At 63.0% G+C, this 57,671-nt stretch carries 45 protein-coding genes (2 of these 45 running past the window's edge); 9 read left to right on the forward strand and 36 right to left on the reverse strand.

Annotated features, from left to right (window positions below; all coding sequences use genetic code 11):
* Positions 1-1,462, reverse strand: the 5' portion of a protein-coding gene (locus tag M1P90_RS23735; RefSeq protein WP_483697952.1) for an MDR family MFS transporter. Its footprint begins 392 nt before the window's first position; only the first 1,462 of its 1,854 coding nucleotides appear in the window; the start codon lies at positions 1,460-1,462; its stop codon lies beyond the left edge, outside the window.
* Between the two features lie 110 nt (positions 1,463-1,572).
* Entirely contained in the window at positions 1,573-2,046 is a 474-nt protein-coding gene (locus M1P90_RS23740) for a MarR family winged helix-turn-helix transcriptional regulator (RefSeq protein ID WP_483697953.1), read from the reverse strand.
* A 282-nt stretch (positions 2,047-2,328) separates the two neighbouring features.
* Here M1P90_RS23740 and guaB point away from each other — a divergent pair, with 282 nt between their 5' ends.
* The 5 genes from guaB to glmS all read left to right on the forward strand — a co-directional run bounded on the left by guaB (position 2,329) and on the right by glmS (position 9,571).
* Positions 2,329-3,780, forward strand: a complete 1,452-nt coding sequence (guaB, locus tag M1P90_RS23745) for an IMP dehydrogenase (RefSeq protein ID WP_483697954.1) — start codon at positions 2,329-2,331, stop codon at positions 3,778-3,780.
* A gap of 319 nt (positions 3,781-4,099) precedes the next feature.
* On the forward strand, positions 4,100-4,486 hold the full coding sequence (locus tag M1P90_RS23750) for a hypothetical protein (RefSeq protein ID WP_483697955.1): 387 nt from the start codon (positions 4,100-4,102) through the stop codon (positions 4,484-4,486).
* Between the two features lies 1 nt (position 4,487).
* Positions 4,488-6,125 carry a signal peptidase I gene (locus tag M1P90_RS23755; RefSeq protein WP_483697956.1) on the forward strand — a complete coding sequence of 546 codons (1,638 nt, stop codon included), beginning with the start codon at positions 4,488-4,490 and terminating at the stop codon, positions 6,123-6,125.
* Complete coding sequence (locus tag M1P90_RS23760; RefSeq protein ID WP_483697957.1) at positions 6,122-6,544, forward strand: hypothetical protein; 423 nt, start codon at positions 6,122-6,124, stop codon at positions 6,542-6,544. The genes M1P90_RS23755 and M1P90_RS23760 overlap by 4 nt, the downstream gene beginning before the upstream one ends.
* 1,182 nt (positions 6,545-7,726) lie before the next feature.
* Positions 7,727-9,571: a glutamine--fructose-6-phosphate transaminase (isomerizing) gene (gene glmS / locus M1P90_RS23765; RefSeq protein WP_483697958.1), complete on the forward strand. Its 1,845-nt coding sequence runs from the start codon at positions 7,727-7,729 to the stop codon at positions 9,569-9,571.
* Positions 9,572-9,634: 63 nt separating this feature from the next.
* Here glmS and M1P90_RS23770 read toward each other — a convergent pair whose 3' ends face one another.
* Entirely contained in the window at positions 9,635-10,624 is a 990-nt protein-coding gene (locus M1P90_RS23770; RefSeq protein WP_483697959.1) for an ABC transporter ATP-binding protein, read from the reverse strand.
* Positions 10,625-10,777: 153 nt separating this feature from the next.
* On the opposite strand from M1P90_RS23770, the gene M1P90_RS23775 reads away from it, so the two are divergent.
* On the forward strand, positions 10,778-11,131 hold the full coding sequence (locus M1P90_RS23775; RefSeq protein ID WP_483697960.1) for a hypothetical protein: 354 nt from the start codon (positions 10,778-10,780) through the stop codon (positions 11,129-11,131).
* Between the two features lie 30 nt (positions 11,132-11,161).
* Here the strand turns inward: M1P90_RS23775 and M1P90_RS23780 are convergent, their stop codons facing one another.
* The 31 genes from M1P90_RS23780 to M1P90_RS23930 form a co-directional block, all read right to left on the reverse strand.
* On the reverse strand, positions 11,162-11,959 hold the full coding sequence (locus tag M1P90_RS23780) for an ABC transporter permease (RefSeq protein WP_483697961.1): 798 nt from the start codon (positions 11,957-11,959) through the stop codon (positions 11,162-11,164).
* 343 nt (positions 11,960-12,302) lie between these two features.
* Positions 12,303-13,094 carry an ABC transporter permease gene (locus M1P90_RS23785; RefSeq protein WP_483697962.1) on the reverse strand — a complete coding sequence of 264 codons (792 nt, stop codon included), beginning with the start codon at positions 13,092-13,094 and terminating at the stop codon, positions 12,303-12,305.
* A gap of 172 nt (positions 13,095-13,266) precedes the next feature.
* Positions 13,267-14,517, reverse strand: coding sequence for an ABC transporter permease (locus M1P90_RS23790; RefSeq protein ID WP_483697963.1), 1,251 nt, complete (start codon positions 14,515-14,517; stop codon positions 13,267-13,269).
* A 24-nt stretch (positions 14,518-14,541) separates the two neighbouring features.
* Positions 14,542-15,312 carry an ABC transporter ATP-binding protein gene (locus tag M1P90_RS23795; protein WP_483697964.1) on the reverse strand — a complete coding sequence of 257 codons (771 nt, stop codon included), beginning with the start codon at positions 15,310-15,312 and terminating at the stop codon, positions 14,542-14,544.
* A 19-nt stretch (positions 15,313-15,331) separates the two neighbouring features.
* A complete protein-coding gene (locus tag M1P90_RS23800) occupies positions 15,332-17,095 on the reverse strand; it encodes an efflux RND transporter periplasmic adaptor subunit (protein ID WP_483697965.1) in 1,764 nt (587 codons plus the stop codon).
* Positions 17,092-17,724 carry a TetR/AcrR family transcriptional regulator gene (locus M1P90_RS23805; RefSeq protein ID WP_483697966.1) on the reverse strand — a complete coding sequence of 211 codons (633 nt, stop codon included), beginning with the start codon at positions 17,722-17,724 and terminating at the stop codon, positions 17,092-17,094. Before M1P90_RS23805 ends, M1P90_RS23800 begins: the two co-directional genes overlap by 4 nt.
* A gap of 162 nt (positions 17,725-17,886) precedes the next feature.
* On the reverse strand, positions 17,887-20,631 hold the full coding sequence (locus M1P90_RS23810; RefSeq protein WP_483697968.1) for a protein kinase domain-containing protein: 2,745 nt from the start codon (positions 20,629-20,631) through the stop codon (positions 17,887-17,889).
* A 10-nt stretch (positions 20,632-20,641) separates the two neighbouring features.
* Positions 20,642-22,642: a hypothetical protein gene (locus tag M1P90_RS23815; protein ID WP_483697969.1), complete on the reverse strand. Its 2,001-nt coding sequence runs from the start codon at positions 22,640-22,642 to the stop codon at positions 20,642-20,644.
* Between the two features lie 30 nt (positions 22,643-22,672).
* Positions 22,673-23,497, reverse strand: coding sequence for a hypothetical protein (locus M1P90_RS23820; RefSeq protein ID WP_483697970.1), 825 nt, complete (start codon positions 23,495-23,497; stop codon positions 22,673-22,675).
* Positions 23,498-23,521: 24 nt separating this feature from the next.
* The gene (locus M1P90_RS23825; protein WP_483697971.1) at positions 23,522-26,431 is read right to left on the reverse strand and encodes an FHA domain-containing protein; all 2,910 of its coding nucleotides are present in this window, start codon (positions 26,429-26,431) and stop codon (positions 23,522-23,524) included.
* Positions 26,432-26,460: 29 nt separating this feature from the next.
* Positions 26,461-28,779 carry an FHA domain-containing protein gene (locus tag M1P90_RS23830; protein WP_483697972.1) on the reverse strand — a complete coding sequence of 773 codons (2,319 nt, stop codon included), beginning with the start codon at positions 28,777-28,779 and terminating at the stop codon, positions 26,461-26,463.
* 9 nt (positions 28,780-28,788) lie between these two features.
* Complete coding sequence (locus M1P90_RS23835) at positions 28,789-29,832, reverse strand: FHA domain-containing protein (protein ID WP_483697974.1); 1,044 nt, start codon at positions 29,830-29,832, stop codon at positions 28,789-28,791.
* A 4-nt stretch (positions 29,833-29,836) separates the two neighbouring features.
* Positions 29,837-31,879, reverse strand: a complete 2,043-nt coding sequence (locus M1P90_RS23840; RefSeq protein ID WP_483697975.1) for a putative baseplate assembly protein — start codon at positions 31,877-31,879, stop codon at positions 29,837-29,839.
* A complete protein-coding gene (locus M1P90_RS23845) occupies positions 31,880-32,284 on the reverse strand; it encodes a GPW/gp25 family protein (RefSeq protein WP_483697977.1) in 405 nt (134 codons plus the stop codon).
* A 2-nt stretch (positions 32,285-32,286) separates the two neighbouring features.
* Positions 32,287-32,580 (reverse strand): PAAR domain-containing protein, encoded by a 294-nt coding sequence (locus tag M1P90_RS23850; protein ID WP_483697978.1) that lies wholly within the window; start codon positions 32,578-32,580, stop codon positions 32,287-32,289.
* Between the two features lie 11 nt (positions 32,581-32,591).
* Positions 32,592-34,331, reverse strand: a complete 1,740-nt coding sequence (locus tag M1P90_RS23855) for a VgrG-related protein (RefSeq protein ID WP_483697980.1) — start codon at positions 34,329-34,331, stop codon at positions 32,592-32,594.
* Between the two features lie 11 nt (positions 34,332-34,342).
* Positions 34,343-35,014: a CIS tube protein gene (locus M1P90_RS23860; RefSeq protein WP_483697982.1), complete on the reverse strand. Its 672-nt coding sequence runs from the start codon at positions 35,012-35,014 to the stop codon at positions 34,343-34,345.
* 30 nt (positions 35,015-35,044) lie between these two features.
* A complete protein-coding gene (locus M1P90_RS23865; RefSeq protein ID WP_483697984.1) occupies positions 35,045-37,216 on the reverse strand; it encodes a hypothetical protein in 2,172 nt (723 codons plus the stop codon).
* 8 nt (positions 37,217-37,224) lie between these two features.
* Positions 37,225-37,656 carry a phage tail protein gene (locus M1P90_RS23870; RefSeq protein WP_483697986.1) on the reverse strand — a complete coding sequence of 144 codons (432 nt, stop codon included), beginning with the start codon at positions 37,654-37,656 and terminating at the stop codon, positions 37,225-37,227.
* Between the two features lie 7 nt (positions 37,657-37,663).
* Complete coding sequence (locus M1P90_RS23875) at positions 37,664-37,882, reverse strand: DUF6760 family protein (protein ID WP_483697987.1); 219 nt, start codon at positions 37,880-37,882, stop codon at positions 37,664-37,666.
* A complete protein-coding gene (locus M1P90_RS23880; RefSeq protein WP_483697988.1) occupies positions 37,828-38,193 on the reverse strand; it encodes a phage tail assembly protein in 366 nt (121 codons plus the stop codon). Before M1P90_RS23880 ends, M1P90_RS23875 begins: the two co-directional genes overlap by 55 nt.
* Before the next feature lie 71 nt (positions 38,194-38,264).
* The gene (locus M1P90_RS23885; RefSeq protein WP_483697989.1) at positions 38,265-38,708 is read right to left on the reverse strand and encodes a phage tail protein; all 444 of its coding nucleotides are present in this window, start codon (positions 38,706-38,708) and stop codon (positions 38,265-38,267) included.
* Positions 38,709-38,731: 23 nt separating this feature from the next.
* Complete coding sequence (locus tag M1P90_RS23890; protein WP_483697990.1) at positions 38,732-40,336, reverse strand: phage tail sheath family protein; 1,605 nt, start codon at positions 40,334-40,336, stop codon at positions 38,732-38,734.
* A 78-nt stretch (positions 40,337-40,414) separates the two neighbouring features.
* Positions 40,415-41,590: a Pvc16 family protein gene (locus M1P90_RS23895; protein WP_483697992.1), complete on the reverse strand. Its 1,176-nt coding sequence runs from the start codon at positions 41,588-41,590 to the stop codon at positions 40,415-40,417.
* A 3-nt stretch (positions 41,591-41,593) separates the two neighbouring features.
* Positions 41,594-42,436, reverse strand: coding sequence for an eCIS core domain-containing protein (locus tag M1P90_RS23900; protein ID WP_483697993.1), 843 nt, complete (start codon positions 42,434-42,436; stop codon positions 41,594-41,596).
* Between the two features lie 29 nt (positions 42,437-42,465).
* Entirely contained in the window at positions 42,466-43,203 is a 738-nt protein-coding gene (locus M1P90_RS23905; protein WP_483697994.1) for a hypothetical protein, read from the reverse strand.
* 548 nt (positions 43,204-43,751) lie between these two features.
* Complete coding sequence (locus M1P90_RS23910; RefSeq protein ID WP_483697995.1) at positions 43,752-46,283, reverse strand: phage tail protein; 2,532 nt, start codon at positions 46,281-46,283, stop codon at positions 43,752-43,754.
* A gap of 15 nt (positions 46,284-46,298) precedes the next feature.
* A complete protein-coding gene (locus M1P90_RS23915) occupies positions 46,299-48,512 on the reverse strand; it encodes an ATP-binding protein (RefSeq protein ID WP_483697996.1) in 2,214 nt (737 codons plus the stop codon).
* Positions 48,509-48,814: a hypothetical protein gene (locus M1P90_RS23920; protein ID WP_483697997.1), complete on the reverse strand. Its 306-nt coding sequence runs from the start codon at positions 48,812-48,814 to the stop codon at positions 48,509-48,511. The genes M1P90_RS23915 and M1P90_RS23920 overlap by 4 nt, the downstream gene beginning before the upstream one ends.
* A 36-nt stretch (positions 48,815-48,850) precedes the next feature.
* The gene (locus M1P90_RS23925) at positions 48,851-49,669 is read right to left on the reverse strand and encodes a DUF4397 domain-containing protein (protein ID WP_483697999.1); all 819 of its coding nucleotides are present in this window, start codon (positions 49,667-49,669) and stop codon (positions 48,851-48,853) included.
* Between the two features lie 183 nt (positions 49,670-49,852).
* A complete protein-coding gene (locus M1P90_RS23930) occupies positions 49,853-52,183 on the reverse strand; it encodes a BTAD domain-containing putative transcriptional regulator (RefSeq protein ID WP_483698000.1) in 2,331 nt (776 codons plus the stop codon).
* A gap of 410 nt (positions 52,184-52,593) precedes the next feature.
* On the opposite strand from M1P90_RS23930, the gene M1P90_RS23935 reads away from it, so the two are divergent.
* The 3 genes from M1P90_RS23935 (at position 52,594) to M1P90_RS23945 (ending at position 55,226) form a co-directional block, all read left to right on the forward strand.
* On the forward strand, positions 52,594-53,211 hold the full coding sequence (locus M1P90_RS23935) for a sigma-70 family RNA polymerase sigma factor (RefSeq protein ID WP_483698002.1): 618 nt from the start codon (positions 52,594-52,596) through the stop codon (positions 53,209-53,211).
* Between the two features lie 399 nt (positions 53,212-53,610).
* Positions 53,611-54,396, forward strand: coding sequence for a dioxygenase family protein (locus tag M1P90_RS23940; RefSeq protein WP_483698004.1), 786 nt, complete (start codon positions 53,611-53,613; stop codon positions 54,394-54,396).
* Positions 54,397-54,440: 44 nt separating this feature from the next.
* Positions 54,441-55,226, forward strand: a complete 786-nt coding sequence (locus M1P90_RS23945) for a YceI family protein (protein ID WP_483698006.1) — start codon at positions 54,441-54,443, stop codon at positions 55,224-55,226.
* A 152-nt stretch (positions 55,227-55,378) separates the two neighbouring features.
* On the opposite strand, the gene pruA is transcribed toward M1P90_RS23945, so the two are convergent.
* Both pruA and M1P90_RS23955 read right to left on the reverse strand, forming a co-directional pair.
* Positions 55,379-56,944: an L-glutamate gamma-semialdehyde dehydrogenase gene (gene pruA, locus M1P90_RS23950; protein WP_483698007.1), complete on the reverse strand. Its 1,566-nt coding sequence runs from the start codon at positions 56,942-56,944 to the stop codon at positions 55,379-55,381.
* Positions 56,945-57,388: 444 nt separating this feature from the next.
* Positions 57,389-57,671: the 3' portion of an EVE domain-containing protein gene (locus tag M1P90_RS23955; RefSeq protein WP_483698009.1), read on the reverse strand. Its footprint extends 131 nt past the window's final position; only the last 283 of its 414 coding nucleotides appear in the window; its start codon lies off the right edge, out of view; its stop codon occupies positions 57,389-57,391.

A 57,671-nucleotide genomic window follows, 5' to 3' on the forward strand; every position in this document is an offset into this window, starting at 1 on the left:
TCGCGTCGGCAATGCGCTGCTCGGCAGAAACCGGCTCGCCGGCCGCGCCCTCGCTGGCGGTGCCATTTTTCAGCTTGCTGGTGTCGAACTGCGCCGCCATCTCGGCCGGCAGCTTGGCCTTCACCGGCGCGAGGTTCGCTTCGATTGAGCTGGTGAGCGTGGTGGTGAGGATCGCGCCAAAGATCGCCGCGCCCAATACCTGCCCAAGCTGCTGAAAGAACTGCCGCGCCGCCGTAGCCGTGCCGATGTTCTCAAAGGGCACCGCATTCTGAAGCGCCAGAGTGAGCGTTGGCATGGCCGGCCCAAGGCCCACGCCGAGCACAATCATGCGCCAGCGCACGTCGGCCAGCGTGGTGTTGACATCCAGCGTCGTCAGCCACCAGTAGCCAACCGCCATCAGCAGCAGGCCGCCGAGCACCATGAATTTGTAGCGGCCCATGCGCTGCACGATCTGCGACGAGACGATCGAGCTGATGACCATGCCGCCCATCAGCGGGATGAGCGTGCTGCCAGCGGCGGTGGCGCTGACGCCCAGCACATTCACCAGGTAGAGCGAGAGGAACAGCACGGCAGTGAACAGGCACGCGCCCAGCAGCGGCGAGGCCAGCATGGTCAGCGCGAAGGTGCGGTTGCGGAACAACTGCAAGGGCAAAATTGGCCCGGCCGCGCGGCGCTCGACAGCGACGAACAGCACCAGGCCGACCACCGCCAGGGCCAGCATGCCCAGGATCAGCGGCGAAGTCCACGGGTGGATGGTTTTGTCGAGCGTGAGCGCGAGCAGCATGGGCACTACCGCCAGCATCAGCGTCGCCGCGCCCAGGTAATCGACCGGGGTGCGCAGGCCGCTGTGCATCCGCGGCATTTTCAGCATAATGAACGCCAGCGCCAGCACGCCGAGCGGCAGGTTCACATAAAACACCCAGCGCCAGCCCGGCCCGTCGGTCAGCAGGCCGCCAACAAACGGCCCGATTACGCTGGCGAGGCCGAACACGCCCATGAAAATGCCCTGGTAGCGCGGGCGCTCAGCCGGCACAAACAGGTCGGCTGGAACGGCAAAGGCGGTGGACGTGAGCGCGGCCGCGCCAAAGCCCTGAATGCCGCGAAATACCACCAGCATGAGCATTGTTGGCGCAATGCCGCACAGGATCGAGCCAAGCAGAAAGACCACAATGCCGAAGATCAGAATGATCTTGCGGCCATACAGGTCGGAAAGCTTGCCATAGATCGGCACCATCGCCGTACTGGCGAGCAGGTACGAGGTCGTCACCCACGAAAGCAGGTCGAGCCCTTGCAGCTCGGCCACGATGCGCGGCATGGCGGTGGAGACGATGGTCTGGTCGAGCGCGGCCAGCAGCAAGCCAAGCAGCACGCCCACCAGAATGACGGCCTTGCTGCGCCCGTCGAGCGTGCTGGCATAATCGATGCGCTGCGGCGTGGGCAGCGCCTGGGTGGTTGTCGCCATAACAGGGCGTTCCTTTCATCGGTACGAAAAACAGCGCTGTGCCGGGCATGCGCGCAGCATACACATGCGGCGGAATGCCTACGGGCCAGCGCTGGCGCGGAATGCATTTTCTAGGAGTTGAGCCGGATTCGTTCGAGCACCAATTCCAGCACGCCTTCGAGCTGCTCGCGCAGATCGTCGGGCAGGCTGGTGAGGATCGGGTCGGTTTCGGCAAGGCGGGCGGCCACCAGGCGTTCGATCAGCCCCTGGCCGCTGGGCGTCAGCGCCACCAGCTTCTGGCGGCGGTCGGATGCGTCTTCGGTGCGCGCCACAAAGCCAAGCTGAACCATACGGTCGACAAGGTGGCTGGTGGCGGCCAGCGACAGGCGCAGGTTGTCGGCCAGGGCCGAGATTGTTAATGCCCCGCGCTTGCCCAGCAGATGCAGTGTCACCATCTGCGGCATCGAGAGATTTGCCTCGCACATGACGCGCAGGTTTTCGCCTGCCGAGCGATGCAAAATGTAACTTATCAGCTCGCGCAGCAGGGCCGATGTCCGTGTGCTGGCCGGCGGCGCGCTCACATCCTCCATAATCATTCCAATCATTGAATAGTTCGAACTTTCGAAGTATATCACCCTTTGAATGATTGTCAAGTTCGAACTAATTTTCAGCAACGTTACAATAGGAACCGAGCTGTCCACAGATTACACAGATTACGCAGATAATAAGAGCCATAATCTGTGTCATCTGTGTAATCTGCGGATGAATTTGGAACCTTGACATAGCTCTGAGAGCGTGGAGCAAATCCTGCAACCGCCATACCTACGGGGTATAATAGCGCCGGCGCGCTCAACGCCCGCGCAAGCAACAGGAAAAGGAAAACCACTATGGCAATGAAACTTCGGCCGGAAACGGCGCTCACCTTCGACGATGTGCTGCTGGTGCCGAAACGCTCATCGATCCGCTCGCGCCACGCTGTCACGACGCAGACGCAGTTCAGCCGCTCGATTGGGCTGGCGGTGCCGCTGATCTCCGCGAATATGGACACGGTGACCGAGGCGGCGATGGCGCTGGCGATGGCGCGCATGGGCGGCATTGGCGTGATCCACCGCTTTATGACAAGTGAGCGCCAGGCCGCCGAGGTCGAGCGCGTGAAGCGCGCCGAGGGCTTTATGGTCGAGCAGCCGCACAGCATCCCGGCCGACGCCACCGTGCAGGAAGCGCGCGCCCAGCTTGCGCGCCACGATATTGGCGGGCTGCTGGTGTGTGGCCCGGGCGACGAGATCGTGGGCCTGGTGACGACACGCGATCTCTTGTTCGAGCCCGACGCCAATCGCCCGGTGCGCGACGTGATGACGCCACGCGAGCGGCTGGTGACGGGCGACCCAAGCGGCTCGATCGACGATGCGCGTAATATGCTGCGCAGCCACCGGCTGGAAAAGCTGCCGGTCTTTGACCGCGAAGGCGCGCTGCAGGGCCTGATCACCGCGCAGGACATTATCAAGATCGAGCAGTGGCCGCAAGCGACGAAAGACTCGCGCGGGCGCTTGCGCGTGGCCGCCGCCGTTGGCATTCGCCCCAGCGACATGGATCGCGCGGCGGCATGTGTGGCGGCCGGCGCTGATGCGCTGGTGGTCGACATCGCGCACGGCCACTCCGACGGCGCGCTCGACATGGTGCGCGCGCTCAAGCAGCGCTTCCCGAACGTCGATGTCGTGGGCGGCAACGTCGCCACCGCCGAGGGCGTGCGCGACATGGTGCTGGCGGGCGCGGACGCGGTGAAAGTGGGCGTTGGCGCAGGCTCGATCTGCATCACGCGCATCGTCACCGGCTTTGGCGTGCCGCAGCTCACCGCCGTGGCCGAATGCGCCGAAGCCGGGCGCGGGCTGGGCGTGCCAGTCATTGCCGACGGCGGCATCCGCACCTCGGGCGACATTACCAAGGCGCTGGCGGTGGGATCGAGCACGGTGATGCTTGGCAGCCTGCTGGCCGGCACCGACGAAAGCCCGGGCGCGAATGTGGTGCGCGGCGGGCGGCGCTATAAAGTCGTGCGCGGCATGGCGTCGCTCACCGCCAACATCGACCGGCAGGCCGTCGAAGCGCACCGCGAAGTCGACCCGGAGGATTGGGAGCGCGTGGTGCCCGAGGGCGTCGAGGCAATGGTGCCCACGCGCGGCCCGGTGAAGGATGTCGTCTATCAGCTGGTTGGCGGCCTGCGCTCGGGGCTGAGCTATGCCGGCGCGGCAACTATTGCCGAGCTGTGGGACAACGCCGAGTTTGTGCGGATCACCTCGGCGGGCAAGCAGGAAAGCGGCGCGCACGATGTCGAAACGCGCTAGCGTGCCCTGACAACCGAAAACCGGCGACCGACGAACGGCCAATCACTTGATTGGTCGTTCGCCGTTTTTACGACTCTCCATCAGAATCTGCTTTTTCTTCACCATAGGTAGTACGTGGCTCAGGAAGTACCACGCCTTTCTTCACAGTCCATAGCGTTCCAATGCGCAAATCTTTGTGCACCGCTAGGCGGCTAGTACCACCGCACAACACATGGCCTACCAGGCCATAGGACTGAATCGCTGTTGTACGACACAAATACGCAGGAATACAGTCGTATAGCTTGCTATGTGCAGGCGCATCACGAGATTGGAGACTTCAATGCTTCGTTTTCGCAACCTCTCCACCCGTACACTCGCTCTGTTTGGCCTGGTGCTGCTCCTTTCGCTGGCTGCCTACGGCTTCGCAGCAAGCAACACCGTCCCGGCGACGGCGGCAGGCGATGGGCAAGGCACCATCAGCGGCTACACGGTGTCGAGCATTTCGTACACGCTCAACGCCACCACGCCCTCAACGATCGACAGCGTGAGCTTCTCGATTTCGCCCACCTCGGGTGGCAGCGCCCCCGCAACCGTGAAAGCCAAACTGGTGAGCGGCAGCAGCACCTGGTTTAGCTGCTCGAACACGTCTGGCACGACCTGGAGCTGCACCCTGACCGGCATCACGGCCAGCGCCGCCGACGAGCTGCGCATCATTGCGGCCCAGTAAGATGAGCAAAGCGCGGCGCCAGAGCTCCACGCTCGTAACCGGAAGCATGATCGTGCTTTTGCTTGCAGCCTGGCTTGCGCTGGCGCCGCCGCAGCTGGGTGGCAGCACACGCCTGATTATCATCAACGGCAACAGCATGGAACCGGGCCTGCACCGCGGCGACCTGGTATTTGTACGGGCCGCCGACAGCTACACAATCGGGCAGATTGCGACCTACCAGCACCCACAGATCGGGCCGGTGATCCATCGCATCGTTGGGCGCGACGGACCACGCTACATCTTCAAGGGCGACCATAACGACTGGATCGACTCATACCACCCTGCCGAACGTGAGCTTCTGGGCGCCTACTGGCTGTACGTTCCAAAGGTCGGCAGCGCCATCGAGTGGCTGCGGGTGCCCGCGCATATGGCGTTGCTGGTATTTCTGATCGGGGGAACGAGTATGCTGACCACTGCACACGAACACGAGCGCCGGCGCCAGCGCCTGCAACGCTACGCCGAGGAACTGCGCGCCAGCGCGCCCGCGCCGCAGCGCCCACGCCGGCAGGCGGCCACCCGCGCCGCGCCCAGCCAGCTGCCCGCCCCGGGCGGTATGCAGCGCGGCAGCCTCGAAATCGCCCAGATCGCCATTTTTGCACTTCTCGGCGCGGCACTGCTGCTGGCCGGGCTAGCCTTCACGCGCCCAACCGAGCGCAGCGCCGACAGCCCGCTTCCCTACATGCAGCGCGGCATTTTCAGCTACAGCGCATCCGCGCCCGGCAGCGTGTACGACACCGGCGCGGCGCAGTCGGGCCAGCCAATTTTCCGCGCACTGGTGCGCCAGGTGCCGTTTGAATTCCACTACAGCGCCAGCGCCGAACAGCCACACCAGTGGGGCGGCAGCTACCGCCTGCTTGCCGAGCTCGGGGCAAACGACGGCTGGAAGCGCACGCTCGAATTGCAACCGCGCACCAGCTTCACCGGCGGCCAGTTTGCCGCGCAGGGCACGCTCGATCTGGCAAGCATCAAGACACTGACCGACCAGATTGAAGCGCAAACTGGCGTGAAGCACGAATTTTTCACCGTAGCAATCTTCCCGCAGATCGAGCTGGCGGGCACGCTGGCCGGCCAGCCGCTGCGCGACACAAGCTTTGCGCCGCGCCTGCGCTTCCGCCTCGACGACCTTGAAATGCAAGTGCAGCGCGACACCACCAGCGATGCCGACCCGTTTGCGCCGGCGCAGGATGGCGCGCTGCCGCATATGGTTGTAGAGCCGAACACCATTGCACTGTTCGGCTTGCAGCTTGGTGTGCTTCCCGCCCGCTGGATCGCGCTGGCGGTGGCCGTGCTGGCGCTGGCAGCGGGCGTGTGGCTGGCGCGCAAACACGCGCTCGCCGGCCTGGCCGACGAACCGGCGCGCATTCAGTTCGAGTATGGGCCGCGCCTGATTGCCGTGCAGGACAGCGACGTGCTGATTGCCGACGATACCGTCGAGGTGGCTAACTTCAGCGACCTGGCGCGGCTGGCCGAGCGCGAAGAACGCATGATCCTGTACGAGCGCTGCGGCCCCATTCACCATTATGTCGTGCAGATCGCCGGCACGCGCTACCACTACCGCGTGGTTGAGGCGAGCAGCGTACCCCGCGAGGCACGTGTATGATGCACCGATTCTTGCGCGGCGTGGCACTGGGCGCGCTGCTTGTGCTGCTGGTGAGCATTGGCGTGGCCTCGGCCACAGCCAATAGCGTGCCAAAATCCGGCGTGGGCAGCTTTACGCAAATCATCAACGCCAATGCGCTAAAGCCCGCCATATGCAGCGGTCTCAATCTCAGCTCGGTAGTGACGGGGAGCGGCATTTTCCTGGGAAACAGCGGCAACACGCTCATCCTCGGCAGTTCCGGCATCGACACGATTACGGGCGGCAGCGGGGCCGATTGCATTCTGGGCGGCGGCGGCGCGGATGTGCTCGACGGCGGGGCGGGCAACGATGTGCTGATTGGCGGGCCAGGGCTCGACATATGCACCGGCGGCCTGGGTACCGACACCTTCGACGCCTCGTGCGAGACGCAGATTCAGTAAGATGGGGACCGAGAACCGACGAAGGGCATATTGCTATACGCCCAGACCGGGAACCGACGAAGGGCGTATTGCTATACGCCCAGACCGGGAACCGACGAAGGGCGTATTGCTATACGCCCAGACCGCAGAACCAAGAACCGCGGAACTCATAACTTTCTAACCTGCAAACTTGCGACATGCAACCGCAAAACCAATTGGCGCACAGCCACGCGGGCATCTGCGGCCGGGCTGGCACACAGCGCACGCCCGCGCCACGCGAACAACGCTCACGCTGGCACTGGCTTCTTTTCCCCTATTGTAAACAGCAGATTAGTTTAGCCACAGAGTGCACTGAGGTCACCGAGTTAGGTTTCTTGCTCAGTGCTCTCTGTGTGCTCTGTGGCTCAGTTGTTGTGCTTTCGGGATAGTAAACCTGATACGCCGCTGAAGAACCGCACAAAGGGGTTGGCAAGAAGCACGCGAACCGCTATACTAGCGCCGTGAAGAAGCGACGACGGACGCGAGCGGAGGTGCAAGGAGCCAATAACGGGAAGCCAAGCGCATGAGCTGAGGCGCATGCTTCAGCCGACGAGGTGGAGGTTCCCTGGCGCGAGCCGGGGCTAATGCGGGCCTGAGTGCAGTAACGGAGCGCTCAGCAGCCGCAAAAAATCGACAGATCAGCGGATGCCTCCCAGGCGCGCCACCGCCTGCAAGCGGCCAGCCAAACCTGCCCGGCGACGGGCGGAACAACGCGGCCAGCAGTGAGCACCACAAGCAGTTGCAGCATTCCCGGGCCACTTTTGCGTCCCCTGGCCCGCGCTGCACAATCCCTTTTTGTCGCGCCGTATCGATGACGATCGCCGTTTCGCACGGTTGATTGTGGTATGCGCAAGCAGCAGCCCAATGCGCTGGAGCGTTTTTCGCGCTCCTTTTGCGCCGCTGTGCCAGGCTGCGCTGATATGGCTTCATTTCACTATTTCGCCAAATTCGTAAGCGAGAATACAGCACTACGGCTCCAAATACTCTGGAAAATAAATTTCCCTGCACTCAGCTTCCAGGAAGCTCAAGCCAGTTTTACTTCAATCTCATACTCAGATGAGCTTCCTGGAAGCTTGCCCGTTGTAGAAAAGAACTTTCCTTCCAGAGTGCTAAGCATCGTAGTGCTGCGGGCTCTCCCGAATTGGTTTTACAGGAGAATCCTCTATGTGCGGCATTGTTGGATACATTGGCGGGCGCGAGGCCACCGAAGTGGTGGTTGGCGGCCTGAAGCGGCTGGAATATCGCGGCTACGATTCGGCTGGCATCGCGATTGAGAACGACGGCGCGCTGCAACTGCGCCGCAGCGTTGGCAAGCTGGGCAACCTGGTTTCGCAGCTGCGCGAGCAGCCCACCCACGGCCACGCCGGCATCGGCCACACCCGCTGGGCCACACACGGCGGCGTCACCGAAGCGAACGCCCACCCGCACCGCGACGCCTCGGGCGATATTGTGGTCATTCAGAACGGCATTGTCGAAAACTACCTTGAGCTGAAGCACGAGCTGACCGCGCGCGGCCACACCTTCCACTCGCAAACCGACACCGAAGTGATTGCGCTGCTGCTTGGCGATTTCTATGCTGAAACCGGCTCGCTGGAGCAGGCCATGCGCCGCACGCTTGCGCGCCTGCGCGGCGGCAACGCGGTGGTGGCGATGTCGCGCCGCGAGCCGGGCCGCCTGGTGGCTGCGCGCCTGGGCAACGCCGGCGGCATTGTGGTGGGCCTGGGTGAAGGCGAGATGTTCCTGGCTTCGGATGTGCCCGCCATCCTCGACTACACGCAGCGCATGGTCTTCCTTGAAGATCGCGAGCTGGTAGTGCTGACGGCCGACGGCGCCGAGGTTTCGCTGCTCGACGGCACGCCCGTGCAGAAACTGCCCACCACCATGCCCTGGGACCCGGTCGCCGCCGCCAAGGGCGACTACAAGCACTTCATGCAGAAAGAAATTTTCGAGCAGCCGCGCGCACTGACCGACGCCCTGCGCGGGCGGGTCGACCTGGACGACGGCGCGGTGCTGCTCGACGACCTGCGCATGAGCGACGGCGAGCTGTGGCGTTTGGGGCGGATCTACGCCGTCGCGTGCGGCACGGCATGGCACGCCGCACTGATCGGCAAGTATATGATTGAAACGCTGGCGAAGGTGCGCGTCGATGTCGACTACGGCTCGGAATTCCGCTACCGCCAGCCACTGCTGGGCAGCGACACCCTGCTGCTGGCGATCACGCAGAGCGGCGAAACGGTTGACACACTGGCGGCAATGGAAGAAGCGCGCGCACAGGGCGTGAAGAGCGCCGCAATCGTGAATGCGGTTGGCTCGCAGGCCGCGCGCCTGGCCGACGCGGGCGCGCTCTACCTGCACGCCGGCCCGGAAATTGGCGTGGCCTCGACCAAGGCGTTCACGTCCATGCTGATGGTGCAGTATCTGCTGGCGCTGCGGCTGGCGCAGGCGCGCGGCACGCTCAAGCCCGACGAGATCCGCCAGCATTTGCAGGGGCTGGTCGAGCTGCCGGGCAAGGTTGGCGCGCTGCTGGAGAGCCAGAGCATCTACAAAGAGCTGGCCGAGCGCTACCACCGCGCCGGAGATGCGCTGTTCCTGGGGCGGCAGATCAATTACCCGGTGGCGCTGGAAGGCGCGCTGAAGCTGAAAGAGATCAGCTACATTCACGCCGAGGGCTACCCGGCCGGCGAGATGAAGCACGGGCCGATTGCGCTGATCGATGAGGACCTGCCAGTGGTGTGTGTGGCGGTGCGCGACGCCATCTACGAAAAGATGCTCTCGAATGTGGAGCAGGTGAAGGCACGCGGCGGGCATGTGATCGCGATTGCGACAGCGGGCGACACACTCATTCACAGCAAGGCCGATTATGTGATTGAGGTGCCGGAAACGCTGCCGCTGCTGACGCCGCTGCTCACCAGCATTCCGATGCAGCTGATCGCCTACCACTTCGCGCTGCGGCGCGGCGCGGATGTCGACCAGCCGCGCAACCTCGCCAAAAGCGTGACGGTGGAGTAAAGAGTTTTTGGGCAGGGCGCTGGTAGTGTGCCAGCGCCCTTCATCTTTTCGCAGCCGGCGCAGCTACGCCCTGGCGCTGCCCGTCTCGTAGATCCCGCGCACAATCCCCTCAATCGCCGGCTCTTCCAGCGTCAGGTCGCGCACGCGGTAGCGCGCCGCCACCTCGGCAATCAGCGCCGCCGCCGTGGTCGCGTCGCGGTCGAAGCGCAGCCAAGCGCGCGGCCCTTCGCGGCGCACCACCTCGGCGCGCGGCACCTCAAGCGCGCGCACGTCTTCGTCGAGATCGACCACCAGCGTGCGGCTGTGGCCGAAGCGCGCCCGCAGCTGCTCGATCCCGCCGTCGTAGATCACATGCCCGTGGTCGATCAGCACCACGCGCTGACACAAGCGCGTGATGTCCTCCAGGTCGTGCGTGGTCAGGATCACCGTCACGCCTTGCTCGCGGTTGATCTGCTGCAGAAACTGGCGGATGCGCTCTTTCGCCACCACGTCCAGCCCGATGGTTGGCTCGTCGAGAAACAGGATTTTCGGCTCGTGCAGCAGCGCGGCAGCCAGGTCGGCGCGCATGCGCTGGCCCAGTGAAAGCTGGCGCACCGGCGTTTCGAGAAACGGGCCAAGATCGAGCAATTCGGTGAACTCGTGCATGCGGGCGCGCCAGTGTTCCAGCGGGATGCGGTAGATATGGCGCAGCAGCTCAAACGACTCGATGGTCGGCAGATCCCACCAGAGCTGCGTGCGCTGCCCAAACACCACGCCGATCTGGCGCACATGCGCAACGCGCTGCTGGTGCGGCACGCGCCCATCGATCTCGATCCGCCCGCCGCTCGGCACCAGAATGCCAGTCAGCATTTTGATGGTGGTGGATTTCCCCGCGCCGTTCGGGCCAATGTAGCCAACCATCTCGCCGGCGCCGAGCGCGAACGACACGCCATCCACCGCGCTCACCTCGCGATACTCGCGCGCGAGCAGGGTTTTCACGGCGGCAAAGCGCCCACTGCGCCGCGCCGCAACGCGAAATGTCTTGCGCAGGTTTTCGACCTCGATCAGGCTCATGGTTCGCTCCTTTTCTCTGGCACACTTACATCACCGATGATGCGAGATTGTTGTCAAAGTGTATATTTTTTCCTTCGCACTACCCCGTATCATAGGCGGTATAGGCGTGTGTTTTGCTCTGCCCACCTTCCTCTAGCGTAGGAAAGAACAGCTATGGATATTACGATCTCGGCGGCATACGCAACCTCGGTCGCGCAGCTTTTCAACAAAGCCATCCAGGAGAACCCGCCACACTTGCAGGCCACGCTGCCCGCCGAGCGCTGGATGATGCCGCTTGGCGCCTACCTCGTTTCGCTCGGTTACCTTTCGCAGCATACGCTCGATCTTGTGCTTGCCGAGCAGCTCGAAGCGCGCCAGCAGGGCACGAGCCAGCCACTTGGCACGCTGCTTGTGCAGAAAAGCCTGGTTCCAGCCCAGGTTGTCGCCGCCGTCATTCTTGTGCAGATGGTCGACCGCCTGATGTTCCACGCAATCAGCACCCCCGCGCCCGAAGAAGTTGGCAGCTGATACGCTTCCAGCAGCCTTCGCATTCCACGCCTAGGTTCCTGTCGACGCATATTTCGTTACCCCCACGCGCCAGAATGCCAGCGCCACGCCAAAAAACAGCGCGGCAACGGCGGGCGCGAGCCATGCTGCCCAGGCGGGCAAGCCAAACGGGTCGGCGCGGCCAAGCACATACAGCGCGGCCGGGTAGTTCGCGAAGGCGATCGGGATCACTAGCAGGAACACATTCCGCACCAGCCCGCCGTAAATGCTCAGCGGGTAGCTCGCCGCCTCCGAGCCGCCGACGGTAAAGACATTAATCACCTCGGGCGTCTTGATCGTCCAGAAGCAGAGCGTCCCACCCATCACCACCAGGCCAATGTAGATCACCGCGCCCGACAGCAGCGAAAGCAGCAGCACCACGACTTTGTCGGCGCTCCACACGATTGGCAGGCGCAGCAGCCCGTAGCCCAGCACCGCCAGCGCCTGCGTCATGCGGCCCAGCCGCATCAGCTGAAATTCCGACGCCAGCACGCTAAAGAAGCTGCCGAGCGGGCGCGTCAAAACGGTGTCGAACGTGCCCTGCTGCATCATGCGCTCGAAGGGCGCATCGAAGCCACGCCCCACCATCTCGGCAATGCCAAAGGCCAGCGACGACAGGCCGTAGAGCAGGGCAACCTCGGCCAGCGACCACCCAGCGATGGTATTGAAGCGCGCAAGCAGGATCGCGACCGCCCCAAACTCCAGGCCCGTCACCAGCCCAAAGCCCACCAGCTCCATCCAGAACGAGGTTTTATACTGCATCTGGGCACGAATTCGCGCGCCAATCAGGCGAAAATACAGCGCGAGCATGCGACCTCCTTTGCGCAGAAAGATTCACCACAGAGACACGGAGGCACCGAGGGTTTGCAGGTTCGAATGTTTGAAAGTTGCAGGTTTCCGTAATAGCGAAGCTCGTTTTCGCCCGATGCTCCAATAGAAATTCACCGCAAAGAACGCAAAGAGCGCGAAGGGTTTGAGAAACGACAACGGACAACGTGCAACCTTCAACGTGCTACCTGCCTGCTGCTGGCGTATGCGATACGCCTCGTCACCCCGTCACCCTTTCACCCCGTCACCCTTTCACCCCGTCACCCTTTCACCCCGTCACCCTTTCACCCCGTCACCCCTTCACCGTGTCATCTTGCCTTCCCGCTCACCCGCCCTGAACAATCACTTTCTGCATTGCAGCGCGCAGCATGAAGAGGCCAAGGGCAACCAGCGCCACCACCCACGCGAGCTGTAACAGCAGCACCTGGCCCAGCGCCGCGCCTGTGATCTGCCCCAGGAAAATCTGCGCCGGCAGACCTGTGATTGCCTGGAAGGGCAGCGCGCGCGCGACCGCCGCCAGCGGGGCAGGAAAAAACGCAATCGGCAGCAGGAAGCCCGAGAAGAAGCTGAGCATGATATTGCCGATCATCATCACGCCGTTGCTGTCGAGCAGCCAGAAGGCGCTCATGTTCATAACAAAGCTGAATGCAAAGGAGAGGATGAGCGCCAGCACAAGCGTCGCAATGATACCCGGCCACTGCGCCGGCCCAGGCACATAGGCCCCAAAGTAGAGCACGCCAAGCAGGTAGGTGGTCGTGCCGCGCACCAGCAGGTTGAAGCCGCGCTCACCAATCGACTGGCTGAGCCAGTAGCCATAGAAATTCCACGGCCGCGACAGGTCGGTGATGACATCGCCTGTGCGGATGGAGGTCGTCAGTTCGCGCGAAAATACCCAGCCCGCGCCAATCGAGATCAGCGCCTGCGTGACCCACGTGTACGAAACAGCGTCGGCCAGCGTGAAGCCCGCGACTGCCCCGCCTGCGCCATACAGCGCGATAAACGTATACGAGCGGAGCACGCCGAAAAAAGCGTTGGTCAAAATTCCCGCGACATACGAGCTGCGGTAGATCGTGGCGCGCCGAAACGAGCGCCGGGCGATTTCGTAGTACAGGCGCACGCAAATACCCCCTTTTCGCTTCAAATCAGGCGCATGAGCACGCCGAAACGCGCCTGGGCAGCCCATGGGGGGCCTGCCGAGGCGCACCGTTTTCTATGTCGCGCGACTGCGCTAGAGGATACCGCAGCTTGCGGGTTGGGGCATCGGTCTTTCGGCGGAGGGTAGTGCGCGCCTATTCGTAGCGCAGCGCCTCGATCGGGGGCAGCAGTGCGGCGCGGCGGGCCGGGTAGAAGCCAAAGCCCACACCAATTACAGAGGCGAAAACCAGCGCCAGCGCCACCGCCAGCCAGGAGATTGGCGCGGCAAAGCCGGCAATCGCGCCCACCAGCAGCACCAGGCCAATCGCCAGGCTCACGCCAATCGCGCCACCCACCAGGCTGATCGCCACCGCTTCGAGCACAAACTGGCCGAGCACATCGCCGTCGGTGGCGCCAAGCGCCTTGCGCACGCCAATCTCGCGGGTGCGCTCGGTGACGGCCACCAGCATGATGTTCATGATGCCAATGCCGCCCACCACCAGGCTGATGCCCGCCACCAGCGCAATAAAGCCCGTGATCGCGCCATTGATGCCGGCCAGCACATTCAGCGCCTGGGTGGGCAGATCGAGCTGGAAGTCATCAATTGCGCCGGCCGGCACATCGCGCGACTGGCGCAGCGCGGCGGTGATCAGGCTGGCAGCGCGCTCGGTGTCCTGCTCGCTGTTTAGCCCCAGCAGAATGCTGGTCAATTGCAGGCCGCGCCCGGGAAGATCGAGATCGCCCACCAGACGCAGGCGCACCGTGCCAAGCGGCGCGTACACACGCCGGTCGGTCGAGAAGGGGCCGCCGTTTTCTTTCAGCACGCCAATCACCTGAATGGCCTGGCCATCTACCTCCACGGTTTTGCCAATGGCGGCGCGCAGCGCGTCGGGGCTTTCGCCAAACAGGTCTTTGGCCGTCAGGTAGCCAATCACGCCAACGCGGGCCAGCGCCTGCTCGTCGGCATCGGTCAGAAAGCGCCCATACGCTACCGGCGTGGTTTGCACCTGCTTGTAGGGCGCAGTTGTGCCGGTGAGCGTCGTTTCGACGGCGACGGTGCCGGCGCGCACTTCGGTGGGAAGCGCAACCTCGGGCACGATCACGCGGAAGATCGCGGGATGCTGCGCCACCAGCCGCTCAAGGGCGCGGTAATCTTCGATTGAGAGCAGGCCATAGCCCGGCACATCGCGCGCGCCTTTGGCGTTTGGGTCGCCCGGCTTCACGGCTACGCGGCGCGTGCCCAGGTCGATAAACTGCTCGAACACCTGCCCCTGCACGGCATTACCAAGCGAAAGCACCGCCACCAGCGTGCTCGCGCCAATAATAATGCCCAGCATGGTCAGCAGCGAGCGGAATTTGTTGGCGCGCAGGCTGTCGAGCGCCATGAAAAACTGTTCTTTAAGCATATTGGTGCTTCTTCTCAGGTTGTGCTAGCTGGCAATCGCCAGCGACGGCGCGACGTTGTAGTAGTCGTGCAGAATGTTCGGGCTGAGCCGCCCGTCGCGCAGGCCAATCACGCGATCCATCTGCCGGCCAATCTCGGGGTCGTGCGTCACAATGATGATCGTCATGCCCTGCTCGCGGTTGAGATCACGGAAGATCTGCATGATTTCCGCGCCGGTGCGGGTGTCGAGCGCGCCGGTAGGCTCGTCGGCCAGGATCAGGCTGGGCGCGCCGACCAGGGCCCGCGCCACGGCCACGCGCTGCTTCTGGCCGCCAGAAAGCTCGTTCGGGCGGTTGCCGAGCTTGTCGCCCAGGCCCACCGCCTCCAGCGCGGCGCGCGCGCGCTGCTCGCGTTCACGCGCATCCGTGCGGGCATACACCAGCGGCAGCTCGACATTTTTGAGCGCAGAAAGGCGCGGCAGCAGGTTGAAGTTCTGGAATACAAAGCCAATTTTGGCGTTGCGCACCCGCGCCTGCTCAAAGCGACCAAGCTGGCCCACATCCTGACCGTCGAGGTAGTAGCTCCCGCTGCTCGGGCTGTCGAGCAGGCCCAGCAGCGTCATCAGGGTGCTTTTGCCACTGCCCGAAGGCCCCATAATCGCCACCATCTCGCCGCGATGGATTTCAACCGACACGTCGTCAAGTGCGCGAAAGCTGCTGTCGCCGGTGGCAAAATCCTTGATCAGGCGCTCGGCGCGCACCACCGGCTCGGTCACATAGTCGGTGCCGGCGGGCTCGGTTATATAGTCGATCGTCATCGTCGTTCCTTTCGCGCACTTATTCTTTGACAAGCACCTGCTGGCCGTCGCTCAGCCCGCTCAAAATCTCAACCTGGTCGCTGGCGCGCAGACCAAGCTCGACCGGCTGGGTTGTGACGGTCTGCTTGCCATCCTTGCCGGTGCTCACCACGCTCACGACGTTCGCGCCATTTTCGCTGCGCACCGCCGCAGCCGGAACGTGCAGCGCGTTGTCGCGCCGGTCGCTCACGATGCTGGCGCTGGCGGTCATGCCCGGCTTGAGCGGGCGATTGCCCGGGTCGATCTCGATGGTAACCTGGTAGGACGTAACGCTCTTGTCGGCTTCCGACTGGGGCGAAATGCGGCGCACCGTGCCTTGCAGCGCCGGCGCGCCCAGCGCGTCGATCAGCACGTCGGCAGTCTGGCCTACGGCCACGCGCGCCACGTCGACTTCATCCACAGTAACTTTCACCTGGAAGCGGCTGGTGTCGAGCAGTTCAACCGGTGCTTGCTGGCCCAGCGCTTCGCCCGGCACTACGTTGACCGCCGCAACCGTGCCAGCAAATGGCGCGCGCAGGGTCGCGTCGTCGCGCTGGATGGTGGCCTGATCAAGCTGGGCCTGCGCCTGGGCGACTTTCGCCTCGGCGCGCGCCAGGTCGCTTGATTTCGGGCTGGCCAGCAGCTGGTCGAGCTGGGCCTGCGCGGCACTGACATTGCCTTCCTGCGCCTGAAGCGCGCCAGCACGCTGCGCGCCGGTAAGCTGTGCCAGGCGGGCTTCGGCGCTGGCCAGAGCGGCGCGGGCGGCGGCGACGGTTTCCGCGCCGGGGTGCAGCAGCGTGTCGAGCGTGCTTTGCGCCTGGGCTACTTTTGCCTCGGCATCTTGCAGGCCCGTGATCTCGTTCTGGCGGGCTGTGTCGTAGTCGATGCGCGCCTGGGCGAGCGCCGTGTCGGCATCCTGCATGGCGCGCTCGGCGGTGACGGCGGCGTTGGCATACGCTTCTTTGCCCGAGTCGGTCAGCGGCGCGCCGGTGCGCGGGTCCTTTTCGTCGTCCAGGGCGCGCTGACGGTCGCGCTCGGCCTGAGCGTAGGCGGCCTGGGCATCGCGCAGGGCGTTGGCACGCGTTTCAACGGCGCGGCTGGCTTGTTCTTTTGCGGCAGAAAGGGCGCTGCGCTGGCGATCAAGGTTGGCCTGGGCGGCGGTCAGCGCGGATTGCGCGTTTGCCAGCGCATCGGCGGCGGGCGTGCCACTCGCGGCAGCCAGCCGCGCGCGTGCTTCATCCACACTGGCGCGGGCGGCCTGAATGTCGGCTGGCGTGACGCTGCCCGTGGTCTGGCGCAGCGCGCCCTGCGCGGCGGCTACCTGGGCGCGGGCGGCGGCGATCTGCTCGGGCGTTGCGCCTTCCTGCAGCGCCTGAAGGTCGGCTTTTGCCTGCGAGAGCGCGGCCTCGGCAGCCGCAACCGCCGCATCGAGCTGGCGCGCATCGAGCTGTACCAGCGGCGCGCCCTGCGCTACAGAATCGCCTTCGTTCACCAGCACGTCGGTGACGCGGCCACTCGGGTTGGCAAAGGCCAGTTCGGCCTGGCGGCGCGGCTCGACCTTGCCGGTGGCGTTGATGCCAGCCACCAGCGGGCCGCGCTCGACCGCCACGACCGAGCCGCCCGCCAGCGGGTCGGCGGTGCGCGCCCCGGCAAAGCGCGCGATGAGCGCAATAATGGCGGCAAGCACCAGCACTGCGGCCAGAATGACCGGCAGCGACGGCCGCGTGAAGCGCCCGCGCAGCCGCGATTGCGGAAGGGTTGTCATTGTGTTTCTCCCTGGCCCGCCTGCGGGGCCACGCCATGCAAAAATGTTTCGACCAGCGCGGCAGGCGCGAATACCGCCGGCCGCAGCGCACCCAGCGCGGGCGGGATGCGCATGCGATCAATCTGGGCCGGGTAGCCATGAAAGGCTTCCATCAGGCCCAGAAACAGCATCGTCAGCTCGGCGGCCGAGTGGCGTGCCAATTCGCCGCGCTCAGCGCCCGCCTGCATCACATCGTGAATGGGCATAAATAAGTGCTCGTGAAAGGCCATGCCCAGCCGCGCCTGATGCTCAGCCGGCAGGTGCTCGGCCATTTCGTGGCGCAGCATGCGCATGTCGCCGTCGTCGGCGTTGAGCAGCACGCCCGCAAAGGCAGCCAGCCGCGCCGCCGTATCGCCCGAGCGGGCCAGCGCGGCGTCGAGCGCGTGGTGCAGCTTGACCAACTGCTGCAGAGCCATCTGCGTAAATAGCTCGGCCTTGTCGGGGAAGTAGTAGTAGAGCGTTGGCTTGGTTACTTCGGCGCCCGTCACAATGTCGTTGATCGACACCGCGCTGTAGCCAAGCTGCATAAACAGCCGCGCAGCCGTGTCGAGGATTTTGAGCGCCGTCGGGTTGTAGCTTGTTTCTGTCATTTCGCCCATTGCACAGGTTTTGCAATCAAAGCTTTCTTACTGACCGGTATATAAGATATCTTGTTTTCAAGATTTTGTCAATAGTTTGAAAAGAAATATGGGCAAAGAAAAACTCCCCGCGACTGACGCGAGGAGTTTTCGGGCTGTGGAGAACTGGGGCAGCTACCGCACTTGCCATAATCGGGCTGTTCCGTCGAGCGATGCGCTCAGCAGGATCGTGCCATCGGGCGAAAATGCCACATCGCTCATGGGCTCGGTGTGCCCGGTGAGCTGCATGCGGGCTTGTGGCTCGGCATCGAGCAACCAGATATCGGCCACGCAATCGTGGACAAGCGCAACCTGGCTAAGGTCGGCAGCGATCACAACCCGCTGCGCGGTGGCAGGTATTTCGCAGCGATAGGCGTGCTTCGCAATATCCCAGAAACGCACCTGCGATGACAGAATAATTGCTACAAGTGCCCCATTTGGCGCCAGGGCAATGCCTTGTGCCATAGCATCATTGTCTAGCCCAAGATCGGCAAAATTAAGCGAGACAAGCAGCGCAGCGCTGGCAACATCATAGATCTCGAGTAATTCCTCGGTCAAAATCGCAAACAGTCGCCCATCGGCAGACAAGGCCATATCATAGGTATCGAGTGAGTACGGTATCGATCCCGTCTTTTCCTGGTCGGAAAGACGATACACTTCGCATTCGCCGGCTATAATCGCGACATGCTGGCCATCGGCTAACCAGGCGAGCGAAAAGGCCTGGGCAGGTAGCGCTGGCAGCTCATGGAGCACCTGCCCATTATTGATATCGAGAATTCGCGCGCCACCATTTGATGCAACAGCCAGCATTGTTCCGTCGGGCGCAACCGCCAGGCCGGCCTGCTTGCTTGCCTGCGCGGCGAATACCTGCGCACGCTGAAGCATACCTTCGTGATACTGAAGTATTTGCAAGGTTTCGCCAAACACAGCTGCGCGCTGGCCCTCGGGCAGCCAGGCCACCGCGCTGAGCACATTACTGTGGGCAGAATTACTTGCCACGGCCCGGCCATCGGCGCTGCGCCAGGTTGCCAGCCCGGCCGGCGAGAAACCAGCCAGCATTTTGCCATCGGGGCTGAATCCCAGGCGCACAACTGGCTGCGGCAAGGGAATGGCCTTGCTGATCGAGCTTTCTTCTGCTAAACGAATCAACAGCAGCTCATCTGCGAAGGCAACCGCAAGCGCGGCGTTATCGGGCGCGAGCGCGGCATAAAGTGCTGGGCTAGGTAGCTGTGCCAGCGTCTCGATTAGCTCGCCATCGCTTATGCGCCGCTTCTGAACCACGCGTTCCCACACCAGCAGAAGCTCGTTCCCCACAAAAAAAGCACCAATGCTGCGCGAGCCTGCTTCCTGCGCAATATGCAGCAGCTGGCCATCGGAAGCGCGCCAAACCTGCGCGACATTGCTACCCAGCGCAGCCAGGAAATCGCCGTCGGGCGAGAAAGCCAGCTGGGCAATGCGCCCCTGCGCGCTGTGCAATTGCTGGAGCACGCGCCCATCCTCGGCGCCCCACAGCACAATATCGGAGCCAAAAGCACCCGCAGCGACCGCGCCACCCGGCGCAAAAACGATGGCCCGGCAGCGCTCGCTGGCGCTGTGCTGGCAGATCAGCGCGGCGGTTGCGCCCGAAAGCCGCCAGATCTGCACAAAATCTTCGGCGGCAACCACCAGGCGCTGCCGGTCGGGGCTGGGCGCCGCCGCAATGATGGGGCCAGGGAATGAGCAAAGCGTTTTGAGCGGCGCAGCATCGGCTGCGCGGTAGAGCCGCGCCTGCGTGGCGCTGATCGCCAGCACGCTTGCGCCGCCCGGCATGGCTGCCAGCCAGCGCAGCGGCTGATCGGCGCGCGCATACGCCTGTTCGGCCAGGGTAGCGGCATCGTAGCTAAATAAACCAATCGACGATGCGGCAAAAAGGCGCGACGTTTCGGCTGGCCCCCAGATCGCATCGTAGAGCCGGCCGCTGCCGTAGCGCGCCAGCGCCGCGCTGGGCTGATCGGGAACCGTAATGGTGGCCTGCTCGGTTGGCGTGCTTGGCTGCACTGGCGCGTCGAGCTCGGCCAGCGCCGCGCGGGCCTCGTCGGGGCGCTTTTCTGGGTCAAGCTCCAGCATATGAACAATCGCCCGCTCGAACTGCGGTGGAAGATCGGAGACAAACTGGCTGGGCGGTACCAGCTGCTGGCCAGCCTGGCGATCCAGCGCGGTGGCGGGCTGCCTGGCGGTCAAGAGCTGGTAGGTCGTCACCGCCAGGCTGTACAGGTCGGAACGCTGATCGGTGCGCCGGTCGCGCTGCATTTGTTCAGGGGGCGCATAATCAAGCGTCATCGCCTTGATCGAGCTCGTGTCGATGCCGCGCTTGGCGATGCCAAAATCAAGCAGCACATAGCGCCCTTCGTCGGTGCGTTTGATGTTCACCGGCTTGATATCCCGATGTACGATTTCGGCGTCGTGCAGCTGGGCCAGGTTTTCGAGCATAATGCGCAGGAAGTGCTCGACCTCGGCCGGCCGCCAGGGCCGGGGCGTGATCTGATCGAGCGTCTGGCCGCTGATATACTCCATTGCGATGTAGTAGCGCCCGCCCTCGCGCCAGTGCTCGTAGACAGCAGGAATAAAGTGCAATTGCCCAGCATGCTCGACGAGCATGTCGACTTCCCGGTGCACCTGCATTTCATCAAGTGATGAGCGCTCGATTGTTTTGATTGCGCAGCGCCGCTGTTCCTGCCGATCAAAGGCTTCGTACACCAGCCCAAAGCCGCCGCGCCCGAGATCGCGCAGCACCTGGTAGTGCCCATGCAGCATAAACACTGGCCGGCCGCACGTTGGGCAGCGCAGGTCTTCGGGCGCAAGTGGGGCTGCGCAACCGTAATAGCAAGTAAATGTGAGCATGGCGGCCTTTTTATTCTGTTGGTTCGTTCACGGCCAGCGCGCGCGGCAGGGCCAGGCTGCGCAGCTTGAACAGCAGATTCTGCTGGAGCGACGCGGGGAAACCATCGCGCGGCAGCTGATACTCGCTGTTGCCCAGCAGGCGCATCACGCTTTCGTAGATGGCGTTGGCCGCCTCGAAGCTCGCATCGCTCAGGTACGCCTCTTTGCTGTCGCGCAGGTAGAAGGAACCAGGCACGCCGCGCAACATGCAGCGCACAATAATTTCCAGAATATCGCGTGGGATGGGCACGCCGCGCCGGTCGCGCAGCAGGTCGTTCACCATGTCGAAGCTGCGGAAGCGGTAGTTGCGCAGTTCTTCGGTCAGCTTGGCTTTTTGCTCGCCCAGCGCGTCCTTATGCCGCGCATTGAGCGTCGTTTCGAGAATGGAGCTCAGCAGGGCGTCGAGGTCGTGGGCCGACAACACCAGCGGCATCAGGCGGCCGCGCTCGCCGAACGAAAGGCGGTCGCTTTCGTACTTGCCGTTTTCGCCCACGCGCAGCGGCGAAAGGATTTCGAGCACATCGGCGATGGTGGTGTCGAACTGAACGCCGAAGCGCCCGGTGAAGCTCATGAGGCAGTAGGTGTAGAACAGCTCGGGATTCTTGCCGCCGCTCACCAGGTCGTAGAGAATCGCGCCCAGGCTGAAGCCATCGGTGTGAAAGCCGGTGGCGCGCGTGATCTGGGCCTGCAAATCCTCGCTGATCGCGCTGACGATTGGTTTGTCGAGCCCGAGGTAGTAGCAGCCTTCGGCCTGCTCGTACTTGACCTCCATGATTTTAAAAAGGCCGGGGTTCGGCTCGCCGGGCAGGATGGCATTGTCGCCAAACAGGTCGCCAAGCTGCAGCCAGTCGTGCAGCTCGATCGTGCTGATCTTGCTGCCGCGAATACGCACGCGCTGGTTGTCGTCGGGCAGCACATCCACGCGCACTTCGACGGGCAGCTCGGCCTGCTCGGGCGCGCGGTAGAACTGGCTGCCGGGGGCAAGGTAGTCAGCGCCGCGCTGGCCGCCGATCATGGTCTGTTCACCAACGCCAATCTGGTAGCTTGTTGTGACATAGCCCAGGTCGGCCAGGCGGATCTTGATGTTTTCAATGCCATCGGCCTCGGCCGAGTGATCGAAAAACAGGTTGCCGGGCTTGAGGTCGCGGTGCGCCAGTGGGCCACTATCTTTTTTCTTGGTGTGAAGCTGCGCCACCGTGCGGCAGATTGCCCCAAACAGCTCGAGCACGGCGAAGTTGCGCACGCGGTTCGCTACCGGCTCGATTTTGAAGTCGTTCAGGATATCGTAGCCCGATTTGCCGAATGCAGGAGTATTGAGATAGCGCGCGGTTACTTCTTCGATATCGTCAGTGGTTTTTTTGGCCTGCGCTTCCAGGCTTTCGCAATATTTTTCGACGGTATAGGGCGGCAAGTCGTCCCACTTGACGTTTTTATCGAGCAGATCCTGCAGTGTACCCTGGCACAGATCGAGCACATAGAAGGGGCCTTGCAGCTTGAAATGCTGGCGCATGTGCTCGAATTCGGGGCCATCGGTGCGGATGGTAGCACCATAGCGCTGGAACTGTGTATCCCACCAGAAATCGCGCCGCTGGCCGGTGTCGGTCAGCTCGTTGCTTGGCGCGCCGATCGCGCCCCAGCCATAGTATTTTACAAAGGCGGCATGCAGGCGGCCAAAGCCCTGCGATTTGCCGGCTTCTTCGAAAAAGCGGTTGGCCGCCGCAAGGGCATACTGCTTGTCGATATCGTCGCGCAGAAACTTAATTGCGCGATATTCGGCGGCTGTGTTATCGCTATCTGCGGTTGTAGTGGCTAGCAATACCACGGCGTTGCGCCCGGTGCCAAGCACCAGCGGCAGCCGTTCGGGGCCACGCAGCTGGATGTAGTACGAGGCAATTTGATCGGCCTGATTCACAGCTTTGAGCTCAAGCACATCGGGCGTTGCTTGGATTATCTTGGTTTTGTTGGCAGCCATGGAGCGCTTCCTTTCGTATGCGAGGGCAGGTTATGCGGGCAGTGGGAACAGGCCAATGCTGCGGGCCAGCAGCTGTTTGTTTCGGTCGAAAATGCTTGTTTCGAGGATGCGCAGCGGCAGATCGGGCGCGATGTGCAGCGCCACACGGTCGCCTTCGAGCGCGCCATCGAGCGTTAGCGGCGCGGTGGCGATTGTGCCAAGCACCAGCGAGCGCGCGTTATACAGCTCAAGTGTGTAGTCTGCACTGTCTTTCTGCTGCCAGGCCATGCGCGTGTTGGCAAAGGGCGCGCTTTCGCCCTGCGATGGCGTGTTGATCGTCAGCAGCGGGTAGGGGCTGCCCGGCTCGTAGGCCAGCTCGATGCGGTCGAGCAGGCTGTGCTTGCTGAAGTTGACGGTGATGCGCTCCGATGATGCGGGCAGCGAGCACAGCACCACGTCGCCGCTTGCGGTGCGCAGCTGGATCTGGCGGATCAGTTGCAGCATGGCCAGCGACGGCTGCAGCGCCAGGCGCGTCTGGGCGGTGCTGAACAAGGCGCGCTGCAGCATCAGCAGGTCGCGAATCGCTTCGTCGGTCTGCGATGTTTGCCGGCTGAGGCCAGTGTCTTCGGCCAGGCGGCGGCGCAGTGGTGCTAGCTGCTCGCTTAGCGCGGCCAGCCCGCTGGCGATGTCGTTGCGGCCAAATGTGATCGAGCGCAGCCCGCTGGCAATGGTTGCGTATTCGTCGGGCTGGAGCGATTGCCCGAAGCAGATCGGCAGCATGTCTTCGATCGGGGCAACCATCAGCGGGTCGCCGGGGCTGGGCGGCGTGGCAGCGAGCCGCAGCATGTCGATCACCGTGCGCGAAAGAATGTCCATCGCTTCCTCTTTAAAACTTGGCTGCTACGAGCCGTTCGGCGGGGCAATAATCAGCCAGCATGTGTTGTCAAGATTACGATTCGTGCTTATATCGGGGCGTGCTGTGCAGAATGTCTGCCCTTGCTCGGGCAGTATTTCCACCTGTGTGGCAGTGCGCTTGCCCACATGCACCGGCACCAGCCGGTCGTGCGGGATTTTCGCAACCCACAGGTTGGTTACGCTGCGCACCCAGACTTTAGGCACCTCGCCGCTGTTCACGAGATAGCCGACCGGGATCGAAGTTGTGTTGGCGACGAGTGTGATATTGGCAGAAATATCGACCACGCTGCCAGCCGCGCCAGTGAACAGCCCTGGCCTGTCGAGCGTGAAGCGGGCACTGGCCGGTGTGTCGCTGGTGGCAGTGCCGCTGGCTAACGGGGCCGCCGCGATCTGGCGTAGTGTTGCGCTTGCGGAGGTGCTGTTGCTGGTCTTCGCATCAATGCTCACCTTCTGGCCAGGGGCAAGCTGCTGCATCTGCGCCGCCGAAAGATCGGCCCCAACCTCGACGCTATCGGGGCTGGCGAGCTGGATGATCGGCGCTTGCGCCTGCGCCATGCCGCCCGTAATAACCGCTGTGCTGAGCACCCGGCCATCGGCCGGCGCGAGGATGCGCCCCTGCGCGAGCTTGGCGCGCGCATCGTCGAGGGCGCGGGCTGCGTCGGAAACGGCTTTGAGCTGCGCACTCAGGTCGGGCGATTGCAGCGTTTCGAGCTTGAGCTGCGCGGCATCGAGCGCGCTTTTGGCGGCGCTCTGCTCGGCGGTGCTGTTGCCACCCTTCAGCGCGTCGAGCTGTTCCTGTGCGGTTTGCACGCTGTCGTTCGAGGCTTTGAACGTGACGAACTGGGCGGTGTTGGCGCGCTCCAGTGTTTGCTCGGCCACATTGAGCAGATCCTGCGTTGTAGTAATCGCGCGCGCTGCGGTGTTGAGCTTGTCGATAAACGCCTGGCGCTGCACCTCGTTCAGCTGCGGAGCTTCGGTTTGTGTGCTGTTACCGCTAGTGCCATCAGCCTGGGTCGTATTCTGCTTTTGCGAGACGAAATTCGGGTCGGTGCCATACTTCTGCACATAGATCCATTCCCAGCTGGCGCGGCTGTATTTTTGCTGGGCTTCATCCAGCGCGCGCCGGGCATCGGCCCACTGTGCTTCGGCTTTTTTCACCGCCAGCGCCTGATCGGCCCCGCCGGCCTCAGCGGCGCGCTGGGCGGCGTCGAGCTCGCGCTGCGCCTTGCGGGCCGGGTCGTCGGCGCCGCCGGGCGCGATTCGTGCCGCATCGGCCTGGGCCTTTTCGAGCGCAATTTTTGCTTCGGCCTGGGCAAGCTCATTCTGCCTGCGTGCCTGGTCGAGCGCGGCCTGGGCATCTTTCAGGGCGTCTTCGGCGGCGCGAATTGCCCGCAACTGCTCGTAGTAGCGCAGGTGCGCCAGCTCGTCGCCCTGCTTCACCAGCGTACCAGCGGGCAAAATAGCTTCAACCACGCCCTCGCGCTCGAAGGCAATCGGCAGCACCGCCGCCGGCACGATCTGGCCATTCAGCTGCAGCGTTTCGGTGAGCGGCCCCTGCTGGAGAAAAGTGTTCGGCGGCACCGGGCGCAGCAGATCGACAATTGGCTGGAGCAGCAGCAGCGCCAGCAGGAGCAATGGCAGCAGCACGAAAGGCCAGAGCGGCAGCCAGCGCAGGGCCAGCGTGCCCTGATGCTTATTTTCCTGCTGGGCAACACCGTGCGGGGCCAGCGCAATTGTGAAATTATAATGTTCGCGCTGGCCAAACCACTGCCCCTTGCGCGGCTGAACAAGCAGGTTGACGGGCAGCTGCGCGCCAGGCGCAAGCTCAGGGTTGGGCGGCTGAAACGTAAAATTCAGCAGTTCCTTGCTATCGTGGGCGCGCATATCGAGCAGCACCGGCGCGTTGCCCAGGTTGTTTGCCTTGATGGTGTAGTTTTTGCGGAAGCGCGCAGTAGAATCTGTCGGGCTGAGGTTGGTGATCAGCTTCACGAATGGCAGCACTGTTATCGTGGTTGCGGCTACCTCCATGACATCGCTTTGCTGTGTCAGCCGGGCGCGCAATGTGCATGGGTAATCGCCGGCCAGACTGCCTGGTTCGGGCGGCGGGCAGATAGCAACCTTCAGCTCGCCGATTTGGTTGGGCATCAGCGAAATGTCGCCCGAAGGCATGAGGGTATATTGCTGCTGGCGCTGGCCGTGCTCGTCGATCAGCGCCGCTGGCGTGATGGTGACCCATTCCTGCGGCACTCCTTCGAGCATCAGCACCGTGGGATCGACGAGATCGGTGCGATTCGTGATTTGAACTGTAAACTCAGCAGGCTCGCCCGGCACCACCTCGATGTCGGCCGGCTCTAATGTCATCAAAATGCCTGGCGCGGTGGTGAAGCTGGCGGCGGGCTCTGGCAGGGCAGCAGGTTCCGGCTGCGCAACTGGCGCAGCTGCTGGTGGCACGCTTTCGGGCACGGCCCGCTCAAGCAGCGGCGGCGCTTCTGCCACACTCACGCCATTGCCGGGCATGTCGGGGGGAATAACGCGCGTGCCTGCCGGGCTGCTCATGACGCTGATATCGCGGTTGTATAAGCCATCCTGCCGCGCCGAAAGCAGCACCAGCTGCACCCGCCCAATCGTGAACGCTGCGCCATTTTCGAGTGGGCGGGGCTGCATGGGCAGAATGCGTTCGCCGCCCATCCACACGCCATTCGCGCTCGACAGATCCATCACATGGATGCTGTGCCGCCCGCACTGAAGCTCGGCGTGGTGGCGCGAAACCTGCAAATCGTCCAGCACAATATCATTGCCTTCGGCCGAACGGCCAATGCGCACCGTAGCCTTTGTGAGCGGCAATTTGTCCTCACGCCCATCCGCGTAACTCACTTGTACTTCGCCAAACAACATAAGCGCCTCGTCGTTATCTTCATGGGTTGTTAGCGGCGGCGATGGTTCACTTCAACCTTGGTAATCAGCAATGGGCCTTGCAGGAACGCAGTTCGGCCCTGGATCTGCTGGCCAGAAATAATGACCTGTCGGATGGCCTGTGGCGCGGTAACGCTCAGGGTGTATGGCCCGGGCACGCCCAGAGCCTGCTCGGCGGTGCCGACCACCGCGCCACTCGCATCAAGCGCATCGACGTGGTAGGTCATCGTTGCCGGGCCGGCATGGTAAATATTGATCCGCACATCGGTTGCATCTTCAAGCAGAGTAATCACGCCGAAGAGGTTGTCGCGGAACTCATTCTGGCCCTGGTCGGCGGTGATGAACGGCGCGGTTGAATTGACCACCTGCTGCGTTGGGAAGGCCGGATACACTACTGGCGAATATGCCTGCAGCAGCCCGCTGGAGCTCGTGTTCTGCGGCGGCCGGCAGCGCGCAACTTCCGCATTATTCACTCCAATTGGGTATGCGCTGTCCGTCGGCTCTTCCAGGCCAAAGAAGCAGATCGACACGCCATTACTCAGATATTCGTTGCCGCTCAGTTCGGTGCGCGCAGCCACGGGCGTGCCCTGAATGCTGTCAAAGCCAACTTCGGTATCGGCGCGCGGCGTAGCAGTGAAGGTTGGCGTATCCGACGGAATGGGCGTTTGCGATGGTGTTGGCGTGGGCGTGCTGGTTGGGATGGCCATCTGCGTCTGCGTGGCATACAGGCTGGCGGCGGTCTGCGTCTGGCTGAACTGCGTTTGCTGCTCGGCCAGCTGCGCGGCGCTGGTTTGCGCTGCGCTGGTGGAAGCTTGTGCCTGGCCGATAGCGAGCACAGTGGCAGTGATCGAATATTGCAGCGCCAGCGCAGTTTTCTGGTCGTCGCTCTGGCCGGCGATTTCGGTCTTCTTGGCGTTCAGCTCATTGGCTAGCTCGGTTTTGCGCGGCGCGAACGCAGCCTCGACATCCTGCGTGGGCGGCGGGGTGGGCGGCACCAGCGTTGGCGGCGGTGGCTCTGTTGGGGCAAGGGCAGGAAGCGCGGGCGTGAGAGAGGGGGTTGCGGCCTCGGGCAGCACGGCCCCAACCACGGGCGCGATCGAGCGGTTGTACAGGTCTGGTGCAAAACGGGCAAGCACCATGGCCAGCACTACGCACAGGCACGAAAGCAGCGTAAAGCCCAGGGCCAGCAAGCTCACCCACTGGCTCAGCGGCGGCTGCTGCGTAAGCGTGCCCGAAACGCGCAGCGCCGGCTTGGCGCTCTGATCGGCCAGACGCCCGGTGGCGGTGCCGGTTGCCTGCTCAGGCGCGGCATCCACCACAAAGTTGTAGTCTTTGCGGTCGCCAAACAGGCGGCGGTGCTCGCGCGCGAAGCTGGCCAGCACCTGCACTTCCTGGCGGCGGCCCGGCCCCAGCGTCACGCTCGGCGGTACGAACGCGAAATCGATTGCGCGCTCGCGCTCGCGGCCGCGCAGGGTGAAGAACTGCGGGTGGTTGCTGTCGTTGCGAATGGTGAACAGGTAGCTCCCATTGCGCCAGGCCCGCCGGCTTTCGGGGTCGAGCGGCTCGATCTTGAAATCGTCGAAGGGCTCGACTTCGATCAGCCGCTCGTCGCTGGTGCTGATGCTTTTTTGCGTATCGAAGCGCGCCACAATGCGCAGGGGATAGGTTTCGGCCACGCTGGCGGCGGCGCGCGGCGGGCGCACTCGCAGCTCGAACTGGCCGGCCTGCCCGATATGCAGCTGGCGGCGCAGCGGCAAAATCGTGACCCAGTTGGTTGGTATACCTTCGACACTGAGCAGCGCCGCGTCAACAAGCTGCGAGCGGTTGAGCACCTCGACCACGTAGGAGATCGACTGGTCGGTTTTCACGATCTCGCTGGGCGGGCGCTCTTTCAGTGTCATTTCGATTTGCGGGCCGGTATCGGCCGGAGCGTCCTGCGCAGGAATGGCTGGCAGAACTGGCGCGACGACCTGCGTGGGGGCCACATTCAGGCGCGGCGTGACGCCCGGGGCGCGTGGCGCAGGGGCAATCGTGCGCTGAAACACCAGGCTGGTTTCGCCAATGAAAATGCGGCTGATTGGCTTGAGCGCCACTATCTGCCCGCGCGTGACGGATCGGCCATCTACGCGCGTCGCAGACGAATCGACCAGCAGCATAAACTCGCTGCCACGCGCATCGCTGGCGATCTGCGCATGGACGGCAGCGGCGAGTGAGTCCTTCAGCACAATGTCGCAATCGGCCGCGCTGCCAACCGTAATTGTTGGGCGCGCAATTTCCGCTTCCTGCGAGGTTCCGGCACTGGTGATAATTAAGAGTGTTCCAAAGCTCATATGCGCTCACTAGCTTTTCTTGGTGTTTGGTGCGGCAAACTCAAGATAATAGCTGGTATGGGCTGGCTTTTCGCTATCGATAATTGCTTCAATGAAAGAGCGCTCGAAATTTTTCGGATCTTCAGGAACGATCACTAAAAACACATGCTCGGGCAGCGCGGCATAGCTTGGGATTGGAATCTTCTGCCAGCGCTCGACAATCAGTGGTTCCACGCCAGTGTAGATTTTCAGGTACTCGCTTAGCCCTTTGCGTGTGCCGCGCAGGCGATACAGCTCGGCTGCCCGGCGCATGAGGGTGCGGCGCGCAAGCGTATCCCAGTTCTCGTTGAGCACCAGGCTCAGCCAGGTCGCCAGCCATTGCATCAGTTCGTTAGGTGTAGTAAGCGGGTTAAGCACGTAGTAGAACTGGCCGATTGTTCGCTCAACTGGCGCAAGCAAGGACTCAAAGATCAGCAGGAAGCGATTCAGAAAGTTTTCGGGGCCGGCCTGGTAGTGCCCGGGCAGGTAGGGCATATAGCGGCTCAGGTGCCCGCGCCGTGGGGCAGCCAGATCGCGCAGCGGATATCTGTTGTCGGTATCGCGCTGCTGGGGCGGCCGTGGCAGCGCAACAGGTTTACTCGCAGGCGGCGGGCCGGGCTGCGGGCGCGGCGGGGCTGGCGGCCTGGGCGGCGTTGGCGTGGCTGGTGTTTTTGGCGGCACTGCTGGCGGCTGTGCCGATGCCGGCGCGGGCCATTCCAATGCCTGGGAAGCGGCCGCCTCGTAGCGCAGCACCGCCCGCCCCAGCCGGATTTCGTCGCCGTGGCGCAGCGGCACCGGCTCGTCGGTTTGCAGGCGCGTGTTGTTCAGCACGGTGCCGTTGGTGCTGCTCAGGTTGCGGATCTGGCAGCCATCGGGCGTGCAGTAGATGCGCGCATGCTCGCGCGACACACCCTCGGCTTTGAGCACCAGCTCGTTGCTCGAAGCGCTGCCGATGGCGTAGCTGCCGATGCGCAGTGGGAAGCGCTCTTCCTTGCCATCCTGCTGGTAGATCAAATAGCCGTGGTTCGTTGCCATCGCTTTACCCGATCAGTGTGATTTCATGCTGGCCCGACATCAGCAGCTCGTCTTCGGCCAGGGCAATGCTAATTTGCGCCTTTGGGTCGTCGCCGGCAAAAAGCTGCACGTCGCCAAGCTCGCGAATACCCGGCAGTGTTTGCAGCTGCCCAATCAGCTGCGCCAGGTTGAGCGTGCGGCCAAAGGGCCAGCCCTGCCCGTCGGGGCCGCCAACCAGCGGGTTCAGGTAGGTATTCAGTCGCTGCTCGACGCTTTGGGCGAGCTGGGTGGAATCAACTGCGCGGTCGGGGCGAATTTGCACTCTGACGCGCACCGGAATGTAGCGCGGCGCTTCAACCGACACGAAGACGGTCAGCAATCGCCGCTCGTCGAGGTACTCCTGCACGGTTTTGCTCAGCTCGGGCGTAAGCGCCAGCTCCTGCGCGGAAAGCTGGCGCGCCGGGGCATTCACGCTTGGCACGATCAGCACGCGCACAGTGCCGGGCTGCGGGCCGCTGCCGCGCGAACCGCTGGCGCTGGCCATTGCGCGCGGCTGGATGCAGCGGGCGCGCGCAACATAGCGCGATGCCTTGCGCGCAAAATGCTCGAAATCATCGGCCACCACGGCGCGCGAACTGCTGCGCAGCTCGCGTGGGGCGCGCAATTTGGCGTGTTCGAGTGTTTCGGCATCGAGGCCGTTATCGACATCGAAGCGGTTGGTGACGCGATCGATGCGCTTGACGGCGGTTTTCAGCAGGGTGATGGTGTGCTTGCCCACATTGCCCACCACGCCGCCGCCAGTGCGGTAGCTGGTCATGCACACCACGCCGCGCGCATCGGGCCGGGCGCCAAACTGCCGCTCGCGCCCGGATGGCTCGCGGATCAGTGGGCCAAAGCGCACTTCGCCGCTCACGCTATCGAGCGTGTAGTGCTGGTCGCTCGCGCGCGACGTGCCGAAATCGCTAACTTCCTGCCATGGTTCCCAGCTGCCATCGGCAGGGTTTTGCACTTCAATATGCTCTTCCGGGCGGCGCGCAAGCACTGGGGCATATTCCAGCCGGAAGATCTGGCCGGGGTCGCCTGTGCTTGTGCCTAAAATTTCGCGCTTGATGGTAGTGGAGTGGGTGGCGGGCACGCTGCCACCAAGCGATGCCGTGCGAATGGTGTAGACCTCGGGCGAAGCCGAGTAGCCTGGGCGTTCAGCGCTAGGCCCCAAATACACACAGCGCAGCCAGTAGGCAGTTTTGCGGGCAAGCTCACGTGGCTGCATCTCGTCGGGCAGGTACAGAACGATCTTGCCGTCCTGGTTCAATGCTTTGGTGCTGTCGCTTTCAACCACGGCTGGCTGCCACTGTTTGGTATCGCCGCACCAGGCTTCCCAGCGCAGGGGCGGGCGCTCGGGGCGCACGCCGGTGCCGCCGGCACCCTTCAGGTGCAGTGTCAGCTCAAGAATATGCGCGCTGATATCACTTGGATCGCCTATATAAAACGCATCATCGACGAGCGGGGTTGCCGCGAAGAGTGGAATTGCGCCGCTACTCGCATTATTCTGGCTTTTATTTTCAAACTTACCGCTGGCGGGCTGTACCAGGAAAATTGGCTCTGCGATGGTAGCAAACACGGCGAAGTCGCGGTCGGTGCTGAAGCGAATTTCCACCGCTGGCGACCCACCCTCTGCTGTCACGAGCGCAGCTTCCTGGCTATTTCCTCCGCGCAGTGCCAGCCAGCGATCGGCTTCCACAATCGTGTCGCGCGGGATCGGCACCGGATCGTCGCCCGGCTTGCTCGGCGTCGAAAGCCAGAAGGTCAGCGTGGTGGTGGCGGCAACCGGCGGCTCGAGCTGCATGCCCAGCAGGTTCATAAAGGCGACATAGTTCTTTTCGGGCACGCGATTGAGCTGGAACAGCAGCGATTCCATCATGTGCGCAAACAGCTCGATCAGCGTGATGCCGGGGTCGCTGACGTTGTGGTCAGTCCATTCCGGGCAGTATTGCGGAATGCGCCGCTTGGCCTCGTCAACCAGATCCTGAAAATGGCGCGTATCGAGATTTGCAAGTGGTAATGGCATCTAGGTCTCCGGCGGAATGGTATAGAACGGATACACAAGCGACCGTTCGTCGTGCGTGGCCTTGATGCGGTAGTGAATTGTGATCAGCAGCTGGTGCCCGGCACCGGGCGCGGGCTGCACCAGAATGTCTTCAACGTCGATGCGTGGCTCCCAGTAGCCAAGCGCTTCTTCGGTGTAGTGGCGCGCGTCGCTGAAAGTGCCGGCGTTCATGGGCGCGAATACCAGCTCGTGCAGGCGGCTGCCAAACTCGGGGCGCATCACGCGCTGGCCCACTGGCGTGCTTAAAATCTGGAAGATCGCCTCGGCAATCTCGTCGTCGCCGCGCACGCGCCGCAGCCCGCCGCGCTCGTCGATATCGATTGGGAAGGCCCAGCCCACGCCAATAATTGCGTCGACACTGCGCATGGCTAGCCTCCAATATTCACGGTTGGGCAGCCCGGCCCGGTGATCATTCCGCCATGCGCGGTTGGGTCGAGCAGGCGCGCCGCCGGCATGCCGCCAATCATCACGGTGGCGCTGCCTTTCATCACCGTGGCTGGGCCGCCCGCGCAAAAGGCCATGGTGCCAACCACGGCGGCGGGCATCCCGCCGATCAGCACAGTTGGCACGCCGGGTGGCAGCAGCGGCCCGCCAACATGGGGCACCAAGCCCGTCACTGCCGGGCAAACGTGCTGATCGGTAACGCGTGCAGCAGGTGGCATAGACGTTCCTTTTAGTTAATATTGACCATCGAGCCTTTGATGTTGAGCACGCCCGACGCCTGAACGTCGAGCATGGCGCTGGCCTGCACCTTTAGCGACGATTGCGAGCGCAGCTCGACGCCCTGCGCGCTGATGCTGAGCGCGCCGCCCGTGCCTTTCAGCTCTATATCGCCGCCCGACTCAAAGGTAATTTTTCCTGCTCCCGCGTCGTCGAGCGTGACGGTGTGCCTGGCAGTTTTGATCTCAACCTTCCCGGTACCCGCATCGTCGAGCGTGACAGTGTGTTTGGCGCTTTTAATCTCGATCTTGCCCGCGCCGTCGTCGTCGCAGAGGGTGATGCTGTGGCCGGCGCGCGTGGTGAGCGTGCGCTTCTGCACCTTGCCCGCCTGCACTGCCTCCAGCGGCGGCTGATCTTTGCCGTTCCACAGGCCGCCCAGCACATACGGGCGGTTGACATCGCCCTGCTCAAAGGCCAGCAGCACCTCGTCGTCCACCTCGGGCACAATCTGCCAGCCACGTCCCGCGCCCGCGCCGGCCTGCGCCACACGCACCCAGTCGGTTTCGTGCTGCTCGCTGAGCCAGGGGAAGGTGACGCGCACGCGGCCGAGCTTGTCGGGGTCGTTGATATTCGTCACCAGGCCGATTACCACGCCGGCAGCGGCGGCGCGCGCCTGCTCGGTTTGCAGGCTGGCGAACAGGCTGGTTGGGCGGCGCCCACTGGCGTAGAAGGTCGTCATGTAGCCGTCGTGCGCGGTGTACTCGTGGCGCGTGGCCGTGATGAAATAGCGCCCTTTGAACTGTTTGCCCAGGTTTTCGATCGCCACGGTGCTGCCAGCGCGCAGGGTCGGCTCGCCAAGCGCGCGGCCCTCGGCAGTAAGATAATCGCCGGTGTGCTCGTCGAGCAGCGCCTGGGCATACAATTCGGCCTCGGCCTGCGTGCCAACCGGCAAGTCGGTGACGATCAGGGCGGCAGGCGCGCCAAAAGCCTGCTGGGCAGCCTCGCCGCCATTCTTTGGGCCGCCAACCGCCGTGGCGTGCGCCGGGCGCTTGGCCGTGCCAACAATCGCCTGCTTGAGCTGCGGGTCCCAGCCGCGCACCTGCACTTCGTCGGCCTGGGCTACGGCGCTAAGCCGCACCTGGAATGAGAGCAGTGTTATGCCCCATTCCTGCGCCTTGGCGGCGGGCGGCGACTGTTCGGCGCGGCGGAAGCGCAGGGTGCGATCTTCCACGCTCATCTGGTAGCCAATTCGGGCGGCGCGCTCGCGCAAAAAGTCGAAGTCGGTCTGGTTGTGCTGCACCATATACTCGTAGCGCGTGCCAGGCGACTCAACATCGGCGCGCAGGCCGTTTTCGCGCGCGATCTGGCGCACAATGTCGTCGTCGCCCTGCTTGAGGAAGGTGCGCACCCTGCTGCTGCGGCGCAGGCGGTGGGCGCGGTCGTAGCCGCGCACCGTGAGCGTGATATGGTTCTGCTCGAAGCGCGGCTCCAGCGCCGTCACCTCGCCAATCAGCAGCGGCTGGCGCTCGCCGGCCGGGTTGGCGGCCGCAAGCTTCACCTCACTGCCCAGGCGGAAGGTTTCGCCATTCATCAGGTTGAGCTGCGGGTCGTTGAAGCGCAGGGCAAACATGGCCGGCTGCTCAAGGTCATCTTCCACCAGCGCATCATCGAGCTGATCCATCACCTCGGGCGCAACGGTGCGGCCACCCACTTCAATGAAAAACTGGCCAATCCGACTTTTCGGCTCGGTCATGGTCGCCTCCGCTACTTCAATGGCTTGATCAGCAGCACCTGGCCCACGCGCAGCGCCAGCGGGTCGTCGAGCTGGTTCAGGTCGGCCAGGTAGCGCCAGTGGCGGGCATCGCCAAACTCTTCGTAGGCAATCAGCGACAGGCGGTCGCCCTGCTGCACGATGCGCAGGCGCTCGTCGGGCATGCCGCCGGATGTGGGATTCGTGCGCGGGTACTGGCCTTCGTCGCGCACCTGCCGAAACGAAACATCGAGAATTGCGCGCAGCGGCGTTCCATCTTCCTTGAATAAAACGAATTTTTGCGAAATACTATCGATCACCGCCTCGAATGCCCACATTTCGCCCCATTTGAAGGTACAATGCGGCGGCTCGCCTTTTTTCGTGTCAGGGTTTACTTTATTTTTGTTCACTTTCATCATTTCCCACAGGCCTTTGGTGCATTTACGCACGTCGTCGCCAGCTTTCAGCGGCGATCCTCCAAATGTTTGTGGTTCGGTGGTATCGAAGAAGAGTTGCAATTTCAGCGAAGCAGCGTCGCCGCCACCAAACTCAAGATGCGATACATTCTTGCCTTTGGCGGTTTTTTCCGACCATTTATTTTGTTTGCTGAATGTGTATTCTTTTGGGTTGAACATGCACGGTACACGCTCGCCAGTGTCTTTATTGATAATGACTGCTTTTTCCATCGCTATTCCTCACAATGCAATATCTTTCGCCTACCACAACCCGCGCCGCTCGCGGTCGATCAGCAGGCGTCGGCGCAGGTGGTCGTAGACCTGGTTGGCGATCTGCTCGACCTGCTGCGGGCTGGGCGGTGCGCCTGCCTGCGCCGGCGCGCTGCCGCGTGGTCCATTCCCTGCCGGCGGCGGCTGGCTGTCGGGCGCGGGCTCGGCCTGGCGCTGCACTAGGGCAGCAGTGTGTTGCGCCACCAGCGCGGCCGGCGTGGCGAGATCCAATTCGCCGCCAGACGATTGCGGATATCCTGCTTCGGGCGCGCTGGTGCTGCGCTGCACGGCCAGCGCCAGGCTGCCAAAACTGCCCGCGCGATCTGGCATGCGCTGGGCCTGCGCCGAAACGGCGGTTCGCGCAACTGGCGTGCCGGGCCGGGCGAACGCGGGCCATTCAGGGCCAGCACCCGCCGCGCCATGCGCTTCAGGCGCAGACCAGGCTGGTGGCTGCGGCCAGGCCGAACTGATATCGGTAGCTTCTTCTGCTTCGCCCGGCGCTGCCTGCCGCGCAATATCGGGGCTTGGGCGTGTTTCTGCTGCGGGCCAGCCGCCCGGCGCCGTATCGCCGCCCGCTGAGGCGAAGAAGCTGCGTTGTGCAGCAATTGGGAGCTCGCCCGAAATCGCGCCGGGCTGGGCAAAAGCAATATTCCGGGCACCATTTCGCGGCAGTATCGGCTGCGCCGTTTGGGCTATCCAGCTATCGCCTAACTCAGGCAAGCGTGAAACGTCGCCACTCGCCGCTGCGGGCGATGGGCGATTGCCGCTCAATACACGCTGCACCACGCGCGCGGCAAACGCGCCCGGCACGCTCCGCACTGCGGCCGCAACCGGAACGATCGTGACGCGGCGCAGCGGCAGTTCCCCCGCCAGCGCGTCGCTCGTTGCGGGCGCAGCAGGCAGGCCCGCGCTGGCTGGCAATTCAGGCATGCGCGCAATGGCCGGCTGCGCCGCGCCGGTGTCGGTCGTCGCTTCCGAAACGGCCAAATCCCGTGAAGCTGCGTCGCTCAGCACCGGCGATTCGGCTGCACTAGCTTGTTGGGTCTCCGGCGTGTCAGGCGCTTCTTCCAGCGCAAGCGGCGCGCTCGTGCGAGCCACCACTGCACCCGCTTGCCCGGGCATCGCTGGCGCAAGCAACCCATGCAGCGTTGCTGTGTCTGCAACCGACCGGGCAAGGCTCGGCGCAGCCGTGGCAGGTGCATCTGGCCCGCTGGCTGGCGCAAAACCCATGCGCGCCAATGGATCGGCCACGCGCATGCTCACCAGCGCGGTTGGGCGCAGGGTCGCTGGCCGCAGGGTCAGCTCGGCGGTGCGCGCCAGGGTCGTTGGGCTGGCGGGCAGAAGCTGGCCCGACGCCAACAGCTCTGCGGGTGCTCCGGGCATTGCCTGTTCTTGGCCATGTGGCGCGGCATTGGCACTGGCTTCGGGCGCGCTGGTTTCGCGCACAAATGGCGTGGTGGCAGCTTCTGGCTCGGCGGCGCGGGCAATTTTGGCAGGCGCAGGTGCGTCTGAAAGTGGCTGCGCCGCCGTTGCCTCGGGCTGTTCCACCTGAATGTGAAGCGCAGTATCGGCGCTGCGCGGCACTTTTTCGCTTCTTTGCGCCACAGCCGGCACGCGGCGCAGAGTCGTTGGCTGGGCAGGCGTGGCGGCAGGCGCCGCCTGTTGATCGGGCAGGCGCTGCGCGAGTGGCAGCGCGGAGCCACCGGCGGGCGGCGGAGGCATGGGTAGATCGTGCCCGCCCTGCTGCGGCTGCGCGTCGCCCCAGCCAGCTCCAGCCAGGTCGTGCTGCAGCGCGCTGGCCGCTGGCATCGCGGGCGCATTCGGCTCCGCGCTGGCGCGCTGCAGCGGTGTGGTCGGCCAGCGCGGGCCGGCCCAGCGCGCCGTGGCCGGCTGGTGCGGGCGCGGCGCAAAAGGCAGCAGCAAGTCGATCGGCGCAGCCGCGTGCTCGCCTGGCGCGTAGCGCTGCGCAATCTGCCCGGCCAGCACGCCCGGCGCGCCGGCGACACTCAGCCGCCGCGATATTTGCCTGCTCAGCGCGTGGCTGGCCGGCGGCCGGCTATGCGCCAGCGGGCCAGTGGCAAACGTCATCAGGCGCTCGGCGGCGGCGCTGCGCTGCGCAAACACCGGCGACAATATTGGCATTGTCAGGTCGGGCACGGCCATTCTCGCACCTATTTCGTGAACTCAATCCCGTGATGCGCCAGCTCCAGCGTTTCCAGCGCCACCTCGGTCGAACCGCTTTTGAAGGTCGGCCCAACCCACTTCACCGGCAGCGCTTCCTTGACACTCCAGCGCAGCTCGGGGCTGCCGGCATAGCCGTGCAAAATGATCGACAGGGTGATGCGCGTAAATTCCTGGCCAAGCCGAAATTTCTGGTACCAATCGAGTAATTCTTTACTCACCACCCCGCGCTTGAGCACAATATTGCTGTATTTGCGCCGGCCAAGCAGGCGGTGCTTGTGGTCGTTCCAGCCGCCTTCTTCCCACTCAAAAATCTCGTTCTCGATTTGCAGCCCGCTGCATTCGCTAAACGCGCCCTCGGTGACATCCTTAAACTCCACCCAGAAGCGGTAGGCCGTATACACTGGCGAAGGGTTTGTCATGCCGTCCTCACGTTTCAAGCGCTTCGTTCAGTCGCCGGTTGATCGCGGCAATCTGCGCGGCCCAGGCTTGCCGCTCGCGATGCTCAAGGGCGAGAATCGCGTCGGGCGACCAGTGGAAGTGGTACGCGATGTAGGCTACCTCCTCGTACAGCCGCTCGAGCGGGTAGCCAATTACCCCCCCAGGCGGCCCATGTCGATCTCGAAATGGCCGCTGCAATCGGGGCATACCACCTCGACCGCGCTGGTGCCGGTTTCGTTGATGCGTCGGTAGAAATCCTGCAGGTAGGCCAGATCGGCCGAGAACAAGCCCTCGACTACGCCGGGGTTGACGTCGGAAAGCTCGCCCAGCTCGGTGATCACCCGCGCCAGCAGGATGATGACAAGGTAGGCCTGATTCGAGCGCACGCGCGGGTCGCGCATGGGCGTGATCTCGTCGAGCGCGGTTGCGAGGCGCATGCGGCCGTGGCGGTGCAGCGTGCCCTCGCGATCGACATAGCCGCGCGGCAGGGTAAATTCGAACTCTGTCTGAAGAGCCATGGTTTCCTCGGCATTGGGTGCGGCGTGCTGAGCGTGGCGCGCCATTCTTCAGCACGCCGCACCGGGCGCTGCTACTTCACGCGCTTGAGCCCCTCGTGCGCGATCGTCACTTCTTCAATCGCAATGTCGTTGTTGTTGGCGTTGAGCTGCGGGCCAGTGATCTTCGACGGCCAGCCAAACTCGAAGTTATAGCGCGCAATTTCGTTGTTGGATTGGTCGTAGAGCACGATCGAGCCATTTTTGCGCGATTTGTCGACATCGCCGTCTTCGATCTTCTTGCGCCATTCCCACAGCTTCATGTCGCCGGTAATACCGCGCTTCAGCACGATATTCGACCATTTCATCTCGCCGGGTACTTTTTTGATGATTGTCTGCCCATTCTTGCCCGACGACTTGTATTCGATGACGTTCGACTCGGAATCGAGCCCGCTGCACTCGCGAAACTGCGCTTCGGCAATGCCATCGAGCTCAAGGTAGAAGTGATAGCCGGTTAGTGGGTAATCAGCAGTAGCCATTGATCGCCTCCTTTCTGTTCAGATTATTCAGAAACTTCACCACCATCACTGATCTGCTGGAAGCGGATAATGACAAACTCGGCCGGCTTGACTGGCGCAAGCCCAACTTCAACAATCAGCATGCCCGCGTCGCGCACCGAGGCCGGGTTGAGCGATTCGTCGCAGCGCACAAAGAAGGCTTGCTCGGGGGTAGCGCCGAACAGCGCGCCATCGCGCCACAGATTCACCAGAAAGGCCGAGAGCGTGCGCTTGACGCGCTCCCACAGATCCATGTCGTTTGGCTCGAATACCACCCACTGCGTGCCGTTAAAGATCGATTCCTCGATGTAGTTGAACAGCCGCCGCACGTTGATATAGGTCCACTCGGTATCGCTCGACAGCGTGCGCGCGCCCCACACCCGTATGCCGCGCCCAGGGAAGCCACGCAGGCAGTTAATGCCGTGCGGGTTGAGCCGACCCTGTTCTTCGTTATTGATTTGAAGCGAAAGCGCGGTAACACCGCGAATGGTTTCATTGGCCGGCGCCTTCCACACGCCGCGCTCGCCATCGACGCGGGCGTAGATACCGGCAATGTGGCCAGAAGGTGGGATGGTGAGCTGGCCACGCCCGGCCGGGTTCTGGATCACGATCCACGGGTAGTACAGCGCGGCAAACTTCGAATCGTAGTTCGCGCCGTCGGGCTTGTTTTCGAATTTGTCTTCGCCGCGCCGCCAGTTGCGCACTTCCTGCACCGACATGCCGAACGGCGAGTCGAGAATCGCAAGCCGGTCTTTTTTCTTCTCGCAGTGGGCAATCAGCGCATTCTGCAACCCCACCGCATCGGCCAGCGAGAGCTTGCCACTGCGCTGCCATTCCATCAGGTCGGGCATGCACACCATGGTAATTTCCTCGATCGCCTCAAGGCCCTCAATGCCAACGCGCTCGGCCAGGCTGCCTTTGATGTCTTTGATATTCTGCGGCGTGAGCGGCGCCATGCCAGCGGTGACGAGCGGCGCAGGGATGGGGTAGCTGTCGATAGCTGGCCGCCGATCAGCCAGCGCAGCCTGGCTTTCGAGCTCGCGCACATTGACGAGTTTGGAGGTTTTGAGCTGCTGGGCGACGTTGTTTTTGCCGCCTTTGAATGTCACATTGTCGTAGAGTTCTTCGCCACTGGCCCCTTGCAGAATAACTTTGAAGAATTCGTCGGTTGGGTCGCTCGCATCGGCAATAATCACCATGACTGGCGCAGGCGATTTTGATTCGAGCTCGAGCACGGGCGCGCCGCCAGCACCCCGGCTGGGCAGCTGGACCTTGGGCTTTTCGCTGGCGGCTGCGGCGGCTTTGCCATTGGTTGCCGGGGCCGTCATCAGGCTTTCGACATAGCACACGCCACCGCCATTCTGGAAAAAGCCATACACGGCATAGGGCAGGGTTGCGCCTTCGATAAACCCGCCAAACGATTGCTTGTACTGCTCCCAGTTTGTCACAAGCAGCGGGTAGCCAACCAACTGCTGGCCGTTTTCGCCCAAGGGGCATTTTTCGGTCATGCCAAGAAACGCGCCAATGGCGGTGCCAACGCCTTGAATTGGGCGACTGCCGGCTGCAACTTCCTCGATGTAGACACCCGGGGTTTCATACGGGCCTGGCATGGATTTCCTCCTTTGATGCGATTGAGGCCTCAAATTTCACTGGCAGATATGGGCAGGCGATGCGGCAGCTAGGCCACGCTACGGTGTTTCGGCTTTGCTGATGCTTGCTGGCGGCACGCCCCCATAGTGAAGATAGAGCTGATAGGCTGGCGAGCGAATGCTGATCTCGCGGCGCTGCGCCCAGCCGGGCAGCTGGATGCGCAGGGTATAGCGGCCAGGCGCGAGGTTCAGCTCGAACCAGCCGTGCTCATCGGTGCTGGCGCGCATGCTGGTGCCTTCGACCTCGACAGCAATATTGGCGAGCGCCACGCCGTCCTGGTCGGTAATGCGCTCGCGAAACGGGACGCTTTGTCCGCTATGTTTGTCGCGAACAAGCACCATGCGCTGAAGCGTGCCACTTGCCAGCTGCGCGCTCGCCAGGTAGCGGCCGGCCTTCAGCGCCGAGGTATCGATCCGGCCGTCAGCGTCGGTTTTGATTGTCGCGCTGCCGCCCAGGCTTTCAAATTGCACTGGCACACCCGCCACCGAAGCGCCAGCTGGAACAGTGACAATATCGCTCAGGTAGAAGCCGATCGCAGCCAGCGACTCGGGCAGCCGCAAACTCAGGCCCGTCGCCAGCACGGGCGGGCCGGCGCGCATTGCCTGCCGGTCGAGCCCGAGCGTGACGACATAGCTCAGCGAGGGCTTGAGATGATTCTCCAGCGCCGTCCAGAACTCGCCCGGGCTTTTCAGCACGCCTTCCAGCTGCGCAATCTGCGCGGTGATCGGCCAGGAATAGTTGGCCAGATCGCCATGCAAACACTCCGTCAGGCGCGGGCGCGTGTCGGTGTTGGGCGGAAGTGCGGCGGCTGCCTCGGCCCAGCGGTTGGTGCGCATGTCCTCGCGCGGCTTGCGCTCAAGTACGACGTTCGGGTCGTTCAGGGTCGGGAAGCGCACCAGCGTTTCGAGCACTTCCCACAGCAGCATGTGCTCATCCTCGATATTGCGCGTCCACGCCGTGATCAGGTAGGTCAGCTCGAAGAACAGGGGCGGCTGGCGGCGCGCCTCTTTGCGGTTTTCCGGGCGCCAGCCTTCCTCGCGCAGCGCGCGCCGCTCGTGGATGTCGAACAGATAGCAGTTGAGCGTTGGGCGCTGCACTTCTTTTTCCGACCACTCGCGGTTCGGGATTTTGAAGCTGATGTCGACCTGGTTTGGGTCGAAATTGCCAGCTTTGGTCAGCAGGTTTTTGATGGTCTCATCGAGATCGCGCAGCATGGCCTACCCCGCCATTTCCTCTTCTTCTTCGCCACCTTCGCGCTGCGCCAGCATGCGCTGGGCCTGTGCCTCGTCGGCTTCGCGCTGGGCCTGCGCCGCCGCACCCGACGTGACAGCCGTGGAGGCGGCGTCGGCCTGCTGCTCGTGGCTGTCGCCGGCCGGCCCGACGGTCATCCCGCCGCCACCGCCACCCGACGAGCGCTGCTGAACGACGTGCGTCAGCTCGTGCGCCAGCAGGCTGTGGTCGCCCGGGCTGGTGTCCTTGCGGAAGAAAATATCGCTGCCGGTGGTAAACGCCTTGGCGCTGATGCTGCGATTCAGCGCGTCGGACTCGGCGTCGGTGTGGACGCGCACATCCTCGAAGCTGGTGCCGAAGCCCTGCTCCATCGTCGCGCGCGTGCCACCGTCGAGCGATGCGCCCGCGCCGCGCCGCGAATTGATGCGGCCCGACAGGTCGGCGCTGAGCGGCCCACCCTCCAGCCCGACCTCGGGCTTGGCCTGCACTTCCTCTTCTTCCTCGCCCTCGCGCTGAGCGATGTCGTGCTTGGCCTGAACCTCTTCTTCTTCCTCGCCCTCGCGCTGAGCGAGGTCGTGCTTGGCCTGCACTTCCTCTTCTTCCTCACCCTCACGCTGAGCGAGGTCGTGCTTGGCCTGAACTTCCTCTTCTTCCTCGCCCTCGCGCTGGGCCAGCATGCGCGCCACCTGCGCATTGCCAAGCTGCGTCCCAAGCGTAATCAGCGGGTGCGGCGCGCGCTCGGCGTCGGCGGCCTCGGCGCCATCGCGAGCGGCGGCGCGGCGCAGGGCGAGTGCGCGCTCAGTTGTTTCGCGTGTGTGCTGTTGGGGCATTTACGGCCTCCTGTTTTCTCTTCGATTTATCATTCGCAGACAGGTTTTTTCGTAAAGCCCGCCTGGTCAATCGTTGTGCCCACGCAATCGGTGCGCTGCGTGCTGAAGGCTTCCATATCCTTGGCGTACGTTTTGATGAGATGATTAAACGTCTTCACTGCGTCTTTATAGTCAGCACTGCTCATCCCCACTGTTGCTTGTAAGCCGGGCGGGTTTTTCTGAATAAAAGTGATGTAATCGAGGCCATGGCTGCCTTCGTGAAACTGTAAGGACGTATGCCCGGCCTGTTTATCTTCCGCTGTGGTGCCCTTGCCGTACGCCGAATCTGCGTCGGGATCGGCTTTTGGCCCATAGGTCGTTTGAATAGTGACAGTGATTTTAGGCGGCACCAGCGCCACAAGCTCGCCTTTCTTAAAGGTTGGCTTTGGCGCGCGCCGGCTCAGCCGAAATCGAGTAACCGCGCCCTTGAGCTTTTTATTTTTGCTGACGCGATCAGGCTTGACGACGACCTGTACATCGGCAATTGCCAGCAGCGCAGCGCCATCTTTGCGCATCTCAACATCATTGGGAAGCGGGGTCGAAATTTCCCGCTGTGCATGCTCGCGCTCTTCGCACGCACAGCGCGCCAGCTCGCGCCCCACGCGCGCATTCCCGACCACGCGCTGCATTCCCAGCGCAACCCGCGCTCGCTCAGCGCCGCTGATCTGCGGCTGGCGCAGCGATGCCAGGATCTGCGCTGGAGTCGCGGTGTGCTCGCCGCTTGGCACGGCGGCTTCGTCGTGAGCGCGGCGTTTGCGGTGCGAGCGGTGATGGGTTGTGGGGGTGTGAGATTTCATTGATATTCCGTGTTATTCATCGCATTTCAATGCCGTCGACGCATCATTGCCAGCCCGTTGTGAGACGATGATAGCGTCGGGGCGCAACAGCCAGAAAGTATCTTGTTTATCGATGCATGTGTGGCTGTTGCGCCCCTCCATCACTGCGTCCCCATCGCCGATTTGCTGTGCCATCTGGTTGACGGGCAGCGCTTGCGCGCTGGCACAGGGTGATATTGGCGTTGGTTCATCTTCATACTGTTTCGCATGGTATTACTCTACAGCAAGCGGCTACGCCGATCTGTGAACTGCTTCGCGCTGGCGTGGACGGTGGGTTGATGGCAGCGTTTGCATCATTGTCATCGTCGGCGTTTATCATCGTGCCGAGGTGGATGTGGCTATTAGCCTGCGTTAATACATTATTGCCTTTCAGTACGGTTGTCGAAAAGTGCGTTAGGTTTCATCTATGTTTCTATCCTCTCAGACGAGCAACATCTACATCATCCACGCAGCCAATCAATATTTTCATCGACTAAATGAGGACGTACATATGTCACCCACGAGCGCGACGCTTGGTCTGCAAGAGGCCGTCCTTCCTTCTCAAACACATGCTCTTGATGTTTTTTCTGCTGTTTCTCGGAGCCAAGTGCGCTCCGTCCTGTTGTTTTCCAATCTATTGCTATAAGCCCCCCATCTGGCTTTACAATATACAGATCGATTCTGCTCCCACCTTTTCCAGCTTTCACTGTGTATTCTGCCTGAACTTTATAGCCCGATGGAATAGCTTTTGAGTTGGACGCCACCATTGCTCGCGCTACCTCAGCAGCAATACTATGAAATCTCGTTCCAGCCGCAGTCCACTTCTTTGCCTTGCAGAGCGCAACGAAATCTGATGTTTCAGCAGCTTGCTTACCGGCATCCTGCGCAATCTTTTCTATCAGCGTTGCAGTATCATCAAGAGCATCGCTTGGCATTGCCATCGACAGGGCTGCTTTATATTGATCCGGCGAGAGCTTGACGATTTCGGGGCTGAGATCGGCACCTTGCGCCGGACTCGCAACAGCTTCAACATGAACCTTGCCTGTCTTTTGCCCTCCCTTAGCAGTCAGCGACTTTAAACCCTTACTGCTGTACTTACTATACACAGTGCTGATCATTGCGCTAAACTCACTGATGTTTGTAAATCTTCCTCCACCGCGGGATTGAACCTCCATCAGTGCATCTTGCTTTACTTTGAGGCTTTGCACAGAGTCTTTAGCTTTATCCTTCTTCCCAAACGCCCCCTTGACCTTCCCCATCACCTTACTCGCAAAGCCCTTGGCCTTGCCCAGCACCCAGCCCATAGCCTTCTTAATCGGTGCCTGGATCTTCTCGATCACGCCCTTGATTTTCTGGCTCAGGTTGCCCAGGCCCAGCAGGTTCGCCAGCAGGCCCAGCAGCACTGGCACGCTGTTGCTCAGCGCGGTCTCGATAAACTTGGCGGCTTGTCCTACCGCGCCATTCGCGATTGCGCCAATCGAGTCGCCGATTGAGCCGATAAGCTCGGTCAGCCGGCTGGCGTTGTTCACAAACCACATCACCACGTTGTAGATCGTCTGGATGGCCTTGACCAGCGCGCCAGCCGGCCCGCCCAGCATGCCAATCAGCCACTGAATACCGGCCTGCACCACCTGCGAGGTAACCAGCTCCTTGATGCCGTCGATAACCATGTCCTTGAGATTGCCAATCTGTTCCTTGATGTATTCCCACAGCCCACCAATACCCTGCTCGCTAACGATCTTGAAGATTTTGAAGCCTGCCACCGCGCCGGACTCAAGCCGGGCGACCGTTTTTTCGCCAAGAACTTTGGCGGCCTGCGCGCGCAGATTCGTCCAGGTCAGACCCAGCACCTGCATCACCAATTCAAGAATGCCCTTGAGATCAAAGCTCTTCGGCAGAGTAATGCCTCCTGCCGCAAGCTCGCCGAATAGCCAGGTCATCAGCCCTTTTCCCAAATGGCTCAGAATGTGCTCCTTGAAATTCAGGAAGCCCTGCTTGACGCCACTGAGCAGGTTCGACAGGAAGCCAATCGGGTCTTTGATAATCTGTTTGAGCGCGCTGCCTGCCTTTTGGAGCATGCCCATCACTGGCCCGCCGCCGAGCTTGGTCATCACACCTTCAAAAACGAACTCCAGCACTTTTTCGCCAATTGCGGTCACGAAGTTCTTCAGGCGGATGATTGGCTCAACAAAGATTGATTTGATCTTTTCGAATGCGCCAAACGGATCGGCCAGGTCGGTGAGCGAAAGTGCGTCCCACGCGCGCTTGAATAGCCCTTTGATGGTGTCGAAGTTCAGGCCAAGCTGGGCGAACTGCTCTTCCAGCCAGGCAAACGCCTTGTCAATCGCGCCCGACTCATCCAGGCTGGCGAAGATTTTTTCGCCGCCGGGCACCATGCCCAGTACGGCGTGAAAGACGTTTTTCGCGTTGCGCTCGACGGCGTTGCCGCTGATTGGGTCTTTGCCAAGCGCCAGGGTGAGCATAGTGTAGCCAGGAATGTTTTTGGCGAAATCGGCCGCCTTGCTCAAAAATGCCTTGCGCGGGTCGGCCACTGCGCTGGCAACATCGCCCACAGCGTCGCCCAAATCACCCAGGATATTGCGCTGCACAGCTTGCCCTTGCAAATGAGTCTCGACACTTGCAGATTGTTCAGGTGCGAGTGATTTTTCTTCAGGCATGTGCGTCGTTTCGGCTGGCGCGCGCTGAGCGATTGTGCTGCTTTGCGCCCGCGCCATCGCCCGCGCCACGTGCCCGTTGCCATAGCCGCGCTGGAGCTGGCGCACCAGCCCGGCGCGCTGGCCCACGCTCATCCGCCCGATGCGTGCGTCGCCCAAGAGCCCGGCGTGGCGTGCGCTTGGGTCGTCGCCCGCGCCCGCAGCCGCCAGCGGCACACGCTCGGCCAGCGCCACCGCAGCCTCAGCCGACTGCGGCTCGCGGGGCTGGCTTTCGCGCTTTTCCTGCGCTTTGCTGGTTTTTGCTGCTTGCTCGGGCATACAGTCTTCGGAATGCTACTTTTGCACCAGGCTCACCCAACGGCCAAACTCGGCTTCGGTCACCAGCTTGCCGATCTTCTGGTACTCACGGCGAATCGCCCGCATCACCTGCCCCATGCCGATCGTGCTGCCATCCTCGGCGGCGAGAAAGGCCGCCAGCAGCGCGACGTTGCGAATGTTGCCGCCGGCCAGCCGGAACTGCCGCGCCAGCAGCGCCAGGTCGATATCGGCGGCCAGCGGTGCCTCGGCGGGAAATACGCGCGCCCAGATCTGCCGGCGGTAGGCTTCTTCGGGAAACGGGAAGTCGATCGTCATATGCAGCCGCCGCACGAATGCGTCGTCGAGGTTGTTGAGCAGGTTGGTGGCAAGAATGACCACGCCGTCGTACTCTTCCATTTTTTGCAGCAGGTAGCCCACCTCGATATTCGCGTAGCGGTCGTGCGCGTCTTTCACTTCGCTGCGCTTGCCGAAAATTGCGTCGGCCTCGTCGAAGAACAGGATTGCGTTGGCCTCGCGCGCCGCGCTAAACACCCGGTCGAGGTTCTTCTCGGTCTCGCCAATGTATTTGCTCACCATGCTGGACAGGTCGATTTTGTAGAGTTCCAGCCCCAGCTCGGCGGCAATGATCTCGGCGGCCATAGTTTTGCCCGTGCCCGAAGGGCCAGCGAACAGCACATTCACGCCCTTGCCCATCGCCAGGTGCCGGTCGAAGCCCCAGCGCTCCAGCACGGTGCGGCGGTGGCGCACCTGCGCGGTGATCTCGCGCAGCTGGGCAACCTGATCGGGCGGCAGCACCAGATCGTCCCAGGTGTAGCTGGCGCTGATTTTGTGCGCCAAGCTGGCCAGCCGGCCGCTCGACTGGGCGCGGCAGGCGGCGAACAGATCGTGCGGTGCGATGCGCGCGCCTTCGGCATTGCGCCAGCGCGCCAGCGCCCGCGCCATGGCTGCCGCGTCGCGGATCTGGCCGCCGCTCAGGCGAAAAGTGCTCGCCAGCGCCTGAAGCGTTGCGTCGTCGGGCCGCTCGCCATTCAGGCGGCGCTGCCACAGCTGCTCGCGCTCGCTGTAGGAAAGCGCCGGCAGCTCGACGCGCAGGTAGCGGCTGTGCGGCAGCGCGCCATTTGTTTCCCAACCGTGGCTTAGCAGCACAAACTGCGGCCCGCGAAACTCGTCGATGATTGGCAGCAGGGCGGCGCGCCACGCGCCAGCGTGCTCTTCGTGCAGCAGCCGGTCCGCGCCCTGCCAGGCGATCGCCGCGCCGCGCAGGGTCGCCTCGCGCACGATTCGGCGGGCCAGCTCGAACTGCGTCGGCGCGTGCGACACGTCGGCGCCATCAGACGCGATCAGCCGCTCAAGATCGACGGTGAGCAGGGGCAGGCTGTCTTCGCTGCACAGGCTTTCGGCAATTGCTTTGCGCCCGCTGCCATAGCCGCCTTGCAGCGCCAGCACCAGCCCGTCGTCCGGCCGAAAGGCGTGCCGCAGGCGCGCGGTCAGGTCTTCCGCCAGCAGCAGGGAGCCAAGCGCCCGCTGCGGGTGTTCGAGCGCGGCGAACGGCATTAGCTCGGCATCCAGGGCGGGCGCGCCGGTATTGCCCAATTCCGCCACCACGCGGTCGTCGAGCTTGATGAAGCGCGCAAGCAGCGGCGGCTGGCGCTGGCCATCTTCAAAAAGCTGGATCAGGCGGTGGCGGCGCAGCGGTGCGTCGGGCGCAAAGGCGCGCACCAGCGTTGCGCTCGCAGCATCGCCGCCGGCCAGCAGGCGAATGGCGAGATCGACGGTTGGGCGTTTACGCGTGACATCGTCCTGAACGTAGGCATACAGCCGCTCGTAGCGCAGATCGAGCTCGGGCACCAACGCCACCAGCACAATGTCCTGCTCGAATTCTGCAAGGCCAAACAAGCGCGCCATGCGGCTCATGCGCGATTCCTGGCCGGCGTGGGCCAGCGCGGCCGCCTGTGCGGCAATCGCCCGGCGCTCGGCCTGGAGCGCGGCGCGCTCGGCAAGCAGGGTCGGCGAAAAGCCCGCATCCGCCGCGCTCAGAATGTCCACCTCGGCGTCGGGGATGTACAGGCCGCGATAGCTATCGTCGGCCAGCGCGCCAAACATCTCGCGCGTGGCGGCAATTTGCACCTGCAACCGGCGGTGCAGCCAGTCGCGCAGCGCCGCCACATGCCCGGCGCTATCGGTAAATCTCGGCGTGTTGGTCGCAATAGCGAAATCAGCTGGCATCATGCTCCGGCTTCGTGTTCTGCTGCGGGCGGGGCCGTTTCGGGCCGCAGCCACTCGCGCAGCAGGTCGAGCAATTGCACATTTCCCTGGATGGACGCGACATGCTGGCTGCCGTGAAGCTGAATAGTGCCGCGCACAACCTTGGTAGTGTTCGAGCGCCACAGCTTCACCACAAAAGTCGCGGGCAGCAGCGGCAGCGCTTCAAGCGTGCTGGTGCCGTCGATATGCAGCAGCCACTGCCCATCGGCGGATGCGCGCAGGCGAATAACCAGGGCCATCGTCTCACCGATTGGCGTCGGCTCCACGGATTCCTCCAGAATGCGAGAGCATCCCGATTGCCGCTATGAATGGGCACGGCGGCGCAGCAGGCCACCAAACAGCAGGAGCACAAGCGCGAGCAAGGCGAGGGGCTGGAATGAGGGCTGGGAAGTGCTGGTGCGAGGTAGCTCGCTTGGCCGGTTGATAACAGCATCCTTCACAATTTTCACGTCGATTGTGCTCTGCTGCGACAGTGTTTTGAGAATAAACATGCTTTGCAGCGTGCCGTCGCTGGCTTGGAACGCGGTTGGCGTATTGAGCGCCAGGTAGTCAATTGTTGCCGGCATCACCGTCAGGGCATAGCTGCCGGCAGGAATGGGCAAGTAACCACTGCCATTTGCAAACCCAACATTTGCAATCAGCAGGTCGGGCACGCTGCCGGGCGCGGCTGCTGGGTCAGCGCGGCGCACGTCTACCGCTGGCGCATCGGGCGAAAAATTGTACACGCGCAGCTGCGGGCCTTTTTCGCTCGGCGGAATAGGGTGATCCGCAATCGTCGCCAGCCGCAGCTCGGGCAGCTGGCCAACCAGCCCAATTGTATAGACGCCATCGGCCGCCGCGCTTAATTCAAGCGCTTGCGCAATGCCCGCGCTGGCGATTGTGATGCGAACCTTGTGCTTGCCAGCTGGAACAGTGGAATATTCAGTAATCGTGCCAAATGCCAGCGGTTGATCGGCGCTTTTGCCATCAATCGTAATATCCACCGCCGGCACGTCGGGCGCGGCGTGAACAAAGCGAACATTTGCGGGCCTGGCTGCGCTTGCAGGTGTGGCAGGCAGCGCCAGCATAAGCATGGCGAGGGCGCCCAACGCCCAGAGCCAGGAATGTGTGATTCGCAGCATTGCTTTCGCTCTTTTGCGATATTTACGCCAGGAATGAGAACAGCACGAGCATAGCACAGGCATATCGTCTGCCTGTCGTTTCATACGCGCGATTGACATACTTTTGTGCAATTATTATTTTTGCGCTTCGTAATGCGTAGTATGGAAATACAATCTATGGAGAAACGGAACTCTTGTGCAATTTTATTTGCGCCGCCGGGTGGTGCAGGCGATTCCTTGCGCCCGTAGTAGCGCGATATCGGCAATGATGGTACGCTGCGAAACCTGAAGCGCCTGTGCCAGATCGCGGTCGGTGGGTGCCGCGCCCTGCGCCTGTGCCTCGGCAAGCAGGCGAACGATGCGCGCGTGGCGAAGCGCTATTTTTCCGTGCATACGCGCAAAGCGGGTGTCGTCTGCGCCTGCATGGATCGTCCACTGCACCAGCACGCGCTCGCGCGGGGCCAATGGCCGACCAAGCGGTGCATCAAGGCGCGCAAGCTCAACCGCGATCTGCGCGGGCTGCTGCGCGCCGGATTCGGCTGCGGCCTGGCGCAGGGCGGCCGCGTGGGTCGCCGCAAGCTGCTCCAAAGCAGCGGCATCGCGGCCTGCGCGCCGAGCCGCCGCCAGTGCGCGGGCATAGAACTGGCTCGCTTGGGCTGGGTTTGCTTGCTCAAGCGCGCTTGTACCTGCCGCCGCAAATGCATCGCTGGCAGCATTCCAATGCTCGGCCTGCTCGTAGTGAAGTGCATACTGCTCAGGCGGCGCGCCGAGCCAGGCCAGGTGGCGGGCGGCCTGGGCGTGCATGGCCCGGCGGCGCGCGGGCGGCAGGTTCGTGTAGATATAGTCGCGCACCAGGCCGGCACAAAATGCCAGCACTCCGTGCTGCTCGGCCAGCCAGCCATCGGCCAGCAGGGCAGGCACCTGCGCCAGCATGGCAGCATCGAGCAGGCCATTGAGCACTGCCAAGGCTGGCTGCGTCTCCAGAATGCTCAGCCATTCCAGCAGGCGCAGCGCCGGGGTTGCGAGCAAAGCACACTGCTGCTCGGCCCACTGGCGGGCGGCTGGCGGCAAAGGTTCATTCGGTGCAGCCTGCGCGAGCGCCTGCACCAGCAGCGGGTTTCCGCCACTCTGAAGCACCAGCGCGCCGAGCTGTGCGGGGTTGTTGGCAGCGCCCGCCAGCTGCGCAATTTCCTCACATGCATCGCTTGGAAGATCCCCAAGAGGAATGCGCGCGACAGACTGCTCGCGCTCAAGTGCGCGCGCTGCGCGCCATGCCGCCTGGTTCGCGCGCAGCTCGCGCCCGCGATAGCTGAGCACCAGCAGTGTCCGGCTATTCCGCAGCGCGGCGGCACAATCATGGACGAGCTGCCACAGCGCAGGCGCGGCCAGGTGCATGCCTTCCAGCACAAAAACATGGGTTTGGGCATCGCCAAGCGCCTGGGCAGCTTGCGCAAACTGCACTGCTATGGCCACTGTTCCCGGGCCCTGCTGAGCATGTGGCTGCCCAAAAACGAGCGCCATTTCCTCGGCCAGCTGCGTATGAATCACCTGGCCCCACACACCTGCCAGTGCCTGGCGCAGTATGGCTTCAAGCGGCGCAAAGGGCTGTGTGGCAGCTGCTTCGATTTCCAACGCAATCACACGCGCCTGCCGCCAGCGCGCGCCTTCTGCAAATGCATCAATCAGGTGGCTTTTACCAACACCGGCCGCGCCTTCCAGCAGCACAATTGCGCCCTGCCCGGCATGGGCCCGGTCGAGCATGCCCAGCAGCGCGGCGCGCTCGGCCTCGCGCCCAAGCAGGGGTGGCACGCCTGGCAGGGCTGGCGCATAATAGGCGGCCCGAATGCTATTCGCCAGCGCGCGCGTTTCGGGCAGCGGTGTGCTTTGAAACTCGTCTTCCAGCAGCTCGACCAGCTGATCATACGTTTGTAACGCTTCGGCATGCCGGCCAAGCTGCGCCGCAAGGCGCATCACCACCTGGTACGACGTTTCGTTCAGCGGGTCGGCCAGCATCCAGCGATGCGCATAGGCAAGCGCTTCGGCAAATTGCGCGTCTTTTATCAGCGCATCGCACACTTTTGCCAGCGTCGTGAGGTACAGGTCGCGCAGGGCAACGCGCGGCACAAGCAACCACTCGGCATCAATTCCATCTAAAAGCTCGCCGGTATAGTACTCAATTGCGCTTTTCCAATCGTTTAGTGAATCAGAAGCAGCCAAAACTTTGAACTCGGCCACATCGCTTGAAATGTTTGTCAGGCGAATGTTGCTGTGGTCGGCTTCGAGCCAGTCTGGCGCAGTGTCAAGGCTCTGGCGCAGCCGGTACAGCGTGTCGTTCAGGCGCAGGCGCGCAAGCGCCCCCGGCAGGTGCGGCCAGAGTCGTTCGGCAACCAGTGTGCGCGGCACAGCGCGCCCGGCTGGCGCATTCAGGGCCAGGTAGCCAAGCAAAGGAGGAATAAGCGAGCCAGAAAACATCAGCGAGCGATTTGCAGCATGGACGTGTAGCGGGCCAAATAACATCATGCGCGCAATACTCATACTTTTTCGTGATGCGCACCAACTGTTTCCACACCCGTGCGCCGTTCGTTATCGAGTGATTTTCCGATATTGAGTATGGGCGAAGTTCATTTTTGCAACAGTGATCTCGTTCACATATCGTCCTCCTCAGCAGTATGTGCATCCTGGCCTCACGCAATGACTCAAAAACTTTCTTTAAGTAGTAGCTTTTTCGGGTGGTTTTCCGTTGCGCGGTGAGCAGCCGAGAAAGCGCGGGAGGATCATCGGCGATGGGCACGACGAGCCGGAAAGAACAGCGTAGTTGGGCCATTCTTGTCGAGCTGAATACACAATTAGGCTGGGGGCTAGGAAACGATACGCTTGCAGGCTATGCTCAATCGTTGAATAGATGCATAGTAGATGGAGATAGCGATGCCCAACTGCGGCGCGTGATGTATAACTACCACACAGATCATGTGTTAGTCGAGGCGCTCTCGCAGCACGACCATCGCGAACACGCGGCCATGTGGGAACGGTGGGCTACGCTGGCGCGGCCAATTGTGCGGCGCGCTGGGCTGATCTGGGAATTCGATAGCGCGGTAAGCCTGGAAGACCTGGTGCAGGTTGCCAGCATGGAGCTGGCGCGCGCGCTGCCGCGTTATCGCTACGCCAGCCGCTTTTCTACCTGGGCACATCAGGTGGTGGTGCAAAGTGTGCTGCGCTACCTGCGTGGATTGCGTGCCCAGAAACGCTATAATCCACTCGGCACTACCGAGAACTCAATCGCGCAGTTCGCCCCAGCGCACCTTGATCCTGAAGCCCACATGCAAGGCAGCGCGCTGTTTGAGCTGGTGTGTGATTTACTGCGCGCACAGGCAGATCCACGCCTGACGCATATTTTCTTCCTGTGGGCCGTCGCCGATTGCCGCGTCAGCGATATTGGGCCGCAGGTGGGGCTAAGCGAATCGCGCGTGCGGGTGCTGCTCAATCAGTCGCGCCGCATTCTGGCCGCTTCGCCTGCAGTGCGCGAGTGGGCCGGCGCTGGCAACTATAGCGAAGTGCAGAAATAGTGAGCCACAGAGAACACGGAGAACACCGAGCTTTTGAATATCGTCCTCAGTGCCTTTGTGCACTCTGTGGCTCAACCATTTTGCTCTCTGCCACAATGCGCTTTCGGCGCAGAGGTTCGGAGATGAAGGATAGGAATAGAGCGATAGCTATAATGATTTGTCAAAAAGAGAATAGGCGGCTGCGCTGGCAAGTTCTCCGTTCTGGTGGGTTTGTTATCGCCATTCTCACACAGTGCTCATCCTGCTCTCTTGCCTTTCTCAGTTTCTGACGCTATATTCTCCACAACGAACTGTGCAGACAGCTCGTGATTAGCGTAGATATTGGCGCGATGATTTGGCCGGCTGGGCCGCGAAAGTGGCCTTTCCGGCCAAAAAAATAGCCTGAAACAGGAGGGATGTATGGCTGAGAGCAAGCGGATGCAGCGGCGCGCATTTCTGCACACCTGCCTGGCGTTGCCGGCCACCTACCTGCTGGCGGCCTGCGCTGGCAGCACCGCCAGCGCGCCAACCGCAGCGCCGGCTGCCGCGCCGGCCAGCACCAGCGCGCCAACCGCTGCGCCAGCTGCCGCGCCAGCCAGCACCAGCGCGCCGACGCTTGCGCCCACGGCTCAGCCCGCTGCACCGACAGCAGCGCCCGCGCCGACCGCTCTGCCCGCGTCCACCGCGCCGGCAGTGGCAGCCTTGCAGCCCACGCCCGCCTGCGGCGACGACGACGACGAGCCAACGCCAGCGCAGACCGAAGGGCCGTACTACACGCCCAACACGCCCGAGCGCGCCTCGCTGATCGAGCCGGGGATGGCCGGTACGACGCTGATCGTCACCGGGCAGGTGCTAAGCACTGGCTGCCAGCCCGTCGCGCGCGCCCTGCTCGATTTCTGGCACGCCGACGACGCCGGCCAGTACGATAATGCAGGCTTTCGGCTGCGCGGCCACCAGTTCACCGACGAGCAGGGCCAGTTTCGCCTTGAAACGATCCGGCCCGGGCTTTATACTGGCCGCACGCGCCACATCCATGTCAAGGTGCAGGCGCCCAACGGCCCGGTGCTGACCACGCAGCTCTACTTTCCCAACGAACCCGCAAACGATCGGGATTCGATCTTCAACCCAGCGTTGCTGCTGGGCGAACGCGACACCGAGGATGGCAAGGCCGCAACATTTGATTTTGTTGTGCAGGCCGGCGCGTAAGGCAACCGTGAGGGAGAACGTTCGCCATATACAGGAGAAGCATTGTGAAGAACCGGAACTTACTCTACCTGGGCGGCGCGGCGGTGGTGATCGTCGCCGTGGTCGCATATGTGATCTTTGGCGTGCTGCTGCGCGCGCCCGAGGCGGCCAGCGGCCCCATCCAGGCGATCCCGCTCGCCACGGGCGCCCCAGCCGCCGCCACGAACGCCCCGGCCGCAGCCGAGGCCACCGCCGCGCCCGCCGCGCCCGCCAGCGGCGAAGCGACTGCCGCGCCAGCGGCGGCCAGCGGCGGCCAGCTGCTGTTCCAGATCGTGCCCGATCAGTCCGAGGCGCGCTTCAAGCTTACCGAAGAGCTGCGCGGCGCGCCCACCAATGTGGTCGGCACAACCGACCAGGTCGCCGGGCAGATCGAGATCAACCCGAACGACCTGAGCGCCACCAAGCTCGGCACCATCCAGATCAACGCGCGCACGCTCGCCACCGACAGCTCGCAGCGCAATCGCGCCATCAACAACTTCATTCTCAACACGTCGAGCTTCGAGTTCATTACCTTCAAGCCCACTGCCGTGAGCGGGCTGAGCGGCAGCGCGGCGCTGGGCCAAACCTACAGCTTCGAGATCACCGGCGACCTGACGATCAAGGACGTGACGAAGTCGGTGGTGTTCAAGGCGACGGCCACGCCCGAAACCGAGCAAAAGCTTAGCGGCACGGCCTCGACCGTGATCAACCGCGACGACTACGGCCTGACCATCCCGAACGTGCCGTTTGTGGCAAATGTGAGCCAGGATGTGACCTTGGAGCTGGATTTCGTGGCAGCGCCAACGTCGTAAGCGCGCTGAAGCCCACGCCCAACGCACACAGCGCCGGCCTTGGGGCCGGCGCTGTGCTATTGGCTGTTTGAAGCGAGGTTTCAGAGAAGAGAAGCGCATCCTGAGTGGCGCATCGCGCGTATCGAAGGGTGCGCCGCCCCGCTACAAGCACACTATGACGCCTTCTTCTCAGCGATGCTCTTGCCCTGCATAAACAGCAGCAGGTAGTCGGGGCCGCCACCCTTCGAGTCGGTGCCCGACATATTGAAGCCGCCAAAGGGGTGCACGCCCACCATCGCGCCGGTGATCTTGCGGTTGAGGTAGAGGTTGCCGACATGCAGGTCTTCGCGGGCGCGCTCAAGGCGCTCGGGTACGTTCGAGAACAGGCCGCCCGTCAGGCCGAACTCGGTGTTGTTCGCCACCTCCATCGCCTCATCGAAGTCGCCCGCCTTGATAAAGGCCAGCACCGGGCCAAAGATTTCTTCCTGCGACAGCCGCGCGTCGGGCGCAATGTCGGCGAAGATCGTTGGCGGCGCGAAATAGCCCTCGCTCTCGGGGTCGTTGGGCAGCTCGCCGCCCAGCACCAGCCGGCCTTCCTGCTTGCCAATCTCAATGTACTGCCGAATCTTGTCGAGCGAGCGGCCATCGATCACCGCGCCCAGCGCGCTCTCGCGCTTGGCCGGGTCGCCCACAGTCAGCGTGCGGGCGCGCTCCACCACCTTTTCCAGCAGCTCATCGTACACGGGCGCAACCGCCACCACGCGCGAGCAGGCCGAGCACTTCTGGCCCTGGAAGCCAAAGGCTGCAGCCACAATCGCCTGCGCGGCCGCGTCGATGTCGGCGGTTTCATCCACCACCGTCGTGTCTTTGCCGCCCATTTCCAGCACGGTGCGCTTGAGCCAGCGCTGGCCGGGGTGTACCTTGGCGGCGCGCTCGTAGATGCGCAGGCCGATCTCTTTCGAGCCGGTGAAGCCAATAAAGCGCGTCTTCGGGTGGTCGACCAGCAGGTCGCCGATCACGGCGTCGTCGCCCGTGACGAAGTTGACGACGCCGGCCGGCACGCCCACCTCGGCCAGGATTTCCATGAGCTTATAGGCGATCACTGGCGAGCGCGGCGAGGGCTTGAGCACCACCGTATTGCCCGTCACCAGCGGGGCCACCACCAGGCCGGTGGTGATCGCCAGCGCGAAGTTCCACGGCGGGATGGCCAGGCCCGCGCCCAGCGGGATGTACTGCATTTCGGCGTGCTCGCCCGGCAGCTGATAGACCTGCTGCGGCCCGGCCAGGCGCTGCATCTCGCGCGCGTAGTACTCGCAGAAGTCGATCGCCTCGGCCACGTCGGCATAGGCTTCGGCCCAGTTCTTGTTGACCTCGTAAATCATCCAGGCGCTCAGCTCGTAGATGCGGCTGCGCATGATCGCGGCGGTTTTCACCAAGTAGCCCACGCGCTCTTCGGCACTGGTTTTGCGCCAGGTGTCGAAGCGGGCGTGCGCCACTTCCAGCGCGCGCGTGGCCTGCTCGGCCGAGGCGCTCGATGCGTAGCCCACCACATCGCCCGGGCGGGCGGGGTTGCGCGAGGCAATCGTCTTCTCAGTGACGATCTGCTCGCCGTCGATCACCAGCGGGTATGTTTTGCCGAACTGAGCCCTGACATCGGCCAGCGCGCGCTCCATTGCGTCGGCGTGGGCGGGGTCGTTGAAATCGACATACGGCTCGTTGCGGTATTCGGGCAGCTCCATCGGATACTCCTTATGTCAGCAGCTGTTTGCGCTGCACAGACGCGCCTGCCAACCGATAACGACCGGCCCCCAAGCAGCGCCTGTGGTCGGTCGTCGATCGCGCGCGGTGCGCATGTGCCGCCCGCATTATAACACTGCCAGCGAAGCGGAGTTGCAGGTTTGAAGGTTTGCAGGTTGCAGGTTCCACGTTTGCCGGTTGCAGGTTGAATGAACCGCAGAGAGCGCAAAGGGCGCGAAGGGTTGTAAGATTGGCAGGTGCCAGATTTGAAGGTTGACCAACGAACAGGAATTCTAACCGCAGAGAGCGCAAAGAACGCAAAGGTTTCGCAGGTTGCGGGCCTAATCCCAAAACCCCAGACCCTAAACCCTCACAAGGTTCTCGGTTCTGTGGTTCCGCAGTTCGTGGTTTTATTTACTCAACACTCAGCATTCAAAACTCAACACTCACCCCTCGCCGGCCATGCCCAGCAGGCGCGCCCACTGCTCGGGGGAAACTGGCACCACCGAGAGGCGGCCCTGGCGCACCAGCGCAAAGTCGGCAAAGGCCGGGTCGGCCTTGATCGCGGCAAGCGTGACCGGGCGGGGGAGCGGGCGCAGTGGCGCGACATCGACCACCACGAGCTTGGGGGTATCGAGCTTGGGGTCGGCGTAGGGCGCGCTGGTGATGGTGGCAATGCCCACGGCCTGGCGCTCGTCGCCGGTGTGGTAGATCAGCGCCTGGTCGCCG

The sequence above is a fragment of the Kouleothrix sp. 19917 genome (genome assembly GCF_057073505.1).

Excerpts from the sequence above, each read along its gene's own strand:
- M1P90_RS23740 (WP_483697953.1), bottom strand. The coding sequence starts at position 2,046 with ATGATTGGAATGATTATGGAGGATGTGAGCGCGCCGCCGGCCAGCACA.
- guaB (WP_483697954.1), top strand. The coding sequence starts at position 2,329 with ATGGCAATGAAACTTCGGCCGGAAACGGCGCTCACCTTCGACGATGTG.
- M1P90_RS23750 (WP_483697955.1), top strand. The coding sequence starts at position 4,100 with ATGCTTCGTTTTCGCAACCTCTCCACCCGTACACTCGCTCTGTTTGGC.
- M1P90_RS23755 (WP_483697956.1), top strand. The coding sequence starts at position 4,488 with ATGAGCAAAGCGCGGCGCCAGAGCTCCACGCTCGTAACCGGAAGCATG.
- M1P90_RS23760 (WP_483697957.1), top strand. The coding sequence starts at position 6,122 with ATGATGCACCGATTCTTGCGCGGCGTGGCACTGGGCGCGCTGCTTGTG.
- glmS (WP_483697958.1), top strand. The coding sequence starts at position 7,727 with ATGTGCGGCATTGTTGGATACATTGGCGGGCGCGAGGCCACCGAAGTG.
- M1P90_RS23770 (WP_483697959.1), bottom strand. The coding sequence starts at position 10,624 with ATGAGCCTGATCGAGGTCGAAAACCTGCGCAAGACATTTCGCGTTGCG.
- M1P90_RS23775 (WP_483697960.1), top strand. The coding sequence starts at position 10,778 with ATGGATATTACGATCTCGGCGGCATACGCAACCTCGGTCGCGCAGCTT.
- M1P90_RS23780 (WP_483697961.1), bottom strand. The coding sequence starts at position 11,959 with ATGCTCGCGCTGTATTTTCGCCTGATTGGCGCGCGAATTCGTGCCCAG.
- M1P90_RS23790 (WP_483697963.1), bottom strand. The coding sequence starts at position 14,517 with ATGCTTAAAGAACAGTTTTTCATGGCGCTCGACAGCCTGCGCGCCAAC.
- M1P90_RS23795 (WP_483697964.1), bottom strand. The coding sequence starts at position 15,312 with ATGACGATCGACTATATAACCGAGCCCGCCGGCACCGACTATGTGACC.
- M1P90_RS23800 (WP_483697965.1), bottom strand. The coding sequence starts at position 17,095 with ATGACAACCCTTCCGCAATCGCGGCTGCGCGGGCGCTTCACGCGGCCG.
- M1P90_RS23805 (WP_483697966.1), bottom strand. The coding sequence starts at position 17,724 with ATGACAGAAACAAGCTACAACCCGACGGCGCTCAAAATCCTCGACACG.
- M1P90_RS23810 (WP_483697968.1), bottom strand. The coding sequence starts at position 20,631 with ATGCTCACATTTACTTGCTATTACGGTTGCGCAGCCCCACTTGCGCCC.
- M1P90_RS23815 (WP_483697969.1), bottom strand. The coding sequence starts at position 22,642 with ATGGCTGCCAACAAAACCAAGATAATCCAAGCAACGCCCGATGTGCTT.
- M1P90_RS23820 (WP_483697970.1), bottom strand. The coding sequence starts at position 23,497 with ATGGACATTCTTTCGCGCACGGTGATCGACATGCTGCGGCTCGCTGCC.
- M1P90_RS23825 (WP_483697971.1), bottom strand. The coding sequence starts at position 26,431 with ATGTTGTTTGGCGAAGTACAAGTGAGTTACGCGGATGGGCGTGAGGAC.
- M1P90_RS23830 (WP_483697972.1), bottom strand. The coding sequence starts at position 28,779 with ATGAGCTTTGGAACACTCTTAATTATCACCAGTGCCGGAACCTCGCAG.
- M1P90_RS23835 (WP_483697974.1), bottom strand. The coding sequence starts at position 29,832 with ATGGCAACGAACCACGGCTATTTGATCTACCAGCAGGATGGCAAGGAA.
- M1P90_RS23840 (WP_483697975.1), bottom strand. The coding sequence starts at position 31,879 with ATGCCATTACCACTTGCAAATCTCGATACGCGCCATTTTCAGGATCTG.
- M1P90_RS23845 (WP_483697977.1), bottom strand. The coding sequence starts at position 32,284 with ATGCGCAGTGTCGACGCAATTATTGGCGTGGGCTGGGCCTTCCCAATC.
- M1P90_RS23850 (WP_483697978.1), bottom strand. The coding sequence starts at position 32,580 with ATGCCACCTGCTGCACGCGTTACCGATCAGCACGTTTGCCCGGCAGTG.
- M1P90_RS23855 (WP_483697980.1), bottom strand. The coding sequence starts at position 34,331 with ATGACCGAGCCGAAAAGTCGGATTGGCCAGTTTTTCATTGAAGTGGGT.
- M1P90_RS23860 (WP_483697982.1), bottom strand. The coding sequence starts at position 35,014 with ATGGAAAAAGCAGTCATTATCAATAAAGACACTGGCGAGCGTGTACCG.
- M1P90_RS23865 (WP_483697984.1), bottom strand. The coding sequence starts at position 37,216 with ATGGCCGTGCCCGACCTGACAATGCCAATATTGTCGCCGGTGTTTGCG.
- M1P90_RS23870 (WP_483697986.1), bottom strand. The coding sequence starts at position 37,656 with ATGACAAACCCTTCGCCAGTGTATACGGCCTACCGCTTCTGGGTGGAG.
- M1P90_RS23875 (WP_483697987.1), bottom strand. The coding sequence starts at position 37,882 with ATGCCCCGATTGCAGCGGCCATTTCGAGATCGACATGGGCCGCCTGGG.
- M1P90_RS23880 (WP_483697988.1), bottom strand. The coding sequence starts at position 38,193 with ATGGCTCTTCAGACAGAGTTCGAATTTACCCTGCCGCGCGGCTATGTC.
- M1P90_RS23885 (WP_483697989.1), bottom strand. The coding sequence starts at position 38,708 with ATGGCTACTGCTGATTACCCACTAACCGGCTATCACTTCTACCTTGAG.
- M1P90_RS23890 (WP_483697990.1), bottom strand. The coding sequence starts at position 40,336 with ATGCCAGGCCCGTATGAAACCCCGGGTGTCTACATCGAGGAAGTTGCA.
- M1P90_RS23895 (WP_483697992.1), bottom strand. The coding sequence starts at position 41,590 with ATGCTGCGCGATCTCGATGAGACCATCAAAAACCTGCTGACCAAAGCT.
- M1P90_RS23900 (WP_483697993.1), bottom strand. The coding sequence starts at position 42,436 with ATGCCCCAACAGCACACACGCGAAACAACTGAGCGCGCACTCGCCCTG.
- M1P90_RS23910 (WP_483697995.1), bottom strand. The coding sequence starts at position 46,283 with ATGCCCGAGCAAGCAGCAAAAACCAGCAAAGCGCAGGAAAAGCGCGAA.
- M1P90_RS23915 (WP_483697996.1), bottom strand. The coding sequence starts at position 48,512 with ATGATGCCAGCTGATTTCGCTATTGCGACCAACACGCCGAGATTTACC.
- M1P90_RS23925 (WP_483697999.1), bottom strand. The coding sequence starts at position 49,669 with ATGCTGCGAATCACACATTCCTGGCTCTGGGCGTTGGGCGCCCTCGCC.
- M1P90_RS23930 (WP_483698000.1), bottom strand. The coding sequence starts at position 52,183 with ATGAGTATTGCGCGCATGATGTTATTTGGCCCGCTACACGTCCATGCT.
- M1P90_RS23935 (WP_483698002.1), top strand. The coding sequence starts at position 52,594 with ATGTATAACTACCACACAGATCATGTGTTAGTCGAGGCGCTCTCGCAG.
- M1P90_RS23940 (WP_483698004.1), top strand. The coding sequence starts at position 53,611 with ATGGCTGAGAGCAAGCGGATGCAGCGGCGCGCATTTCTGCACACCTGC.
- pruA (WP_483698007.1), bottom strand. The coding sequence starts at position 56,944 with ATGGAGCTGCCCGAATACCGCAACGAGCCGTATGTCGATTTCAACGAC.